Source organism: Pseudomonas sp. LBUM1657 (genome assembly GCF_059716075.1).
Genome location: NZ_CP166799.1, coordinates 6,411,714 through 6,469,384, shown reverse-complemented (window position 1 = coordinate 6,469,384; position 57,671 = coordinate 6,411,714). Strand labels below are relative to the sequence as shown.

The 57,671-nt window shown below is 59.4% G+C and carries 44 protein-coding genes (2 of these 44 cut by a window edge); 17 read left to right on the top strand and 27 right to left on the bottom strand.

Annotated features, from left to right (window positions below; genetic code table 11):
* Positions 1 to 1,359, bottom strand: the 5' portion of a protein-coding gene (gene lpdA, locus ACA055_RS29880) for a dihydrolipoyl dehydrogenase (protein WP_497681782.1). Its footprint begins 42 nt before the window's first position; the window shows 1,359 of its 1,401 coding nt (coding positions 1–1,359); it begins with the start codon at positions 1,357 to 1,359; the stop codon falls past the left edge of the window.
* A gap of 217 nt (positions 1,360 to 1,576) precedes the next feature.
* On the opposite strand from lpdA, the gene hflK (ACA055_RS29875) reads away from it, so the two are divergent.
* From hflK (ACA055_RS29875) to cfaB, 5 genes are all read left to right on the top strand, one after another.
* Positions 1,577 to 3,535 carry a protease modulator HflK gene (hflK, locus tag ACA055_RS29875; RefSeq protein ID WP_497684514.1) on the top strand — a complete coding sequence of 653 codons (1,959 nt, stop codon included), beginning with the start codon at positions 1,577 to 1,579 and terminating at the stop codon, positions 3,533 to 3,535.
* On the top strand, positions 3,532 to 4,572 hold the full coding sequence (gene hflC, locus ACA055_RS29870) for a protease modulator HflC (RefSeq protein WP_497681781.1): 1,041 nt from the start codon (positions 3,532 to 3,534) through the stop codon (positions 4,570 to 4,572). Before hflK (ACA055_RS29875) ends, hflC begins: the two co-directional genes overlap by 4 nt.
* Complete coding sequence (hflK, locus tag ACA055_RS29865) at positions 4,569 to 5,627, top strand: protease modulator HflK (RefSeq protein ID WP_497681780.1); 1,059 nt, start codon at positions 4,569 to 4,571, stop codon at positions 5,625 to 5,627. Before hflC ends, hflK (ACA055_RS29865) begins: the two co-directional genes overlap by 4 nt.
* Positions 5,624 to 7,534 (top strand): cation-translocating P-type ATPase, encoded by a 1,911-nt coding sequence (locus tag ACA055_RS29860; RefSeq protein ID WP_497681779.1) that lies wholly within the window; start codon positions 5,624 to 5,626, stop codon positions 7,532 to 7,534. Before hflK (ACA055_RS29865) ends, ACA055_RS29860 begins: the two co-directional genes overlap by 4 nt.
* Positions 7,535 to 7,763: 229 nt before the next feature.
* Entirely contained in the window at positions 7,764 to 8,948 is a 1,185-nt protein-coding gene (cfaB, locus tag ACA055_RS29855; RefSeq protein ID WP_497681778.1) for a C17 cyclopropane fatty acid synthase CfaB, read from the top strand.
* Here cfaB and cls read toward each other — a convergent pair.
* Positions 8,945 to 10,384: a cardiolipin synthase gene (cls, locus tag ACA055_RS29850; protein WP_497681777.1), complete on the bottom strand. Its 1,440-nt coding sequence runs from the start codon at positions 10,382 to 10,384 to the stop codon at positions 8,945 to 8,947. The two genes, cfaB and cls, sit on opposite strands and share 4 nt — an antisense overlap.
* Positions 10,385 to 10,516: 132 nt before the next feature.
* Here cls and ACA055_RS29845 point away from each other — a divergent pair, with 132 nt between their 5' ends.
* Positions 10,517 to 11,038, top strand: a complete 522-nt coding sequence (locus tag ACA055_RS29845) for a DUF3617 domain-containing protein (protein ID WP_497681776.1) — start codon at positions 10,517 to 10,519, stop codon at positions 11,036 to 11,038.
* Between the two features lie 102 nt (positions 11,039 to 11,140).
* On the opposite strand, the gene ACA055_RS29840 is transcribed toward ACA055_RS29845, so the two are convergent.
* Genes ACA055_RS29840 through folE2 form a run of 7 tightly spaced genes read right to left on the bottom strand, consistent with a single transcriptional unit; the run spans position 11,141 to position 17,288 of the window.
* Positions 11,141 to 12,046, bottom strand: a complete 906-nt coding sequence (locus ACA055_RS29840) for a His/Gly/Thr/Pro-type tRNA ligase C-terminal domain-containing protein (protein WP_497681775.1) — start codon at positions 12,044 to 12,046, stop codon at positions 11,141 to 11,143.
* 30 nt (positions 12,047 to 12,076) lie between these two features.
* Complete coding sequence (locus tag ACA055_RS29835) at positions 12,077 to 13,414, bottom strand: dihydroorotase (protein ID WP_497681774.1); 1,338 nt, start codon at positions 13,412 to 13,414, stop codon at positions 12,077 to 12,079.
* Between the two features lie 2 nt (positions 13,415 to 13,416).
* The gene (locus ACA055_RS29830) at positions 13,417 to 13,977 is read right to left on the bottom strand and encodes a gamma carbonic anhydrase family protein (protein WP_497681773.1); all 561 of its coding nucleotides are present in this window, start codon (positions 13,975 to 13,977) and stop codon (positions 13,417 to 13,419) included.
* Positions 13,974 to 14,849 carry a metal ABC transporter substrate-binding protein gene (locus tag ACA055_RS29825; RefSeq protein WP_497681772.1) on the bottom strand — a complete coding sequence of 292 codons (876 nt, stop codon included), beginning with the start codon at positions 14,847 to 14,849 and terminating at the stop codon, positions 13,974 to 13,976. The genes ACA055_RS29830 and ACA055_RS29825 overlap by 4 nt, the downstream gene beginning before the upstream one ends.
* A gap of 11 nt (positions 14,850 to 14,860) precedes the next feature.
* Positions 14,861 to 15,727 (bottom strand): metal ABC transporter permease, encoded by an 867-nt coding sequence (locus ACA055_RS29820; RefSeq protein WP_497681771.1) that lies wholly within the window; start codon positions 15,725 to 15,727, stop codon positions 14,861 to 14,863.
* Positions 15,727 to 16,395, bottom strand: coding sequence for a metal ABC transporter ATP-binding protein (locus tag ACA055_RS29815; RefSeq protein ID WP_497681770.1), 669 nt, complete (start codon positions 16,393 to 16,395; stop codon positions 15,727 to 15,729). The genes ACA055_RS29820 and ACA055_RS29815 overlap by 1 nt, the downstream gene beginning before the upstream one ends.
* Entirely contained in the window at positions 16,392 to 17,288 is an 897-nt protein-coding gene (gene folE2, locus ACA055_RS29810; protein WP_497681769.1) for a GTP cyclohydrolase FolE2, read from the bottom strand. Before folE2 ends, ACA055_RS29815 begins: the two co-directional genes overlap by 4 nt.
* A 118-nt stretch (positions 17,289 to 17,406) precedes the next feature.
* Between folE2 and zigA the strand changes: the two genes are divergently transcribed.
* On the top strand, positions 17,407 to 18,612 hold the full coding sequence (zigA, locus tag ACA055_RS29805; protein ID WP_497681768.1) for a zinc metallochaperone GTPase ZigA: 1,206 nt from the start codon (positions 17,407 to 17,409) through the stop codon (positions 18,610 to 18,612).
* Positions 18,612 to 19,286: a DUF1826 domain-containing protein gene (locus tag ACA055_RS29800; RefSeq protein WP_497684513.1), complete on the top strand. Its 675-nt coding sequence runs from the start codon at positions 18,612 to 18,614 to the stop codon at positions 19,284 to 19,286. Before zigA ends, ACA055_RS29800 begins: the two co-directional genes overlap by 1 nt.
* A gap of 4 nt (positions 19,287 to 19,290) precedes the next feature.
* Here ACA055_RS29800 and ACA055_RS29795 read toward each other — a convergent pair whose 3' ends face one another.
* Positions 19,291 to 19,647: an NADH:ubiquinone oxidoreductase gene (locus ACA055_RS29795; RefSeq protein WP_497681767.1), complete on the bottom strand. Its 357-nt coding sequence runs from the start codon at positions 19,645 to 19,647 to the stop codon at positions 19,291 to 19,293.
* 27 nt (positions 19,648 to 19,674) lie between these two features.
* Between ACA055_RS29795 and ACA055_RS29790 the strand changes: the two genes are divergently transcribed.
* Positions 19,675 to 20,646, top strand: coding sequence for a CobW family GTP-binding protein (locus ACA055_RS29790; RefSeq protein WP_497681766.1), 972 nt, complete (start codon positions 19,675 to 19,677; stop codon positions 20,644 to 20,646).
* Positions 20,647 to 20,761: 115 nt separating this feature from the next.
* On the opposite strand, the gene ACA055_RS29785 is transcribed toward ACA055_RS29790, so the two are convergent.
* A complete protein-coding gene (locus ACA055_RS29785; protein WP_497681765.1) occupies positions 20,762 to 21,178 on the bottom strand; it encodes a DUF3301 domain-containing protein in 417 nt (138 codons plus the stop codon).
* A gap of 119 nt (positions 21,179 to 21,297) precedes the next feature.
* On the opposite strand from ACA055_RS29785, the gene pdxY reads away from it, so the two are divergent.
* The gene (gene pdxY / locus ACA055_RS29780; protein WP_497681764.1) at positions 21,298 to 22,170 is read left to right on the top strand and encodes a pyridoxal kinase PdxY; all 873 of its coding nucleotides are present in this window, start codon (positions 21,298 to 21,300) and stop codon (positions 22,168 to 22,170) included.
* Positions 22,171 to 22,299: 129 nt separating this feature from the next.
* On the opposite strand, the gene ACA055_RS29775 is transcribed toward pdxY, so the two are convergent.
* A complete protein-coding gene (locus ACA055_RS29775; RefSeq protein ID WP_133835294.1) occupies positions 22,300 to 22,782 on the bottom strand; it encodes an acyl-CoA thioesterase in 483 nt (160 codons plus the stop codon).
* Between the two features lie 283 nt (positions 22,783 to 23,065).
* On the opposite strand from ACA055_RS29775, the gene ACA055_RS29770 reads away from it, so the two are divergent.
* Positions 23,066 to 24,829, top strand: coding sequence for a cation:proton antiporter (locus ACA055_RS29770; protein ID WP_497681763.1), 1,764 nt, complete (start codon positions 23,066 to 23,068; stop codon positions 24,827 to 24,829).
* Between the two features lie 21 nt (positions 24,830 to 24,850).
* On the opposite strand, the gene ACA055_RS29765 is transcribed toward ACA055_RS29770, so the two are convergent.
* The 3 genes from ACA055_RS29765 to uvrD all read right to left on the bottom strand — a co-directional run bounded on the left by ACA055_RS29765 (position 24,851) and on the right by uvrD (position 28,735).
* Positions 24,851 to 25,258 carry an SMI1/KNR4 family protein gene (locus ACA055_RS29765; protein ID WP_007943369.1) on the bottom strand — a complete coding sequence of 136 codons (408 nt, stop codon included), beginning with the start codon at positions 25,256 to 25,258 and terminating at the stop codon, positions 24,851 to 24,853.
* 136 nt (positions 25,259 to 25,394) lie between these two features.
* Positions 25,395 to 26,267 (bottom strand): Tim44 domain-containing protein, encoded by an 873-nt coding sequence (locus tag ACA055_RS29760; RefSeq protein ID WP_497681762.1) that lies wholly within the window; start codon positions 26,265 to 26,267, stop codon positions 25,395 to 25,397.
* A gap of 284 nt (positions 26,268 to 26,551) precedes the next feature.
* On the bottom strand, positions 26,552 to 28,735 hold the full coding sequence (gene uvrD / locus ACA055_RS29755) for a DNA helicase II (RefSeq protein WP_497681761.1): 2,184 nt from the start codon (positions 28,733 to 28,735) through the stop codon (positions 26,552 to 26,554).
* 257 nt (positions 28,736 to 28,992) lie between these two features.
* Between uvrD and ACA055_RS29750 the strand changes: the two genes are divergently transcribed.
* The gene (locus ACA055_RS29750) at positions 28,993 to 31,860 is read left to right on the top strand and encodes an EAL domain-containing protein (RefSeq protein WP_497681760.1); all 2,868 of its coding nucleotides are present in this window, start codon (positions 28,993 to 28,995) and stop codon (positions 31,858 to 31,860) included.
* 74 nt (positions 31,861 to 31,934) lie between these two features.
* On the opposite strand, the gene ACA055_RS29745 is transcribed toward ACA055_RS29750, so the two are convergent.
* Positions 31,935 to 32,249 carry a hypothetical protein gene (locus tag ACA055_RS29745; protein WP_497681759.1) on the bottom strand — a complete coding sequence of 105 codons (315 nt, stop codon included), beginning with the start codon at positions 32,247 to 32,249 and terminating at the stop codon, positions 31,935 to 31,937.
* Between the two features lie 361 nt (positions 32,250 to 32,610).
* On the opposite strand from ACA055_RS29745, the gene hexR reads away from it, so the two are divergent.
* Positions 32,611 to 33,477 (top strand): transcriptional regulator HexR, encoded by an 867-nt coding sequence (gene hexR / locus ACA055_RS29740; RefSeq protein WP_497681758.1) that lies wholly within the window; start codon positions 32,611 to 32,613, stop codon positions 33,475 to 33,477.
* 236 nt (positions 33,478 to 33,713) lie between these two features.
* Positions 33,714 to 33,926: a PA3496 family putative envelope integrity protein gene (locus tag ACA055_RS29735; protein ID WP_497681757.1), complete on the top strand. Its 213-nt coding sequence runs from the start codon at positions 33,714 to 33,716 to the stop codon at positions 33,924 to 33,926.
* Here ACA055_RS29735 and ACA055_RS29730 read toward each other — a convergent pair.
* Positions 33,868 to 34,830, bottom strand: coding sequence for a LysR family transcriptional regulator (locus tag ACA055_RS29730; protein ID WP_497681756.1), 963 nt, complete (start codon positions 34,828 to 34,830; stop codon positions 33,868 to 33,870). The genes ACA055_RS29735 and ACA055_RS29730 overlap by 59 nt on opposite strands.
* A gap of 190 nt (positions 34,831 to 35,020) precedes the next feature.
* On the opposite strand from ACA055_RS29730, the gene ACA055_RS29725 reads away from it, so the two are divergent.
* Complete coding sequence (locus ACA055_RS29725) at positions 35,021 to 36,436, top strand: acetyl-CoA carboxylase biotin carboxylase subunit (protein WP_497681755.1); 1,416 nt, start codon at positions 35,021 to 35,023, stop codon at positions 36,434 to 36,436.
* Positions 36,437 to 36,447: 11 nt separating this feature from the next.
* The gene (gene oadA / locus ACA055_RS29720; protein ID WP_497681754.1) at positions 36,448 to 38,256 is read left to right on the top strand and encodes a sodium-extruding oxaloacetate decarboxylase subunit alpha; all 1,809 of its coding nucleotides are present in this window, start codon (positions 36,448 to 36,450) and stop codon (positions 38,254 to 38,256) included.
* A 219-nt stretch (positions 38,257 to 38,475) separates the two neighbouring features.
* On the opposite strand, the gene ACA055_RS29715 is transcribed toward oadA, so the two are convergent.
* From ACA055_RS29715 to ACA055_RS29700, 4 genes are all read right to left on the bottom strand, one after another.
* A complete protein-coding gene (locus ACA055_RS29715) occupies positions 38,476 to 40,743 on the bottom strand; it encodes an autotransporter outer membrane beta-barrel domain-containing protein (RefSeq protein ID WP_497681753.1) in 2,268 nt (755 codons plus the stop codon).
* A gap of 224 nt (positions 40,744 to 40,967) precedes the next feature.
* Positions 40,968 to 41,639, bottom strand: coding sequence for a GNAT family N-acetyltransferase (locus ACA055_RS29710; protein ID WP_497681752.1), 672 nt, complete (start codon positions 41,637 to 41,639; stop codon positions 40,968 to 40,970).
* A 17-nt stretch (positions 41,640 to 41,656) separates the two neighbouring features.
* The gene (locus ACA055_RS29705; protein WP_497681751.1) at positions 41,657 to 42,103 is read right to left on the bottom strand and encodes a GNAT family N-acetyltransferase; all 447 of its coding nucleotides are present in this window, start codon (positions 42,101 to 42,103) and stop codon (positions 41,657 to 41,659) included.
* A 9-nt stretch (positions 42,104 to 42,112) separates the two neighbouring features.
* Entirely contained in the window at positions 42,113 to 42,736 is a 624-nt protein-coding gene (locus ACA055_RS29700) for an FMN-binding negative transcriptional regulator (protein ID WP_497681750.1), read from the bottom strand.
* Positions 42,737 to 42,826: 90 nt separating this feature from the next.
* Between ACA055_RS29700 and pdxR the strand changes: the two genes are divergently transcribed.
* Positions 42,827 to 44,374 carry a MocR-like pyridoxine biosynthesis transcription factor PdxR gene (gene pdxR / locus ACA055_RS29695; RefSeq protein ID WP_497681749.1) on the top strand — a complete coding sequence of 516 codons (1,548 nt, stop codon included), beginning with the start codon at positions 42,827 to 42,829 and terminating at the stop codon, positions 44,372 to 44,374.
* A 5-nt stretch (positions 44,375 to 44,379) separates the two neighbouring features.
* On the opposite strand, the gene ACA055_RS29690 is transcribed toward pdxR, so the two are convergent.
* From ACA055_RS29690 to ACA055_RS29665, 6 genes are all read right to left on the bottom strand, one after another.
* On the bottom strand, positions 44,380 to 48,831 hold the full coding sequence (locus ACA055_RS29690; RefSeq protein ID WP_497681748.1) for a dermonecrotic toxin domain-containing protein: 4,452 nt from the start codon (positions 48,829 to 48,831) through the stop codon (positions 44,380 to 44,382).
* Positions 48,832 to 49,113: 282 nt separating this feature from the next.
* Positions 49,114 to 53,679, bottom strand: coding sequence for a dermonecrotic toxin domain-containing protein (locus ACA055_RS29685; protein WP_497681747.1), 4,566 nt, complete (start codon positions 53,677 to 53,679; stop codon positions 49,114 to 49,116).
* Positions 53,680 to 53,831: 152 nt separating this feature from the next.
* Positions 53,832 to 54,932, bottom strand: coding sequence for a polyamine ABC transporter substrate-binding protein (locus tag ACA055_RS29680; RefSeq protein WP_497681746.1), 1,101 nt, complete (start codon positions 54,930 to 54,932; stop codon positions 53,832 to 53,834).
* A gap of 12 nt (positions 54,933 to 54,944) precedes the next feature.
* Positions 54,945 to 55,976, bottom strand: a complete 1,032-nt coding sequence (locus tag ACA055_RS29675) for a histone deacetylase family protein (protein ID WP_497681745.1) — start codon at positions 55,974 to 55,976, stop codon at positions 54,945 to 54,947.
* 334 nt (positions 55,977 to 56,310) lie between these two features.
* Positions 56,311 to 57,303, bottom strand: coding sequence for an AraC family transcriptional regulator (locus tag ACA055_RS29670; protein WP_497681744.1), 993 nt, complete (start codon positions 57,301 to 57,303; stop codon positions 56,311 to 56,313).
* Between the two features lie 163 nt (positions 57,304 to 57,466).
* On the bottom strand, positions 57,467 to 57,671 hold the 3' end of the coding sequence (locus ACA055_RS29665; protein WP_497681743.1) for an asparaginase. It continues 800 nt past the right edge of the window; the window shows 205 of its 1,005 coding nt (coding positions 801–1,005); its start codon lies beyond the right edge, outside the window; the stop codon is at positions 57,467 to 57,469.

The following is a 57,671-nucleotide window of genomic DNA, read 5'->3' as shown; positions in this document are numbered from 1 at the left end:
GCGCAAGGCCTCGGAGCGGGTCGGGTGTGGATGACAAGTCAGGGCAATGTCTTCGGCCGAGGCACTGAACTCCATGGCCACGCAATATTCACCAATCATTTCACTGACGCTCGGGCCCACCAGGTGCACGCCGAGAATTTCGTCGGTGCGCTCATCAGCCAGCACTTTGGCAAAGCCTTCGGTTTCGTGATTGATCTTCGCCCGGCTGTTGGCGGTGAAGGGAAACTTGCCGACCTTGTACGCGCGACCTTCGGCCTTGAGTTGCTCTTCGGTCTTGCCGACGCTGGCCAGCTCGGGTTTGGTGTAGATCACGTTAGGGATCAGGTCGTAATTGACTTCGCCAGCCTTGCCGACGATCTGCTCGACGCAGGCCATGGCTTCATCTTCGGCCTTGTGGGCGAGCATCGGCCCGGACGTGACGTCGCCGATTACCCAGACCCCGGTGGCTTCGGTGCGATGGCCCTTGTTGGCGAGCATGCCGCGTTTGTCCGTGGCCAGTCCGATGTTTTCCAGACCAAGGCCTTGGGTGTAAGGCCGGCGTCCGATAGCGACCAACACATAATCGGCTTCCAGTGTCTCGGCGGCCCCACCGGCGGCGGGCTCGACGCTGAGTTGAACGCCTGTCGCCGAGGTCGTGGCGCTGGTCACTTTCGAACTCAATTTGAAGCTGATGCCCTGTTTAACCAGCGAACGCTGAAGGGTTTTCCCTGCTTCGCCATCCACACCCGGGCAGATCCGGTCGAGAAACTCCACCACCGTCACCTGAGCCCCCAGTCGCCGCCACACCGAACCGAGTTCCAGGCCGATCACCCCCGCGCCGATTACTACCAGATGTTTAGGCACTTCAGTCAGTGACAGCGCGCCGGTGGAGTCGAGGATGCGTTTGTTATCGATGTCCACGCCGGGCAGGGGAGTGGGTTCGGAACCGGTGGCGATGATGATGTCTTTGGCGCGCAGCTCAGTCTTGCTGCCCTGGTCGTCAGTCACCGTGACGATGCCCGGCCCGTCGATGTGACCCCAGCCCTTGATCCAGTCGACTTTGTTTTTACGAAAGAGAAACTCGATGCCCTTGGTCAGCCCGGTAACGCTTTCATCCTTCTGCTTCATCATCTGAGCAAGGTTGAGGGAGGGTTTGACTTCGATGCCCAGGTTGGCAAATTCCGCGCCCATGGCCGCGTCGTAGAGTTCGGAGGCGTGCAGCAGCGCTTTCGACGGCATGCAGCCGACGTTCAGGCAGGTGCCACCGAGGGTGGCGCGTCCTTCGACGCACGCGGCTTTCAGGCCCAACTGGCCTGCGCGAATCGCTGCGTTATAACCGCCGGGGCCACCGCCCAGAATCACGACGTCATAGGTGCTCATGCTTGTACTCCTGGGATTGAACGGGATCGGATGGGTAAACGTAGTTCTTGAATTAAATTACGGACGTAATATGTGCGTTCCGGAGTATTTCGGTCAAGGCTTCAGCCAAGTGACAGGTTTAGCGTCATTAGATAGAGCGTTTTAAAAACGCAAATCTCATGGCTTTCGTTATATCGTAACGAATTGCGATATGAGCAACGATAAACTCTGGGGTGGTATGCAAGTCGATCTCGAAGTCGATAGGACGCAAGTAACCGGGCTGCCGCGTTTTCAGCAGGCAGTTTTTCAAGGGCGGCGATTGCGTCAGTTCGCAATCGGCCTGGGCGCTCTCGCAGCCACAGGCTTAGTGCTGGCGTTTTTTGTCGGGTTGTTTGCGCCGCAGTCTCTCTGGCCGGCGGTGCTGGTCAATCAGAGCGCTGGTTTGCTGGTGCTGGTTGCCGGTCTGCAATCGGCCGGATGGATTACCCGTTGGCGCGCGCAGGCGATGAACCCCGTGGTGCCAGTGATCGTGGCTGACGAAATGGTAGCCCCGGAAGGCTGGTACGAACGGCTGCTGGATCGGATCAATCGCCAAGGTCTGAAAATGCTCGGCCAGATCGGTGCGCCGACGTTGTGGCTGGGCGGTTGGTCGCTGTTGACGTTGTTCAGTATCGGACAGGTCTGGAACCTTGCTCTGCCGCCCACAGCGCTGGGCTTGTCGGCCAGTGTCGGCGCGGCGCTGTCGTTGTTGCTGGCCTTCGGTTTGTTGGTGCTGGAGCGGCAACTGGCGCAGGAAAACACCGCCCAATGGCCTGAAGCAGCGTCGCTGGCGCAGCTGATCCGGGTTGCAATCATTTGCCTGGTGCTCAGTGCGTTGTGCTTGTTGTTCGGCAGTGAAACGTCGGTCTGGCCGGCGCGTCTGGGGATGCTGATCGGCTTGTTGCCGGGGTTGGTCGCCGCCGAATTGCTGTTGCGCGCCGTGTTGTCGTTGTTCAGTCCGCAACGCGAACAACTTGAACCGACGCTACTGGCGCGAAGCTTCATCGCCGACATGCTGCGCTGGCCGCCGCAACCGTTGTTGGCGTTACAGCACGAACTGCACAACAGATTCGGCATCGACCTGCGGCAGATCTGGGCTTTCACGTACATGCGCCGGGCGTTTTTGCCGGTGTTGGCGGTGGTGTCTATCGTCGGCTGGTCGCTCACCGGCATTCACGAAATACCGTTGCAAGGGCGGGGCATCTACGAACGTTTCGGCAAACCGGTGGAGGTTTTCGGGCCCGGTTTGCACGCAGGTTTACCGTGGCCGTTGGGCCGCGTGCTGAGTGTTGAAAACGGTGTGGTTCATGAGTTGGCCACCAGTGTCGGTGAAACGTCTGCACCGATTGTGCCCGAACCTGCCGAAGGTCCAGCACCCGCGATAGCCAATCGTTTGTGGGACGCCAGCCATGTGAATGACAAATCCCAGGTCATCGCCAGCAGCCGTGCCGACAAACAGAGCTTCCAGATCGTCAACATGGACGTGCGTTTCATCTACCGCATCGGCCTGAGCGATCAAGCTGCGTTGGCCGCGACGTACAACAGCGCCGACGTGCCGACGCTGATTCGCAGCACCGCCAGCCGGATTCTGGTTCACGACTTCGCCTCGCGCACCCTCGACGGATTGCTCGGTGAGGACAGGGTAGGGCTAGCCGAAGAGATCGGCCGGGCCGTGCAGGCAGACTTGCAGACACTCGACAGCGGCGTGGAAATTCTTGCCACGGTGGTCGAGGCGATTCACCCTCCGGCCGGCGCAGCCAACGCTTATCACGGCGTACAGGCCGCGCAGATTGGTGCCCAGGCATTGATCTCCCGCGAGCGCGGTGCGGCGGCAGAGGCCACCCATCAGGCGCAATTGCAGGCCAGCATAGCTCGCGATCAAGCGACGGCCAGCGCTCGTGAAATCAACGCTGGCGCCCAAGCGGCAGACCTGAGATTCAGCGCCGAACAAAAGGCCTACGCCAGCGCCGGCCAGGCCTTCGTACTGGAGCAGTACCTCAGTCAACTTTCCCAGGGCCTGGCCAACGCCAGGTTGCTGGTACTCGATCATCGTCTGGGTGGCAGCAGCAACGCGCCGACCATCGACCTCCGTACGTTCACGCTGCCGGCTGATCCAGCGCCGTCGCGTAAACCCGCTCAGTCAGGAGCTGCCAATTGAGCCAGTCGCACACTCACAATCACGATGACCACTCTGGCCACGATCACGGTCATGGCGGGCATCACCATGGCCATCACCACCATCATCACGGTGATCCACAAGAAGCTGGCCCATTCCCGTGGCGACGCATGGGTTGGGCGGCGCTGCTGGTCGCGTTCGCCATCGCGGCAGCGAGCCTGGTTCAAGTGCGCTCGGGCGAGGCCACAGTGATTACTCGTTTCGGTAATCCGTCACGGGTGCTGCTGGAGCCGGGACTTGGCTGGCGCTGGCCGGCGCCGTTCGAGGCAGCGATTCCGGTGGATCTGCGGCTGCGCACGACGTCCAGCGGTTTGCAGGATGTGGGCACGCGAGACGGTTTGCGCATCATCGTTCAGGCTTATGTGGCGTGGCAGGTGCAGGGCAACCCGGAGAATGTGCAGCGCTTTATGCGCGCCGTGCAAAACCAGCCGGACGAAGCTGCACGGCAAATTCGCACCTTTGTTGGCTCGGCGCTGGAAACCACGGCCAGCAGTTTTGATCTGGCCAACCTCGTGAACACCGATGCCAATCAGGTGCATATCGCCGATTTCGAAGCGCAGCTGCGTCAGCAAATCGATCAGCAGTTGCTGACCACTTATGGTGTGCGAGTACTGCAAGTGGGCATCGAACGTCTGACCTTGCCGTCGGTAACGCTCACCGCGACGGTCGATCGAATGCGTGCCGAGCGTGAAACAATTGCCACCGAACGCACTGCCATCGGCAAGCGTGAAGCGGCGCAAATCCGTTCAGCTGCCGAGCGTGACGCGCGCATCGTACAAGCTGATGCAACGGTGAAAGCAGCGGATATCGAAGCACAATCACGCGTTGAAGCCGCGCAGATTTACGGCCGTGCTTACGCCAGTTCGCCGCAGCTGTACAACTTGCTGCGTTCCCTCGACACCTTGGGCACCATCGTCACGCCCGGCACCAAACTGATTTTGCGCACCGATGCTGCACCGTTCCGGGTGTTGGTCGACGGTCCGCCGACACTCGATAATAAGTCCGGGTCGCAGCCATGAATTTAGTTCCACGTGGAACAAATGAGTCGAGCAGCCCCTGGATTCAAGCCGGGCGATTGGCCTTTCTCGCGTTGTACGCGGTGACCCTGTTAGCCGCTTTGGCTTGGGCGTTCTCCAATTTCAGGCAGATTGATCCGCAAAATCGCGCTGTGGTTTTGCACTTTGGCGCGCTGGATCGCATCCAGAATGCCGGGTTGCTTTTAGCTTGGCCGCGCCCTTTTGAGCAGGTGGTTTTGTTGCCTGCGGCGGATCGGGTGATTGATCGTCGGGTGGAAAATCTGCTGCGCACGGATGCTGCGTTGCAGGCGGATCGAGTGGCAAGTTTCGCCACACCGATCAGCGATGCACTCGCGGGCTCCGGTTATCTGCTGACCGGTGATGCGGGTGTGGTGCAACTCGATGTGCGGGTGTTCTACAAGGTGATCGAACCGTATGCCTTCGTCCTTCAAGGTGAACATGTGCTGCCGGCGCTGGATCGATTGGTCACTCGCAGCGCCGTTGCACTCACTGCCGCGCGCGATCTGGACACCATTCTCGTCGCTCGACCGGAACTGATCGGCACCGATAACCGGGCGGCCGAAAGACGCGAACGTCTGCGTGGCGATCTGGTGCAAGGCATCAACCAGCGACTCGCAGAGCTGACCTCAACGGGGCAGGGACTTGGGATCGAAGTGGCGCGCGTCGACGTTCAATCGAGTTTGCCCGGCCCCGCGGTCAACGCCTTCAATGCAGTTCTGACGGCCAGTCAACAAGCCGACAAGGCCGTCGCCAACGCTCGCACTGAAGCCGAGAAGCTCACGCAGGCCGCCAACGAACAAGCCGACCGAGCCCTGCAAGTTGCTCACGCGCAAGCGAGTGAGCGATTGGCCAAAGCTTCGGCTGATACGGCCACGGTGTTGAGTCTGGCCAAGGCGCAACAACAGGGCACCGACCCGCAAATGCTGCTGCGCATCTACCGCGAGCGGATGCCGAAAATTCTCGGTCAGGCTGGCTCGGTCACTACGGTCAATCCAAAAGACGATTCCCGCCTGATCATTCAGGGAGCTGCACAATGACCGCCCAAACCGCCACCGCGCCGAGCATGTTGTCCTCGGCTGAACAACGCAGCGCCGCACGCCAATTGACCCTCGCCATGCTCGCACTGGGCTTGCTGGCGCTGGGCCTGATCTGGCGCTGGTTGGCGCCGGAGCAGGCCGGTGTCAGCCAGTTGCTACTCGGCTTCGCTTCTTTACTGGTGGCCGTGCCGGTGATGCGTTCTGCCTGGTACAGCCTGCGTTACCCGAGCCTGCACGGGATCACTGATCAGCTGATCGCTCTGGCCATGCTGGGTGCCTGGGCCACGGGTGATCTGCTGACCGCCGCGTTGCTGCCGATCATCATGATCTTCGGCCACGTGCTGGAAGAGCGCAGCGTGATCGGTTCCCAAGAGGCGATTCACGCGCTCGGCAAACTGACTCGCAGCCACGCACGCAAGGTTCAGGCGGACGGCTCGATTGTTGAAGTCGACAACGGCACGCTCAAGGCGGGCGATTTGGTCGAGGTGCGCGCGGGTGATCGGGTGCCGGCGGACGGTCGGGTATTGTCCGGTCAGGCGAGCCTGGACACCGCTTCGATAACCGGCGAATCCGTGCCGATGGAGGCGGGCGTTGGCATGCCAATATTTGGCGGCGCGATAAACCTCGATGGTCTGCTGCGCGTTGAAGTGACCCGCACCGGCCATGAATCGACACTCGGTAAAGTCATTGCGCTGATGCAAAGCGCCGAACGTTCCAAACCGCCGATCACGCGTTTGCTGGAACGCTACGCTGGCAGCTACATGGTCTTGGTGTTGCTGCTGGCGGCCGTGACCTGGTTCATCACCAACAATGCCCAGGCGATGCTCGCGGTATTGGTGGCTGCCTGCCCTTGTGCGTTGGTGTTGTCGGCGCCAGCCACAGCGATTGCCGGGGTGGCTGTCGCGGCCCGGCACGGGATTCTGATTCGCAGCTCGGCGTTTCTTGAAGAACTGGCGGACCTGACGTCCCTGGTGGTCGACAAGACTGGAACGCTCACCTTTGGCACCTTGCGTTTGCAATCCATCGACAGCCCGCTGGAGGATCGCAGCCATGTCTTGAAGCTCGCCGCCAGCCTCGGCTCCGCCAGCAGTCACCCGGTCAGTCGTGCGCTCGCCGGGTTGGTCACTCAAGAACATTTCCTGCTGCTTTCGGACATTCGCGAACGCCAGGGTTTGGGTGTGGTGGCGATGACGGAGCAGGGCGAGGCGGCACTCGGGCGACCGGAGTTGTTCGCGCAATTGGGGATCGCCACTTCAACCATCCCCGACCACGATGGGCCGATCGCCGGGCTCGCGCTCAACGGTGAATTCCTGGCGTGGCTGTTGCTGGCCGACAGCGTCAAACCCGAAGCGCGCTTTGCCTTGAGCGAGTTGCGTAATCTCGGTTTGGGACGTCAGTTGTTGCTCACGGGTGATCGGCATAGCGTCGCTCATACACTGGCTCGTGATGTCGGGATCAGTGATGTGGAAGCGCAAGCGTTGCCCGAGGACAAACTAAATCGTGTGTTGAAGGAAATCGGCAGCGGTTTTCGGCCGATGGTCGTTGGGGACGGAATCAACGATTCTCTGGCACTTAAAGCCGGTGTGGTTGGCGTGGCCATGGGGGCGGGCGGGGCAGACATCGCGCTGGCTTCGGCCGACATCGTGCTGATCGGCAGCGATCTGCGGCGGCTTGGTACGTGTGTGCGTTTGAGTCGCCAATGCCGGCAGACGTTGCAGGTCAATGTGATCATTGGCCTGGGCTGGACGCTGGCAATCGTCGCGTTCGCCGCATTCGGCTGGCTGGGCGCCGCGGGGGCGATGGTTGCTGCACTGTTGCATAACCTCAGCACGTTGCTGGTGTTGGGTAACGCGGGGCGTTTACTGCGGTTTCAGGAGCCCTTGCTCAAACTCAAGGATGAGAGCTGATCTTATTTCGGCCGAACGCTCTAAACCGCATGATCGCGGGCTATTCCAACTTTTCAGAACTGTGCGCCGGTTTTGTAGTCATCTAGTTTGAGGGACCTTGAATTTGTGACCTCACGGCGGTTTTTCGCAACGCTGCGAATCATAGAAAACGGCTATTAAATCGATAGCCAGCTATTTTTCCAGGATGGTCTAACCTCACATCAGACGTCTGAAACAAGGGGGACTATCCATGCTCGCGCAACTTCCGCCGGCCTTACAGAATCTGCAGTTACCGTTACGCCTGCGACTCTGGGACGGTCATGAATTCAATCTGGGGCCGACGCCCAGCGTCACTATTGTGGTCAAGGACCCACAAATGGTTTCCCAGTTCACCCACCCAAGCCTGGACGCGCTCGGAGCGGCGTTTGTCGAAGGTAAACTTGAGCTCGAAGGTTCCATCAGCGACGTGATCCGCGTCTGCGATGAATGGAGCCAGGCGTTGCTCGGTGACCAGGACAGTCAGCCTGTTCGCACTGCCCACGACAAGGAAACCGACGCCAAGGCGATTTCCTACCACTACGATCTTTCCAATGCTTTTTATCAGCTATGGCTCGACAGCGACATGGCGTATTCCTGCGCTTATTTCGAGACGGGCAGCGAAACCCTTGAACAAGCCCAGCAAGCCAAATTCCGTCACCTGTGCCGCAAACTTCGCCTGCAACCCGGCGAATACCTGCTGGACGTCGGTTGCGGTTGGGGTGGATTGGCGCGATATGCGGCCCGGGAATTCGGCGCGAAGGTGTTTGGGATCACGCTCAGCAAAGAACAATTGGCGCTGGCCCGTGAGCGGGTGACCGCCGAAGGCCTGGACGATTTGGTCGAACTGCAACTGCTGGACTACCGCGATCTGCCCCAGGACGGGCGTTTCGACAAGGTGGTCAGCGTCGGCATGTTCGAACATGTCGGCCACGCTAACCTGGCGCAGTACTGCAAAACCCTGTTCGGCGCGGTGAAAGAGGGCGGCCTGGTGATGAACCACGGGATCACCGCCAAGCACACCGATGGCCGTCCGGTGGGGCGCGGTGCCGGTGACTTCATTGAGAAGTACGTGTTCCCTAACGGCGAGCTGCCGCACTTGTCGATGATTTCTGCCGAGATCAGCGAAGCCGGGCTGGAAATTGTCGATGTCGAAAGTCTGCGCCTGCATTACGCGCGGACGCTCGACCATTGGAGCGAACGTCTCGAAGACAATCTGGAGGCTGCTGCCAAGCAAGTACCTGAGCAGGCGCTGAGAATCTGGCGGCTATACCTGGCCGGCTGCGCTTACGCGTTCGCCAGAGGCTGGATCAACCTGCACCAGATTCTCGCGGTGAAAGCCCATCCCGATGGCAGCCATGAACTGCCCTGGACCCGCGACGATATCTACAACCCTTAAAGTATCGGTGAAATAAGCCGGGCGATCCGCATGCCGACCTGTTGCAGGCGGTGGGTCTCCCGGCTTTCTTCTTTGGCGATTTCGTGGGCTTGGGCAAAGTCATCGTTGAGCATTTGTTCCACCTCGCCGGCAAACGCGCTGTCGACCGTCAGCAACATCACTTCGAAATTCAGCCGGAACGAACGGTTGTCCATATTGGCGCTGCCGATGGCGCTGATTTCGCTGTCGATCAATACCACTTTCTGATGCAGGAAACCGGGCTCGTAGCGGAACACTCGCACGCCAGCCCGCACGGCTTCGAAGGCGTAGAGGCTGGAAGCAGCGTAGACGATCCGGTGATCCGGTCGCGACGGCAGCAGAATTCGCACATCCACGCCACGCAGCACTGCCAAGCGTAGGGCGGCGAATACCGCTTCATCCGGGATGAAATAGGGGCTGGTGATCCAGACGCGTTCGCTTGCCGCGTGGATGGCTTCGACAAAGAATAGCGAACAGGTCTCGTAGGAATCCGCCGGCCCGCTGGCGAGCAATTGGCAGAGCACCCCATCGTCCGGGAATACATCCGGCAGGATCAGCGGCGGCAACGAGCGAGCAGCCCAGAACCAGTCTTCAGCGAAGGATTCCTGCATGCAGGCCACCACTGGCCCGCGTACTTGTACATGGGTATCGCGCCACGGCGCCAAGGGTGGTTTCTCGCCCATGTATTCGTCGCCGACGTTGTGTCCGCCAACGAAGCCAAGAACACCGTCCACCACCACAATCTTGCGGTGGTTGCGAAAGTTGACCTGGAAGCGATTGAGCCAGCCGCTGCGAGTGGCGAAGGCTTTGACCTCGGCGCCAGCATCGCGCAACGGCTGTACATAACTGTGGGGCAGGGAGTGGCTGCCGATGCGGTCGTACAGCAAGTAAACGGCGACACCTTCGGCGGCTTTCTTCAGCAGTAAGGTTTGCAAGCGCTGGCCGAGGCGGTCGTCGTGGATGATGAAGAACTGAATCAGCACCGCTTCCCTGGCTTTGCTTATGGCGTCGAAAATTGCCTCGAAGGTGGCCTGGCCGTTGATCAGCAAGCGCACTTCGTTGTTCGCCAGGCACGGCATGCGTCCCAGCTTCGGCATGGCTCTCAAGGACGCGTAAGCGCTGGAGGCGCGAGCCGTCAGTGCTTCTTCTACCCAGGGGCGCCAGTTCAGCTCGGAGATGGCCTTGCGCATTTCCTCGTTGGCCTGCCGCCGGGCCTTGATGTAGCCATCAAAGGTGCTGCGGCCGAAAACCAGGTACGGGATAAGCGTCAGGTAAGGAATGAACAGCAACGACAGGGCCCAGGCGATCGAGCCCTGGGCGGTCCGAACGGTCAACACGGCATGGATGGCGGCTATCAGGCCTAACGAGTGCAGCAGCGCGATCAGATAACCGAAAACATGCGGTCCAAAATAATCCATGGGGGCAGCCTTGCTCCTGAAGATTCAATGCTTAACAGACCATGTTCCGTGCAGAATGTCGCTATTTAATTGGCCCATGAACCGAAGCCCGTGGCTGACGTCTAACGGCCACTACTGATCAGGAGTTTCTCGATGAACGTTCGACTGCTGGGTTTGGCCATGGCATTTGGTTTAGCACTACCTGTGGCGGCTCAGGCGCAGATGCTTCAGCCAGGTTTGTGGGAATTGACCTCGAGCAACATGAAGGTCGACGACCAGAACCTGCCGGATCTGCAATTGATTCTCGGCCAGATACAGAGCCAGATCACCCCTGAACAGCGCGCGCAGCTGGAGAAGCAGGGCATCACCATGGGTGGTAAAGGGATCCGGGCGTGTCTGACGCCAGAGCAGGTCAAGACCGACAACATTCCGCTGACGGACCCGCAATCGGGCTGCAAGCAGCAAATCACCGAGCGCACCGGCAACCAGTGGAAATTCCGCTTCAGCTGTCCGAAAGCGCAAGGTGCGGGTGTCGCCACTTTCCTCAGTGATCGTGAGTTCACCACCAAGGTCAACGGCACCTTCAACGCGACCGGCATCCAGCAGAAGGGCAGCCTCGATACCCGCGCCGTGTGGTTGGGGCAGGATTGCGGAACCGTTAAGCCAAGAGCCTAAAAGCTTCGTCGGATCGCCGCCCAGAGCAAGCCCGCTCCCACACTGGATCTCCAGCGTTAACAGAACCAATGTGGGAGCCGGCTTGCTCGCGAAGGCGTCCGTTCATACACCCTCAATTCTCGCCTGACTCAACCACTCACACACCGCCTCAACCCCCATCCTTCCAAAGTCTTCCCCGCTGCGACTGCGCACACTCACAAACCCGCCTTCCTGTTCTTTCTCCCCGACGACAACAAGATACGGCACGTGCTGACTGTGTTCGCGAATCTTGTGGCGGACCTTTTCATTACGCAGATCCGCGCTGGCGCGCACGCCCCTTCGACGCAATCTTTCGGTCACCGATTGCGCATAACTCGCCTGACGTTCATCCATGCTCACGATGATCACGTGGGGCGGTACGCGCCAGTTTTCCAGTTCCTGCTGGCTCGACCAACACGTACCGTAGATCCGTTGTAGCGAAGTCCCGCTGATGTGATCCAGGACAAACGCTTGCAACACCCGAGTAGCGGGAACGTGCGGGCCTGCCGTCAGATAGTCGCAGTCGCCCAGACGGTAGAGCGACAGCTCTGCGAATGGCGACGATCGGGAAGACTGGGTTCGGCGACGGATCGAATGGTTGGTCGCCGCCAGCGCCTGCATCCGCGCTTCGATGAGGGGGAGGTCGGCAGTCGTGAGAGGCTTATTGATAATAAAGTCATAAAAGAAACCGTCACCCAATGCCGATCCCGCCTGCAATTGTGCATGGGGATGAAGCTGTCTGACGGCCATGGCCAGCATCAACGCGCAGGAGCGGCGAAGGATTTCCAGGCCATCAGGCTCCTGAGGCGTGACGATGCTGACCCGGGCATCGGCCTCAATCATGAACTCGCAGTCCACCAGCATGCCGTCCACCCGACCGGCGACTGCTGCTTTAGCCAGTCCGAAGCCGATACTCGCGGCGACTTCATATACGGACAACGGCTGGTCGTACTCACGCAATGAACCATCAGGCAGGGTGATGTGGATCATGGTCAGTGTTCTCGAGCGTTTCTCGGCGCGCTAGCGCATAAACCGTAGGGCTAAACCCTGGCAGCTGTCATTTAGACGTTGGTCGTGCCAGGCGATTTGCCCCGATACGATCGTGGTGCTGACGCTATGGCGAAAACGCTGCCGAGCGAAGGGTGTCCAGCCGCATTGCGACAAAATCGGCTGTTGGGAAACAGCAACGCCGTCAGGCTCGGGCTTGATCAGCACCACATCAGCCCAGTAGCCTTCGCGAAGATAACCGCGATCAGGGATGGCGAATAGATCGGCGACGCGGTGACTGGTTTTCTCCACCAGTGTGGTGATCGGCAGAACGTCATCCGCGACCAGCTCCAGCAGGGCGGGCAGGGCGTGTTGTACCAATGGCAACCCGGAGGACGCCTGGCTGTAGGGGCGCTGTTTTTCCGCCCAGGTGTGAGGTGCGTGGTCGCTGCCGATCACGTCGAGTCGGTTACTCAACAACGCATGGCGCAAGGCATCTCGGTCGGCTTGGGTCTTGATTGCCGGGTTGCACTTGATCAGGTTGCCGAGGCTCGGGTAGTCGCGATCATCGAACAATAAGTGATGCAGGCACACTTCGGCGGTGATGCGTTTGTGTGCCAGCGGTTTGTCTTCGAACAACGCCAATTCGCGGGCGGTGGTCAGGTGCAAAACATGCAGTCGGGTGCCGTGACGTTTGGCCAGGTCCACCGCCATCGAAGAAGAGCGAAAGCAGGCCTCGGCGTTGCGGATCAGTGGATGCGCTGCGGCAGGAATGCGCTCACCGAACAGGTCTCGAAGGTTGCTCGCGTTGGCCTCGATGCTGGGCGTGTGTTCGCAGTGGGCCAGCAGAATCGTCGGCACCTCGTCGAACAGCCTCTCCAGAATCCGTGGATCGTCCACCAGCATGTTGCCCGTGGAGGCACCCATGAAGACTTTGACGCCAGCCACTTCGCACGGATTGAGCGCGGCGACGGTGTCGAGATTGTCGTTGCTCACGCCGAAATGAAAACCGTAGTTAGCCACCGAATTGATCGCAGCGCGGCGCTTCTTGTCGGCCAGTGCGGCGAGGGTCAGGGTCGCCGGATGGGTGTTGGGCATGTCCATGAAACTGGTGATGCCACCGGCCACCGCCGCGCGGGATTCGGTGTAGAGGCTGCCCTTGTTCGGCGCACCGGGTTCGCGGAAATGCACTTGGTCATCGATCATTCCGGGCAGCAGCCATTGGCCGTCGGCATCGATTTCCACGTGGGCATTTTCACCGTGGATGCTGCTGGCGATTTTCACTATACGGCCATTGCTCATCAGCAGATCGCCGTTAAACTCACGACCTTCATTCACCAGCCGGGCATTGCGAATCAGCACGCTGCTCATGATCAAAACTCGTTCTGCAGGGCTTTGTAGCCACGCACAAGATCGACGTTGGTGCGTGCCACGTCCTCGGAAAATTCCGAGGCGCTGACGCTCACCGGTGGGAACTGCGAAAGGTCGGTGTTGGGGCCGATGCGGGTGGTGGAGGGCACGTAGAAGTTTTCGGGCAAGTCGCGGCCATCGACCACCGAGTTGTGCCGCACCACACAGCCGTCACCGACTGCGCAATTGAATAGCACGCTATTGAAGCCGATAAACACCCGATCGCCCACCGTGCACGGACCATGAACAATCGAGCGGTGGGCGATGGAGCTGAACTCGCCGATGGTCACCGCCGCGCCGGATTTGGAGTGGATCACCACGCCGTCCTGGATGTTTGAATTGGCGCCGATGGTGATCGGCTCCATCTCGCCCGAGTCATCGACTTCGTCAGCGCGAATCACCGCGTAGGGACCAACGAAGACATTCTCGCCAATCACCACCTTGCCGCAGATGATTGCCGTTTTATCCACATACGCTGACTCGGCAATCAATGGCAAATCACCTGTAGGATTCTTGCGGATCATGGCTTGCTCAACGCGTTGTACAAAGTGTTGAGGTTGTACTCGAACAACCCGGCGAAGGTGCTGGCCGGGCCGGATGCCGCAAGCGCATCGGAATACAACGTACCGCCGATCTGCGCGCCGCTTTCGTCAGCGATCTGCTTGAGCAGGCGGGCGTCCTTGATGTTTTCCATGAACACCGCTTTGACCTTGGCCTGACGAATCTGGCTGATCAACGCAGCGACTTCGGCGGCAGAGGGTTCGCGCTCGGTGGAAAGACCTTGAGGGGCCATGAAGTCGATGCCATAGGCCTGACCGAGATAACCGAAGGCGTCATGGGACGTCACGATCTTGCGGTTGCCCGGCGGCAACGACTCGAGCTTGGATTTGGCTTCGGCGAGCAGGGCGTAGATCTGTTTCAGGTAAGCCTGGCTGTTGCGTTCGTAGTCGGCTTTGTTTGCCGGGTCGACGGCGATCAGTGCCTTGGTGATGTTGCTGATATACAGCTCGGTGTTCGCCAGGTTGTGCCAGGCGTGCGGGTCGGGAACTGTCTCGCCGTCCTCATCCAGGGAGCGCGGAATGACACCTCGGCTAGCGCTGGTCACCGGCGCTTTGGTCTCGGTGCTGGTCACCAGACGATCCAGCCATGGCTCGAAACCCAAGCCATTTTTGATGATGAGCCTGGCCTTGAGCAACGCTTTGCCATCGTCCGGCGTCGGTTCGTAGGTGTGGGCATCGGCGTCTGGCCCGACCATGTTGGTGATCTGAATGTGATCGCCGCCGACCTGATGGGTCATGTCGGCGAGGATGCTGAAGCTGGTGACCACCTGGAGTTTTTCTGCGGCAGACAGTGGCATCGACAGCATCAAACTGAACAGCACGAGTAAAGCGCGCATCGGGTAACACCTCATTGGGATGTGAGCAAAGGCGGGCGGCGCAGCAAACCATGCACCGGTCCGAACACCACGGACAGCAAATACAAACCGCCGGCCACCAGCACGATCGCCGGGCCGCTGGGCAGCGAGTAGTAGAACGACAGCAGCAAACCGGACCACACCGAGAGGCAACCAAGCAGCGCAGCGATGGCCATCAACACCGGCAAGCGGCGACTCCAGAAACGCGAGGCGGCGGCCGGCAACATCATCAGACCAACCACCATCAACGCGCCGATGGCCTGAAAACCGATCACCAGATTCAGTACGACGAGGGTCAGGAATACGCCGTGGGCCACAGGGCCGAGACGGCTGACGGTCTGCAGGAAAAGTGGGTCGAGGGTGTCGAGCAGCAGCGGTTTGTAGATCAGGCTCATGGCGATCAGGCTGAAGCCCGAGACCCATAGCATGCCGGTCAAGGTTGGCCCATCGACCGCCAGCGCGGAGCCAAACAGCAGATGCAACAGATCCAGACGCTTACCGGCAATGCCAAGGATGAGCACACCGCTGGCCAGGGAAATCGGGTAGATCGCGGCGAGGCTGGCGTCTTCCCGCAGACCGGTGCGGCGGGTGATCCAGGCGGCGAGTCCGGCCATGCTGAGACCGGCACCGAGGCCGCCGATGGTCAGTGCGGGCAGACTTAAACCGGCAAACCAGAAACCCAACGCAGCGCCGGGCAGGATGCCGTGAGCCACGGCATCACCGATCAGGCTCATGCGCCTGAGGATCAAAAACACGCCCAGCGGCGCCGTACTGCATGCCAGCACCAATCCACCGACAAGAGCACGGCGCATGAACACGAACTCGTGGAACGGTTGCCAGAGATGAGCTAACGCACTCATCAGGCCACCTGTGTTTGTGGTTGTTGATGGATCAGATCAATGCTTGATCCGAGGATGCAGCCACTGCTTTTGATCAGCAGTGTTTGGGGTATGTGTTGGCGCACGGCGGCCAGGTCATGACACACAACAACCAGAGTTCGACCATCGGCGTGCCAGGCATGGATGTGTTTCCACAGCAGCGCTTGGCCGAGTTCGTCGAGGGCGGCGTGGGGTTCGTCGAGCAACAGCAAGGGGGCTTCGGCCAGACTCAAACGGGCGAGCAGGGCGCGTTGTAATTCGCCGCCGGAGAGCGCCATCAAGGAGCGCTGCTCGAGGCCAGCCAGGCACCAATCTTCCATTACGGCGCAGAGGCGTTGGTTGCGTATTGGTGGAGATTGGTTGCTGCCCCAGAAGCCGGCGGCGACCAATTCTTGCAGGTTGATGGGGAATTGGCGGTCCAGATGTTGTTGCTGAGGCAGGAACGAAAGTGAGCCCTTGCGTGGAACATTCAGCACGACTTTGCCCGCCAGCGGTTTTTGCAGGCCCGCGATGACTTTCAACAAACTGCTTTTACCCGAGCCGTTGGTACCGATGACGGCGGTCAGACTTCCTTTAGGCAATTCGAAATCAACCGCTGGCGTGAGCGGTTGCCCCGGCGCACCCCAACGCAATGCTTGGCAACGGATCATGCGGCCTCCCAGTTCCATCGACTTTCGGCGACGGCGTCGTGGGCGTGGAGGCTTTCGGCGTGGATGACTCGGATGTGAAAGCCGTTAATCCCGGGAGAACGTTTCAGGGCGGTGTTCAAGCGCCGGGCGGCGTCTTCGCAGAACATCAAGTTCTGACCATTGGCCAAAGCGAAGGCTTGTTCGTCGGCACGTTTCACAGCGGTTTGCACGGCGGTGCCGAGCGCCGCTTCGGCATCATTGATGATCGCGATCAGTGGCAGCGCATCCAGATAATCGTCAAGACGCAACTGCAATATTGCATTGCTGCGTTGGCTGTGGGGCGTTGCAACGATGCCTTTTGTGGACCCCAACCAGGCTAAAACATCGGCATGTTGCAATGAGCTGTTGGCAAAGTCATCGACGAATTGCTGCTGAATTAATTGTCGAGAAAGCGCCGCTGAACAGGGGCAAGTCGAGGAATAAGGAACGTCGATTTTTAGTTCCACGTGGAACATCGTGTTTTTCAAACGCGCTTCAATGCTGATTGGATAGGTTTTCCAGCCGGCCAATGGACTGATCAGCGCCGGCCGTTTGAGTAGCAAGTCGGCGTGTATTTTTAGGTAGGCGCTGTTGGACAGGCCTTCATGCGTATCAAGAAAACGCTGCAGGACTCGCCGCAACAAGGCTGGTGTCAGGTTGTCCTGCTCAAACATTTCCAAAGCCAGGTAAAGCCGCGACATATGGATGCCGCGCGCCTCTCCATTGTCGAGGCTCACGCCAGCATCGGCCTTGGCACTCAATTGCTGGCCATCGAATAAAATAGGAAGAGCAATGCCGCACATGCCCACCCACTCCAGTGGCAGGGCTTGGCGTGAGGCCTGCGCGGCGATATCCGGCAGAGTCAGCGCATTCATGAGCAGGTCCATCGTAGGAGTTGATTTGTCATGTTATAGTATAGCAATAAAGTCGACGATGCCTTTTTCGTGAGCAGACCTTCTCTCGTGGACCGGGCATCCCTGTGAGGAAAACCTGATGCCCAATCGTCTCCCCGTGACCGTCCTCTCGGGCTTTCTCGGCGCTGGAAAAAGCACGCTGCTCAACTACGTTCTGCGCAACCGCGACAACCTGCGGGTCGCCGTGATCGTCAATGATATGAGCGAGATCAACATCGATGGCGGTGAAGTCCAGCGCGACGTCAGCCTCAATCGTGCCGAAGAAAAACTCGTCGAAATGAGTAATGGCTGCATCTGCTGCACGTTGCGCGAAGACTTGCTCGAAGAAGTCAGCAAACTCGCAAAGGACGGTCGTTTCGATTACCTGCTGATCGAATCCACCGGCATTTCGGAACCGCTGCCGGTGGCGGAAACCTTCACTTTTCGCGACGAAGACGGACAAAGTCTCGCCGACATCGCTCGGCTCGATACCATGGTTACGGTGGTCGACGGCATGAATTTCCTGCTCGACTACCAAGCCGCTGAAAGCCTCGCCTCCCGTGGCGAAACGCTGGGCGAAGAGGACGAGCGCTCGATAACGGACCTGCTGATCGAGCAGATCGAATTCGCCGACGTGATTCTGATCAGCAAGATCGACTTGATCAGCAGCAGTGAGCGTCAGGAGCTGATCGCGATACTCGAACGGCTCAATTCCCAGGCTGAAATCATCCCGATGGTCATGGGAGAAATCCCGCTGAAGAAGATCCTCAATACCGGTCGCTTCGACTTCGAAAAAGCCGCTCAGGCGCCGGGCTGGTTGCAGGAACTGCGCGGCGAACACGTGCCCGAAACCGAAGCGTACGGCATCGCATCCACGGCCTATCGCGCGCGCCGACCGTTTCATCCACAGCGTTTTTTCAGTTTCATCGACCGCCCGTGGGTAAACGGCAAACTACTGCGCTCCAAAGGGTTTTTCTGGCTGGCCAGCAAGCACATGGATGCCGGTAGCTGGTCCCAGGCCGGCGGTTTGATGCGTCATGGTTTCGCCGGGCGTTGGTGGCGTTTCGTGCCGAAAGCACAGTGGCCACAGGACGATGAAAGCACGGCCGGCATCATGGAAAACTGGACGGCCACCACCGGTGATTGCCGTCAGGAACTAGTGTTCATTGGCCAGAACATCGACTTTGCGCAACTCACCGTCGAGCTCGACGATTGCCTGCTGACCGATGATGAAATGGCGTTGGGCAGTGAAGGTTGGCGATTGCTGCCAGATCCGTTCGGCCCCTGGCACGAAGAGGCCGCATGATGCTTACACGGAACCCTGTGGGAAAGAGCTTGCCCGCGAAGGCGTCCTCGCGACCAATACATCAGCACCATGGCGCAACCCCGGAGGCACTGACCAGAATCCTTGAAGACGACGTAAATCTAGCCGTATGGAATCGCCAACTCCCGGCCCACATCGCTGATTTCGGCTGTTTGCTGTTGTGCCTGGACGAACCATTGGCCGAGGCGCTGTCCCTGGACATGCGAAGTGACGAAGCCGAACCCAATCTCCAGGGGTTGGCCTCAGCGTTCAGCGATCTCCAAGGCTACGAAGGCTTTATCGCCGACGTTTCCTGGCTGGTCAGCGCATTCGCTTGCTTGCTCGGCGCCAAGCGTATTGGCCTGCGTTTGCGGGTGCTGGACAAAGCCATGTGCCCACGTTTCCACGTCGATCATGTACCGGTGCGATTGATCACCACTTACGCCGGGATCGGCAGCCAGTGGCTGAAGGAAGGGGCGATGGATCGCCGACACCTGGGTAAGCCTGATGCCGAACCGCAGGAAAACACGTTGATCGAGCAAATCGCCAGCGGCGACGTGGCGTTGCTCAAGGGCGAGAAATGGCATGGCAACGAAGGCTTTGGTTTGATCCATCGTTCGCCGCAGCCCGCGCCGGGCGAGCGCCGCTTGATCCTGACCCTCGACTGGCTGAGCTAGCGACTCAAGGCTTGAGCCAGGAACCCTGGCTCTGGGCTTCGCAGAACGGCTTCAAATACGCGGCATCCGTGGCCACGCCGTAATAGTGAATATCCTGTCGGTAAGGCATATTGGCGACTTGGGCGTTGCTGCACACGCCGAATGCGCCAGTGGGGCACTGGTCGATGTACTGCACCTCGACTTTCTGCCCGGGCAGGTTCGGCTGACAGAAGCCATCGGCGAACAGCTTTTCCGGGATGTTGCGGTTCTGCTGGCAGACTTTCACGTCGAGTCTCGCAGCCGTGCTATGTACCACACATGCCTGGGCCAGCGCCTCGCCTGAACTAAGCGCCAGGAGCAACGAAAATCCCATCAACCGCATCCTTTACCTCCTCAGAAAACTTCGACCATGTTGCAGAACATTCCCACTCACGTCATTGCCGGCCCGTTGGGCGCCGGCAAGACCAGCCTGATCAAGCACCTGCTGGCGCAGAGGCCGACGAATGAGCGCTGGGCGGTGCTGATCAACGAGTTCGGCCAGATCGGCCTCGACGCTGCGTTGCTGACCCAGGACGCCGATGGTATCGCACTGGGTGAAGTGGCCGGGGGCTGTTTGTGTTGCGTGAATGGTGCACCGTTCCAGATAGGACTCGGGCGGTTGCTGCGCAAGGCACGGCCGGATAGGTTGTTCATCGAGCCCTCAGGGCTGGGGCATCCGGCGCAGTTGCTCAAGCAGTTGAGCGAAGCGCCATGGCAAGGGGTGTTGGCGGTTCAGCCCTGCGTGCTGGTGTTGGATGCCCAAGGGCTCGCGGCTGGCAAACCGCTGCCTGTGGCGCAACAGGAGGCGCTCAACAGCGCGGGGCTGTTGCTGCTCAACAAGTCTGAACATCTCGATGAGAGTGATCGTCAGCGAATCGCAGTGCGGTTACAGGAGCGCCCGTTGTACTGGACGCAACACGCTGTTTTGCCGTTGGGCGAGTTACCGGGTTTTGCGGCTCAGGCCGTGGCGGGTGTGGATAACTTCAGCGTACCGAAAGGATTGGCGCAGATGCCGGCCATTTGGAGCAATCCTGCGACGCCGATTTGTTTGAGTCAGGAGCAGGAGGGCGGCTGGAGCGTGGGGTGGCGTTGGCATCCGAGTCAGACATTCGATGCGGCGCTCGTTGGTCGATGGCTTGAAAGCCTCGCCTGGCGGCGGGCGAAGCTGGTTATCCACAGCATCGACGGGTGGGTTTCGGCGAATGGGCTGGATAACTCGGTACTGGAGTGGCAGCCCAGCGAGTGGCGGCGGGATTCGCGGATTGAGTTGATTTTCAGTGAGCCGCGGGATGTTTCAGAACTGCAGGAAGGATTGGCGGGGTGCCTGGCTCAATCGAGTTAGCGGTTTTTTTGAGTTGCCTTTGAGGGCCTCTTCGCGGGCAAGCCCGCTCCCACGCCGCAGATCAAATGTGGGAGCGGGCTTGCTCGTGAATGGATTTAACGGATGACATCAGCCGTCAAGGACGCCACTTGGTGTGTTCCTGCCGCCACTGGTTCAGCTCGATCACTTCGGCGCGGGGCTGCTTGGCGACGTCGACGACCGGCGAGGTGTCGTCGAACGGCATCGGGTAGGGCGCCAGCTCGATCTGCGCGCTGTGGGCGCCGAACTGCGTGATAGTGCCGGTGTGGCGGGTTTCGCCGGTCACGGTGAATTCGAAGTTATACACACGGGCCAGGCGCCGGCGATCGTTGGCGTCTTTAATGAATGCAATTTTTTTCAACGCCACATTGCCATCCAGCAACTCGATCCCGAGTTTGCTGCAATGCTGCATGACCCGCTCCAGCGCGCGTTCGCGCAAGCCGTGGTTGTGCCACAGCCATGCGCCGCCGGTGGCGAGCAGCATCAGCACGAAGATATTTCCAAGGGTCAGCATCAGCGGGTGCTCCAACAAGATAGTGTCAGCTTAACTGTGTCGCCGGTCTGTCGTACAGGCTGCGTTTAGTCGCATACTGCGCGGCTTGAATTTCAATCGGTTTACGGAAAACTCACCGCATGAAACGTACGCCCCATCTGCTCGCCATTCAGTCCCACGTGGTGTTCGGCCACGCTGGCAACAGCGCCGCGGTCTTCCCGATGCAGCGGGTCGGGGTGAATGTCTGGCCGCTCAATACCGTGCAGTTCTCTAACCACACCCAATACGGCCAGTGGACCGGTGAGGTGCTGGCACCGCACCAGATTCCCGAGTTGGTCGAAGGCATCGCGGCGATTGGCGAGCTGGGCAACTGCGACGCGGTGTTGTCCGGCTACCTTGGCAGTGCGGCTCAGGGGCGGGCGATTCTGACGGGCGTGGCGCGGATCAAGTCGATGAATCCCAAGGCGCTGTATCTGTGCGACCCGGTGATGGGTCATCCGGAGAAAGGGTGCAGCGTACCCGCGGAAGTCAGCGATTTTCTGTTGCAGGAAGCGGCGGCCGTGGCGGATTTCATGTGCCCGAACCAGCTGGAGCTGGACAGCTTTTCCGGGCGCAAGCCGCAATCGTTGTTCGATTGCCTGGCCATGGCGCGAGCGCTGCTGGCGCGTGGCCCAAAGGCGGTGCTGGTCAAGCATCTGGACTATCCCGGTAAACCGGCGGATGTCTTCGAGATGCTGCTGGTGACGGCCGAAGGCAGCTGGCAGTTGCGTCGCCCGCTGTTGGCGTTTCCCCGTCAGCCCGTGGGTGTTGGCGACCTGACCTCCGGGTTGTTTCTCGCTCGGGTGCTGTTGGGCGACAGTCTGGTGGCGGCTTTCGAATTTGCCGCGTCGGCGGTGCATGAAGTGCTGCTGGAAACCCAGGCATGCTCCAGCTATGAGCTGGAACTGGTGCGGGCCCAGGACCGGATCGCCCATCCGCGGGTGCGGTTCGAAGCCACAGCGATCAGTCTCTGAACTCTGCGGCGAAGCCATTCGCGAGCAAGCCCGCTTCCACAGTTTATCTCCAGTGAACAGAGAACAACTGTGGGAGCGGGCATGCTTGCGAAGACTATCTAAAAAACACCATCAGTCTGCCTGACCCACTCAGACGTCGCCCTTGATTTCCTGATAACGCTTTTCCAGCTCCTGACGAATCTGCCGACGCTGCTGAGCCTGTATGAAACGGCGCTTGTCTTCGCTGTTCTGCGGTTGCAGCGGCGGAACGGCGGCCGGTTTGCGCTGGTCATCCACCGCGACCATGGTGAAGAAGCAACTGTTGGTGTGGCGCACCGAGCGCTCGCGGATGTTCTCGGTCACCACCTTGATACCCACTTCCATGGAGGTGTTGCCGGTGTAGTTGACCGAGGCCAGGAAGGTCACCAGTTCGCCGACGTGGATCGGCTCGCGAAAAATCACCTGATCCACCGACAGAGTTACCACGTAGCGGCCGGCATAACGGCTGGCGCAGGCGTAGGCCACTTCGTCGAGATACTTGAGCAAGGTACCGCCGTGGACATTGCCAGAGAAGTTGGCCATGTCGGGGGTCATCAATACCGTCATCGACAGCTGGGCGTTTCCGGGTTCCATAGCGTTCTCACGGTTCAAGGCAGGTTTCGGAGGAATGCACCTCTGCGGGTGCCTGGTCGGTTTTTTCAAACCTCAGTTATCGGGACGCCGGGCGGGTGGTCGCCGTCACTCCGGATCGATCTGTTTCCATATATTGCACCGCCTTTCTGCCGGAAGTCGCGGTGTTACCCTTCAAAAGCCCACCCCAAAGGCAATTCCTACGCGGAAAGCGGAATTTTACTCTGCTCGATCAGACTTTTCCCGCGTCTGGCGATTGAGCAATGCCACCCAAGGAGCCCACACCATGCATGCCATCAGTTTCATTCAGGATTTGGCAGTGATCATGCTGGTCGCGGGTGTGGTGACCGTGCTGTTTCATCGATTCAAACAGCCCGTGGTCCTCGGCTATATCGTCGCCGGCTTCATCATTGGCCCGCACACTCCGCCGTTCGGCCTGATCCACGATGAAGAAACCATCAAGACCCTGGCCGAGCTCGGGGTGATTTTCTTGATGTTCTGCCTGGGCCTGGAATTCAGCCTACGCAAGCTATTCAAGGTCGGCGCGACGGCGTTCATCGCGGCGTTTCTGGAAATCGTGCTGATGATCTGGATCGGCTACGAAATCGGCCGCTGGTTCGACTGGAACACCATGGATTCGTTGTTCCTCGGCGCGATCCTGGCGATTTCCTCGACCACCATCATCGTCAAGGCGCTCAACGACCTGAAGATGAAGAACGAGCGCTTTGCGCAGTTGATCTTCGGTGTGTTGATCGTCGAGGACATCCTCGGCATCGGCATCATTGCCTTGCTGTCGAGCATCGCGGTCAGCGGCACGGTCAGCTCCGGCGAAGTGTTTTCCACGGTCGGCAAGCTTTCGCTGTTCATGATCGTGGCGCTGGTCATTGGCATTCTGTTGGTGCCGCGGCTGTTGGCCTACGTGGCCAAGTTCGAAAGTAACGAGATGCTGCTGATCACCGTGCTCGGGCTGTGTTTCGGCTTCTGCCTGCTGGTGGTCAAACTCGAATACAGCATGGTGCTCGGCGCGTTCCTGATTGGCGCGATCATGGCCGAATCCCGGCAATTGCTGAAAATCGAGCGGTTGATCGAGCCCGTTCGTGACCTGTTCAGTGCAATCTTCTTCGTCGCCATTGGGCTGATGCTCGACCCGATGATCCTGCTGCAATACGCATGGCCGATCGCGGTGATCACCGTGGCCGTTGTGCTCGGCAAGATGCTGTCTTGCGGCCTCGGTGCCTTTATCGCCGGCAATGACGGACGAACCTCACTGCGGGTAGGGATGGGGCTTTCGCAGATTGGAGAATTCTCCTTCATCATCGCGTCCCTGGGCATGACCTTGCAGGTCACCAGCAACTTTCTCTATCCGGTGGCGGTGGCGGTGTCGGTCCTCACTACGCTGATGACGCCGTATCTGATCCGTGCGGCCGATCCGTTGTCGATCAAGCTGGCGGCAGTCATGCCACAGCGTCTGAGCCGGGTACTGGGGATGTACGGTGAATGGTTGCGCAGCATTCAGCCTCAAGGCGAGGGTGCGCTACTGGCGTCGATGATTCGGCGGATTCTGTTGCAGGTGGGTGTCAATCTGGCGCTGGTGATTGCGATCTTCTTCTCGGGTGCGTACTTCGCCGAGCGCATATCGGCTTACCTGCAAGACTGGATCAGCGACCCGAGCTGGCAGAAAGCGTTGATCTGGGGTGGGGCGTTGCTGCTGTCGCTGCCGTTCCTGATCGCCGCCTATCGCAAGCTCAAGGCGCTGTCGATGCTGTTGGCGGAGATGGGGGTCAAGCCGGAGATGGCCGGCCGCCACACGCAGCGAGTGCGCCGGGTGATCGCCGAAGTGATCCCGATCCTTTCGTTGCTGGTGATTTTCCTGCTGTTGGCAGCCTTGTCGGCCAGTATTCTGCCGACCAACAAGTTGCTGGTGCTGATCGTCGTGGTCGCGGCCGCCGTGGCGGCGCTGCTCTGGCGCTGGTTCATCCGCGTGCATACGCGGATGCAGGTGGCCTTGCTGGAAACCCTGGATAACCACAAGGATTCGTCCGGGCATTGACCACGCGGGGCGTCGGGGGGATCAGCTTTCCAGCCAGACGTCCCGCGCCCAGTGCCAAACCGATTCCCAGGTTTCTTCGGCGATCAGCTCTTCTTCGGCCTGCCACAGCACCACGGTGCCGTCTTCTTCGACCAGGTAGTAGTCGTCGCCATCCTGGCAGATCGGAATCATGCTGCGATCAACGCCTGCATCCCAAGCGTTGGCGGCAACGTCTGGCAAGTAGGTGTGGGATTGCGGGTCGGTGACGGTCACCGGCTCCAGGCTGCCGTAGACCACGTCGCTGACGGTCAGCAGAAACTCTCTGAAGACAAACGGAATGTCGATGAACAATTGTTCTTCGATTTCAACGATCTGATCTTCGTCGGGCAACTCCAAGGGGACCGGTACTGGTTCGTTGGCTTCACGCAGTTGTTCGATGATTTCTTCCACGTCCGGGATCCTCTTGCTTGATGGCGCGGTTTATATGGGGCGGTTTATACAGTAGCTCGCTATAGATGCAACCGCGAAATAGAAAACCCCGGCCGAGGCCGGGGTTTTCATTACAGCATGCTTAACGCGGGAGGGATCAGCCGTTCTGGCGAATACCTGCCACCAGCCAAGGCTGGTTTTCGCCTTGTGGACGTTCCATGTTCCAGCTTTCGCTGAACACTTCGCCCTGGTCGAAACGCGAGGTTTTCGACACACCGCTGAAAGTCAGGGTGGCGATAGTCTTGTCGGCACGATCATCCACGCCGTCCAGTTGTACATTGAGGTTATCAATGTAGGTGGACTGGAAGGCTTCGCCCAGGTCGGCACGTTCGCGCTTGAGGAACTCCAGCAGCTGTGGGGTCACGAACTCGGAGATCTTGTCCATTTCATTAGCGTCCCAATGCTGTTGCAGGGACTGGAAGTGGTTGCAAGCCGCTTCAATGAAGTTCTTTTCATTGAACCAGGCCGGAGCATTGATCACCGGACGAGCGGCAACAGGTGCTGCCGAGCCGCCGAAGATCGAACCCATGGCTGTTGGCTTCTGCTCGAACACTTCACGCTGCATCGGTGCGCCGGCTGGAGCCAGGTGCTCCTGCTGCTTGCGACGACGAGCGGCAATGAAGCGGAAGACCAGGAAGGCGATGACCGCCATGATCAGGATGTCGAAAATCTGCATGCCCTCGAAGCCGCCGCCCATGAACATGGACGCCAGCAGGCCACCGGCAGCGATACCGGCCAGAGGGCCGAGCCAGCGCGAAGCACCGCCGGCCTTGGCGGCGGCGCCAGCGGCACCGGCCGCGCCCGCAGTGGCAGCAGCGCCACCTGCGGCAGAAGAAGGAGCCATTTGGCTGGTCTGGTGAGTCGGCGCAGCGCCGGAGCTCTTGCCGCCACCAAAGCGCTTGGCGTTGGCGTCGAGGCTCATCGTCAGGCCGATGCACAACGCCATGGCGATGCTAAGAAAACGTTTCATAAAGGGAATTCCCATTTGTGGAAGGCACGCGCGCCATGTTGCACAGCTGAAGTGATACTGGCTAGCGGCAGAGTGTTTCGGGCTTTTGCCTGACAGGTTTCGTTCAGCTTCAGTCAGCGCAATAAGGCTTGTTAACTTTGGTCTGTAGGATGAGTAGGTAAGTTCTGTAGGAAATCCCTGTGGGAGCGGGCTTGCTCGCGAAGGCCGCACCGCGGTTTATCAGAAACACCGCGTTATCGTTCTTCGCGAGCAAGCCCGCTCCCACATTGGTCCTCTGGCGGGCTTCAGATCGCTTCCAGCTTCGCGTAACCGAGCATCAGCCACTTGCTGCCTTCGCTGAAGTTCACCTGGACCCGGGCCTGAGCGCCGGCGCCTTCGAAGTTCAGGATCACGCCGTCACCGAACACCGAATGTCGCACGGCCTGACCGAGACTGAAGCCGGTGTCCGGGATCTCGCTGCCACCGAACAGGCTGCTGGAGCTCTGCTGCTGGCCACCACCGAACGGGCGGCTGACGCTGTTGGACAGCCGCACTTCCTGGATCAGACCTTTCGGCACTTCGCGTACGAAACGGGACACCTTGTTGTAGGTCTCGCTACCGTACAGGCGTCGGGTTTCGGCATAGGTCATCACCAGGTTCTGCATGGCCCGGGTAATGCCGACGTAGGCAAGGCGACGCTCTTCCTCGAGGCGGCCGGGTTCTTCCAGGCTCATTTTGTGCGGGAACAGGCCTTCTTCCATACCCACCAGGAACACGTAAGGGAATTCCAGGCCCTTGGCACTGTGCAGGGTCATCAACTGAATGCTGTCTTCGTGCTCGTCGGCCTGGGTATCCCCGGCCTCCAAGGACGCATGGCCGAGGAATGCCGACAATGGCGACAGGTCTTCGTCTTCTTCCGCGTTTTCGAAGTTTCGTGCGGCGCTGACCAGTTCCTCAAGGTTTTCTACCCGGGCCTGGCCTTTCTCGCCTTTTTCCGCTTCGTGGTAGGCGATCAGTCCCGACTGCTCGATGACGGTCTGGGTCATCAGGTGCAGCGGCATCTCCATGCACTTGGCGGCCAGATTTTCGATCAACTCGATGAACGCGCCAAGGGCACCGGCAGCACGACCGGTGAGCCCCTTGTTGGCGACCAGCAGACGCATGGCTTCCCACATCGACACATCGCTGTGACGTGCGTGGTCGCGGATCGCTTCGACAGTTTTCTCGCCGATGCCACGGGCAGGTACGTTAATCACCCGCTCCAGCGCCGCATCGTTGCCACGACCTTCCAGCAAGCGCAGGTAGGCCATGGCGTTCTTGATTTCAGCCCGTTCGAAGAAGCGCTGGCCGCCGTAGATGCGATATGGAATGCGCTCGCGCAGTAAAGCTTCTTCCAAAACGCGTGATTGGGCGTTGGAGCGGTACAGAATCGCGATATCGCTGCGAGCCAGGCCGGTTTTCAGCGCGCTTTCGATGGTTTCCACAACGTAGCGTGCTTCGTCGTGTTCGTTGAACGCGGCGTACAGATTGATCGCTTCGCCTTCGCCGCCATCGGTCCACAACTCTTTGCCCATGCGCCCGGTATTGTTGGCGATCAGGGCGTTAGCAGCCTTGAGGATCCCGGCGGTGGAGCGGTAGTTCTGCTCCAGGCGAATGATCTCGGCATCCGGGAAGTCGTCGGAATACTGATAGATGTTCTCGATTTTCGCGCCGCGCCAGCCGTAGATCGACTGATCGTCGTCGCCCACCACCATCAGGCTGTCGCCGCCCTTGGCCAGCAGACGCAACCAGGCGTACTGCACGGCGTTGGTGTCCTGGAACTCGTCCACCAGAATGTGCCGGAAGCGCTTTTGATAATGCGCCAGCAGGCCCGGGTGATCGCGCCACAGGTCGAGGGCGCGCAGCAGCAGTTCGGAGAAGTCGATGACGCCAGCGCGCAGGCACGCGGCCTCGTAGGCCTCATAAATGCTGCGCATGGTCGCCAGGAACAGGTCGCCGCTGGCTTGAATGTGTTTTGGACGCAGACCTTCGTCTTTCTGCCCGTTGATGAACCATTGGGCCTGACGGGCCGGCCAGCGTTGCTCGTCCAGACCCAGCTCGCGGATCACCCGCTTGACCAGCCGCTGCTGGTCGTCGCTATCGAGAATCTGGAAGGTCTGGCTCAGGCCGGCTTCCTGCCAGTGCGCCCGCAGCAAGCGATGCGCCAGGCCATGGAAGGTGCCGACCCACATGCCGGCCGGGTTGATACCCATCAACTGCTCGATGCGATGACGCATCTCGGCAGCGGCCTTGTTGGTGAAGGTCACCGACAGGATCGAGTGGGGCGAGGCGTTTTCAACCTGGATCAACCAGGCGATACGGTGCACCAGCACTCGGGTTTTACCGGAACCAGCACCGGCCAGGACCAACTGACGACCCACGGAGGCAGCTACGGCCTGGCGTTGGGCATCGTTGAGAGAGTTCAGCAGAAGGGAGAGATCATCGCGCATCAGGGCATTCTAGGGGGCGGCGTCACACCGGGCAAACCCCGCTTTGCTTTTGCCGATGAAAGATAGGCGCGGGACGACCGGTCGGTCACTGGCTGCAAGCGTTGGCGGGGCTCGCTTGGCTGCTTTTATACCGAGCCGGGCAGGGAAGACTTTCGTCTATTTTATGACCCTGGGCAGTTTGGTACGGGCATTTGCTTGTGTATGCTCCTTCGAGTTTCGGGCTCATGCTCATCATTATAAGAACAAGAACATTGTCTATGACCCTCAGCTCCGACCTGTCGGGCCCCACCGTGGAGCCCCGGGTTATCCGTAAACAGTACGCCATGGAAATGGCGGTCGAACGCACGCGTCTGCTTTACCAGGGCTCCCTGCTGCCCACGTTGTTCATGCTGATCAATGGTCTGGTCTGCGCCGGGTTGCTCTGGAGCCCGCAGCGCTACTTCCTGGTCAGCGTCTGGCTGGTGTGGTTGTTGTCGCTGGTGGCGTTGCGAGTGATTCAGGTCGCGGCCTTCGATTCGGCGATTCCCAATCGCCAGGCCCATCCGATCTGGCGCCGCATGTTTTTGCTGGGCTCGGCCCTCACCGGCCTGACGCTCGCCGGCGCCGGTATAGCGCTGGTCCCTGCGGACAATTTCATCCAGCAAGCCTGGGTGTTTGGGCTGATCGGCGCTGCGGCCCTCTCGGCCAGCGTCGCCTATGCGGTCAGCCTGCCAGCCTTCCTGTCCTTTACCTTGCCCTGTCTGTTGCCCGCCATCGGCTACCTGTTCTGGGGCGGCGATGAGCAGGGGCAGGGGTGGGGCTGGTTCGGGTTGATTTTGCTGGGTGCGCTGAGCGTGGTCGCCTGGCAGGTCAATCGGCTGATTGATCGCGGGTTGTTGCGGCGCTTCCAGAATCAGGCACTGATCGAGCATTTGCAGCAGGCTCAAAGTTGCAGTGACCAGCTCAATCAAAAGCTGGCCCAGGAAATCGACCAGCGCCGTCGCGCCGAAGACGAACTGCGCGAAATTCAGACCGGGCTGGAAAGTCGCGTCGCCCAGCGCAGTCTGGAGCTGGACGCCGCCAACCAGGCCCTGAGCAAGAGTGAAGCGCGTCTGGCGCTGGCGTTGAAGGCCAGTGAGCTGGGGCTGTGGGACTGGAACCTGCAAACCGACGAAGTCCATCACACCCAGCTTCAGGAATTGTTCGGCCTAGAGCCGGAATTCGTGACGGCGATGCTGCGGCACCTCAAACCGCGCCTGCACCCTGAGGACTTACCGTCGCTGCGGCGCGCGCTGGTCGAACATTTGAAGGGCCGTACCGAGGATTACCAGATCGAATACCGCGTGCGTCATGGCGACGGTCATTGGGTCTGGATCGAGGACCGGGGGCGGGCCGTTGAGCGCGGCGAAAACGGTCGGGTGATCCGCATGGTCGGCACCCGTCGCGACATCAGTGTCAGCAAAGGTCTGGAAGCACAACGACAACTGGCGGCGACGGTGTTTGAGGCGGCCAGCGAAGGCATCGTGATTTTCGATCCGAACTACGCACTGATCGCCGTCAATCAAGCCTTTAGCCGTGTCACCGGTTATGAGATCGAGGACATGCTCGGGCGCAACGTGGTCGAGTTGCCGTGCAGTCGCGATGCCCGCCGGCACTACGGGGCCATTCATCAGGCGCTGGAACAGCACGGCAGTTGGCAGGGCGAGCTGGTCGAAACACGTAAAAACGGTGAGTTGTATCCGCAATGGCTGCAACTGAACGCGGTGCGCGATGCTCGGGGAAATGTGAGCCATATCGTGGGTTTCTTCGCCGATCTATCGGCTCGGCGCGAATCCGAAGAGCGCATGCGCTACCTGACCCACTACGACGAGCTGACGGGCCTGGCCAACCGCTCGCTGTTCCGCGAACGCCTGGGCGAGGCCCATCAGCGAGTGCGCCAGGGCGGACGCAGCCTGGCGCTGCTGCACATCAATCTGGATCGCTTCAAGTTGCTGAACGACAGCCTGGGTCATGAAATCGCCGATCAGCTGTTGCAGAAAATGGCTCGGCGGCTGATCAATGCATTGCCGGAGGCGGACACCATTGCGCGGCTGTCCGGCGACGAGTTCGCGGTGTTGTTCGACGCTTATGGCAACCTTTCCAGCCTGGCGCGAGTGGCGACTCGATTGTCGACCAAACTGCGTTTGCCGGTGACGGTCGAGGGCCATGAGCTGGTCGTCAGCGCGTCCATGGGCATCAGCATGTTGCCGGACAACGCCCGAGAAATCTCTGCGTTGGTCAGCCAGTCGAACATGGCCATGCAGCATGCCAAACACTTGGGCGGCAACAATTTCCAGTTCTACACCGACAGCCTGCAAGCCAGCACCCTTGAGCGTTTGCAGCTGGAAAATCAGCTGCGTAAAGCCATCGAAGAGAAACAGCTGAAAGTGTATTACCAACCCAAACTGTGCCTCGCCACAGGCCGGTTGAATGCCGCCGAGGCGCTGGTGCGCTGGGATCACCCGACCATGGGCCGCGTGCCACCATCGGAATTCATAGGCTTGGCCGAGGAAACCGGGTTGATCGGCGCGATCGGTGAGTTCGTGTTGCGTCAGGCCTGCTGGCAGGCTTGTGAGTGGCAGCGTCAGGGGCTTGAGCCTATTCGGGTGTCGGTCAATCTGTCGGTGCATCAACTGCGTCAGGGCAAGCTGGTCAGCCTGGTGCGTCAGGTTCTGGAGGAAACCGGCCTGGCGCCGCACTACCTGGAGCTGGAGCTTACGGAAAGCCAGTTGCTGGACAGCGTTGAGCACATCATCGCGACCTTCCAGCAGTTGCGGGATTTGGGGGTAAAACTGGCCATCGATGATTTTGGCACCGGCTATTCGTCTCTGAGTTACCTCAAGCGTATTCCGGTGGATTACGTGAAGATCGATCAGGCATTCATTCGAGGACTGGGAGAGGGGAGCGTGGATGCCTCGATCACCCGGGCGATTATTGCGATGGCGCACGGCTTGTCGTTGAAAGTGGTGGCTGAAGGGGTTGAACGCCCGGAGCAACTTGAGTTTCTCAGGGATGAGCGTTGCGATGAGGTGCAAGGTTATTTGATCAGCCGGCCGGTGGAGGCGGATGGGCTGGCGGGGCTGCTACGAGCGCAACGCGTAGATTGAATCAGGCCGCAATCCTGCACAAAACTCCCCGTCAGGCACTGGGGTGACATGACGGGAAGTCCTGAAGTGTGTTCTTAGTGGGTAATCAGAACTTTATCAATGTGGTGCAGCAAATTCCCTTCGAAGAAAATGCTTACGCCGGTGATACTGGAGTCACCCAATGCTTTGTATTCGACGAACTTGTCTGTCAGAACCGGCAGAGAAACTCCATTGGACTTTTCAAGTTTCAATTCCAGCCGTAGATCAAAGGACTTGTCCTGAATGACGCTTCGTATCAAGGTTGGAGTAACGCCGGTGTGTGCAACGGTTACGGTGCCAAAAGCACGGAAAGACGGGGCGCCTGGCATACGATCAATTTGTGCGATCCAGTCTTTGGTTGTGATGCTCATAATATATAACTCCATTAGTTAAGTGTTATTGCTTCCTGCTCGATAAATGTATCTAACTAATCTGGATTGTGGGAGGGAGATTACGCTTGTCTTTGTAAGTTAATATATTTGCAAGTTGGTTGCTTGTTTGTTGTAAAACTAATGGGTGAACTTTTCAGCGGGGTCTACTAATTGCCTCATTGATCCTTGAAGCGTGCATGAGCTTACCGTTTACGCGCCGGAGAGGACTGCTACATGACGCGTGCGCACCTGAAATCGAGGGATCTGGTTACTCATTGAGCAGGCAAAAAGCCGATTCATGTAGTATAACTACAAGCTTGCTACATCCCCGGCACCTGCCAATAACAAAGAGTCCAGCCCCTTGAATCTGCTGCAACACATCGCTCAGTCACGTCACCTGCTACGCAAGTCGGAGCTCAAGGTCGCCGACCACGTGCTGCTTGACCCTGCGGCTGTGATGCACAGTTCCATGGCCGACCTGGCCCACAACGTGGGTATCAGCGAGCCAACCATTGTTCGCTTCTGCCGTGCCATCGGTTGCTCAGGGTTTCAGGATCTGAAATTGAAGCTGGCGCAAAGTCTTGCCGCGGGTGCCAGTTTCGGGCAGTTCGCGATCCATGAAGACGATTCGGTGGCTGACTACAGCCTGAAAATCTTCGATACCACCCTGCACACCTTGATGGAGGTTCGCGAGAAACTCGATCCGGTGGAGTTGCAGCGGGCTGTGTCGCTCATGTCCAAGGCGCAGCGTGTCGAGTTTTATGGCTTTGGTGCTTCGGGCGCGGTAGCGGCGGATGCCCAGCACAAGTTTTTCCGTTTGCTGCTGACCGCAGCGGCGTATTCCGACCCGCACATGCAGGCGATGTCCGCGGTGACGCTGAAGCCGACTGATGTGGCGATTTGCATTTCCCAGTCCGGACGTTCCAAGGATTTGTTGATCACCGCTAATCTGGTGCGCGAAAGCGGCGCCTCGCTGATTACTTTGTGCCCGAGTCAGACGCCGCTGGCGGAACTATCGACCGTCAACCTGGCGATCGATGTGCACGAAGACACCGAAATCTACACGCCGTTGACCTCGCGTATTGCCCACCTGGTGGTGATCGACGTGTTGGCGATGGGCGTGGCCATGGCCCGAGGGCCGAGCCTGGTCAACCACCTCAAGAGCGTGAAACGCAGTCTTCGCAGCTTGCGGTTGTCGCCCAAGTCGGTGAAAGCGTTGGACGATTGATTCTCATCTGACATCGCCGGAAGGTCGTTCCGACCTTATTCGCGAGCAAGCCCGCTCCCACATTGACCGAGTTATTCAGGCGTACGCGATCAAATGTGGGGGCAGGCTTGCTCGCGAAAGCGTCCTCAAAATCATCACGTTCCCGCAAGTTTCACATCTCTGTAACGTTCGAGCCGCCAAACCGTCATCCCTCGCGCCTATCGTGAAACTCCCGTACTCGCCTTGGGAGACTCGAAATGGCCCAGCCCTACGAAGAACGCAACAGCGCCGTCAAAACCCGTCGTCAGCAAGAAGACCAGCGCCGCATGGAATTTCGCCGCGCTATCGAAGATCGCTGCGAACGCCGTCAGCTTCTGGCAGAGATTGGCGATTTTCCTGACGAGCTGGAACTCAATTACTGGCAGGCAGCTCCCGTAATTTCCCGTCGAAACGCTCAACCAGGGCGCTGATCTGTATCCGTTCGCTGCGGATAAACGCAAGGAACGCATGCGCCACCGGTGACAGCCGTTTGGCTTTGGCCTGCACCAGGCACCAGCTGCGGAACAGAGGCAGCTCTTCGACCGGTAACTCGATCAGTCCGCCGGTCGCCAACTCAAGGTTCAGGGCGTGGCGCGTCAACAGCGCCACGCCCAGACCCGCCAACACACATTCGCGTTGCGCTTCGGCTGACGAGACCTCCTGGGTCTGGTTGAAGTGCACACGTTTTTCTTTGAAATACTCTTCGCATGCCATTCGCGTCCCGGAGCCGGATTCGCGCAGCAGCAGGGTGTAGGGCTCGAGATCCTGCAAGCGCAGGGGGCCCATATGACACAAAGGATGATCCGGCGGTGCCACGGCGACGATCGGATTGTTAAGGAACGGCAAGAACTCCAGCCCCATGTCCTGCGGCACCATGGACATGATCACCAGGTCATCGCGGTTATCGGAGAGGCGGCGGATCACCTGTCCGCGGTTGACCACCGTCAACTGCAGGTTCACCTCCGGGTGCTGGCGTTTGAACGCGGCGAACAGGTGCGGCACGAAGTATTTGGCGCTGGATTCCACTGCCAGTTTCAGCTGACCCTGTAGCGATCCCTGCATGTCCGAGAGCTGCATGTCGAGGTTTTCCAGGCGCCCGAAAATGTCCCGACTGGCGCGTTGAAGGGCTTCGGCCGCTTCCGTCATGTAGAGTTTTTTGCCGACGTAATCGAACAAAGGTTGACCAATCAGCTCCTCGAGTTGACGAATCTGTAGGCTCACGGCAGGTTGTGTGAGAGACATTTCGTCGGCTGCGCGGCTGTAGGACCTCAAATCACAGACCTCGTTGAAGATCTGCAACTGACGTAATGTCATACGCATCAAAGACTTACGCATAATATAAGAGCTCTGGTCCGTGGCTGATGCGTCAACTATAAGTCTTTACTTATGCCTGACCCAATAATTAATCATTTTTGTTAATCCCTTGTGAGGGCTAGTGTGGGGCTGCGACTAAATCGAAACATTTGGTCACGCGTCGACCTGGTCTAGCAGGTCGTGGGTACCACCGGCTCAAGGGAACCTCCAAGTGATAAAAAAGATCCTGATCGCCAACCGTGGTGAGATTGCCGTACGAATCGTGCGTGCCTGCGCCGAGATGGGCATTCGCTCGGTCGCGATCTATTCCGACGCCGACCGCCATGCCTTGCATGTGAAGCGCGCGGATGAGGCCCATAGCATCGGTGCCGAGCCATTGGCCGGTTACCTGAACGCGCGCAAACTGGTGAATCTGGCGGTGGAAACCGGTTGTGATGCATTGCATCCCGGCTACGGTTTCCTCTCGGAAAACGCTGAACTGGCGGACATCTGCGCGGAACGCGGCATCAAGTTCATCGGTCCATCGGCTGAAGTGATTCGCCGCATGGGCGACAAGACCGAAGCCCGCCGCAGCATGATCAAGGCGGGCGTGCCGGTTACTCCAGGCACTGAAGGCAATGTCGCGGACATCGCCGAAGCGCTCACCGAAGGCGACCGCATCGGTTATCCGGTCATGCTCAAGGCCACTTCCGGTGGTGGCGGCCGGGGTATCCGTCGCTGCGACAGCCGCGAAGATCTCGAACAGGCTTTCCCGCGAGTCATTTCCGAAGCCACCAAGGCATTCGGTTCCGCGGAAGTGTTCCTGGAAAAGTGCATCGTCAACCCGAAACACATCGAAGCGCAGATCCTCGGCGACAGCTTCGGCAACGTGGTGCATCTGTTCGAGCGTGATTGCTCGATCCAGCGGCGCAACCAGAAGCTCATCGAAATCGCCCCGAGTCCGCAACTGACCCCGGAACAGCGCGCGTACATCGGCGACCTGTCGGTGCGTGCAGCCAAGGCCGTGGGATACGAGAATGCCGGCACCGTGGAGTTTCTGCTCGCCGAGGGCGAGGTGTACTTCATGGAGATGAACACCCGGGTGCAGGTGGAACACACCATCACCGAAGAAATCACCGGTATCGACATCGTTCGCGAGCAGATTCGCATCGCGTCCGGCCTGCCGCTTTCGGTCAAACAGGAAGACATCCAGCACCGCGGTTTCGCGCTGCAATTCCGGATCAACGCCGAAGACCCGAAAAACAACTTCCTGCCGAGCTTCGGCAAGATCACCCGTTACTACGCGCCCGGCGGCCCCGGCGTGCGCACCGACACGGCGATCTACACCGGCTACACCATTCCGCCGTTCTACGATTCCATGTGCCTGAAACTGGTGGTGTGGGCGCTGACCTGGGAAGAAGCGATGGACCGTGGCTTGCGCGCCCTCGACGACATGCGTCTGCAAGGGGTCAAGACCACCGCCGCGTACTACCAGGAAATCCTGCGTAACCCGGAATTCCGTAGCGGCCAGTTCAACACCAGCTTCGTTGAAAGCCACCCTGAACTGACCAACTACTCGATCAAGCGCAAACCCGAAGAGCTGGCCCTGGCCATCGCCGCCGCCATCGCCGCCCACGCAGGCCTGTGAGGAATAGAACAATGAGCAAGAAAATCCACGTAACAGACACAATCCTGCGCGACGCCCACCAATCGCTGCTCGCCACCCGCATGCGCACCGAAGACATGCTGCCGATCTGCGACAAGCTCGACAAAGTCGGCTACTGGTCGCTGGAATGCTGGGGCGGCGCGACGTTCGACGCCTGCGTACGTTTTCTGAAAGAAGACCCGTGGGAGCGTCTGCGCCAACTGCGCGCCGCGTTGCCTAACACTCGCCTGCAAATGCTCTTGCGTGGCCAGAACCTGCTGGGCTACCGCCACTACAGCGACGACGTCGTCAGAGCCTTCGTCGCCAAGGCAGCGGTCAACGGCATCGACGTGTTCCGCATCTTCGACGCCATGAACGACGTGCGTAACTTGCGCGTAGCCATCGAAGCGGTGAAAGCCGCCGGCAAACACGCCCAGGGCACTATCGCGTACACCACCAGCCCGGTGCACACCATCGACGCGTTCGTGGCCCAGGCCAAGCAAATGGAAGCCATGGGTTGCGACTCGGTGGCAATCAAGGACATGGCCGGTCTGCTGACTCCGTACGCCACTGGCGAGCTGGTCAAGGCATTGAAATCCGAGCAGTCGCTGCCAGTGTTCATTCACTCGCACGACACCGCTGGCCTGGCCACCATGTGCCAACTCAAGGCTATCGAAAACGGTGCCGATCACATCGACACTGCGATATCCAGCTTCGCCTCGGGCACCAGCCACCCAGGCACCGAGTCGATGGTCGCCGCCCTTAAAGGCAGCGAATTCGACACCGGCCTGAACCTGGAACTGCTGCAAGAGATCGGTCTGTACTTCTACGCCGTGCGCAAGAAATACCACCAGTTCGAAAGTGAGTTCACTGCCGTCGACACCCGCGTGCAAGTCAACCAGGTACCGGGCGGGATGATTTCCAACCTGGCCAACCAGTTGAAAGAGCAGGGCGCTCTTAATCGCATGAGCGAAGTGCTGGCAGAGATCCCGCGCGTTCGTGAAGACCTCGGCTTCCCGCCGCTGGTGACCCCGACTTCGCAGATTGTCGGCACCCAGGCGTTTTTCAACGTGCTGGCCGGCGAGCGCTACAAAACCATCACCAACGAAGTGAAGCTCTACTTGCAAGGCGGCTACGGCAAGGCGCCGGGCACCGTTAACGAGAAACTGCGTCGCCAGGCCATCGGTAGCGAAGAGGTGATTGACGTTCGTCCGGCTGATCTGCTCAAGCCGGAAATGACCAAGTTGCGTGCCGAAATCGGCTCCGTAGCGAAGTCTGAAGAAGACGTGCTGACCTACGCCATGTTCCCGGACATCGGTCGCAAGTTCCTCGAAGAACGCGCTGCCGGCATCCTGACACCTGAGGTGCTGCTGCCGATTCCTGAAGCGGGCGGCGTGGCCTCGGCTGGTGGTGAAGGCGTGCCGACCGAGTTCGTCATCGACGTCCACGGCGAAACCTATCGCGTCGACATCACCGGTGTCGGCGTCAAGGCCGAAGGCAAGCGTCACTTCTACCTGTCCATCGATGGCATGCCGGAAGAGGTGGTGTTCGAACCGCTCAACGAATTCGTCAGCGGCGGCAGCAGCAAGCGCAAGCAAGCCACTGCACCGGGCCACGTCAGCACCACCATGCCGGGCAACATCGTCGATGTGCTGGTCAAGGAAGGCGATACCGTCAAGGCTGGCCAGGCGGTGCTGATTACCGAAGCGATGAAGATGGAAACCGAAGTCCAGGCGGCCATCGCCGGCAAAGTTACCGCCATTCACGTGGCCAAGGGCGATCGGGTGAACCCGGGCGAAATCCTGATTGAGATCGAAGGCTGAGTTAACAGCCGAGATACAACGCTTTAAACCTCGGGGGGGCATGTGCTCCCCTTTTTTTTTCGTCCCGTGTTTGGGTAAATCGTTTTCCCGACGTCACCTCGAATCAAATGTGGGAGCGGGCTTGCTCGCGAAGAGGGAGTGTCAGTCGATTCAAATTTTGACTGACACACCGCTTTCGCGAGCAAGCCCGCTCCCACAGGTATCGCATGTTCGGTCAGGTCAGAACGCCATTCGCCACTGGCCCATGACGCCGTGGCTGCGGCTATCGCTGCCAACCTCGCCGTTGTAGCCGATTCCTAGCGTATGTCGCGCCGAAAGGGCCAGGTCCAGCCCGGCGTCGAGCATCAGGCTGTCCCGGTCCAGTGTCGCGCCTTCCACAGTGAAAATCTTGCCGCCGGTGGCCAGTCGTTGTTGAGTCTTGCTGTCGACATCACCGTAGACGTGCTTCCAGCCAGCGCTGAATCGCGGTGTCAGTTGCATGCCGTTATCCAGCGTATTGAGTTGCGCCAGTCGCAGGCCAAAGGTGCTGCTGAAGTTGTCCCGGGTTTGCCCGCGGACCTGCAGAGCGGCGGCACCACCTTTTTCTGTGTAGCTATCGCGCTGATAGCGCTGGTAGCCGAGGGCGGCAAAGGGTTCGGCGCTGACGTTGCCGCTGCCGAAATCGTACCCAGCCTCTGCAAAGGCTTGCTGGGTGCCGGCGTCATAGCTGCCTTTGAGCCGGTCATTGAACCCATTGAACGCCACCCGCCGTTTGCTGCTGCCGTTGTGGTTGCTGTAAGTCGCCCCCAGGCGCAATGCCAGAGGGCCGCTTTGGCGCAGGGCGTAGGTGCCCAGGTGCCAGCTGTCGAGGTCGCCATCCAATTGACTGCCGTCCAGCCGAGTCTGTGACTTGCTGCCGATCACGCCCAGTCGCCATTGCTCATCGATCGCCCAATCAGCGCCGAGTACCAGGCCTTGGGTGGAATGTTGCAGGGCGCTACTGCCATGGCTGCGATCCAGTGTGCCGCCGTTGCCCAAGGCTTGGACCCAGACCCTGCCGCTGGTTTCGCTACCCGCCGCAAGACGGGGTGCTTTGTTCTGCCTGTTCAGAGCGCTCAGACCGTCCTTGCTATCCAGCCGGCGCATGGCTGACAGCATGCTGGTGCTGACCGGATTGACGCTGCTCAACGTGGCATTGGCCAGATTGGCGTTGCTGCCTGCGGCGAGTTGTTCGATGGCCTGGGCGGCAGTGGCTTTGCTGGAGCCGAGCAGTGCGGTGATAGCGGCATTTGTTGGGCGGATGGGCGCTGGTGGCGTGACAGGAGTGCGGGGGACCGGAGCTGAAGTCGGGGAAACGTTGGCCGTGGAGCCCATGGGAGATGGCGTCAGCTCAGAGGGAGAGTCCTCGGTAGCGGTGGACGGAATTTGTGCAGTTATGTCCGAGTCATCCGAGCGGGATGTTGCCTGTCCCTCGGGGACGACTTCGGGCTCTTCAACGCTGGCGCCGAACACTTTACCGTTCTCGCTGATTGCGGCTTGATCGATTGTCACGCCGTTGCGGTCGTAGGTCAGTTCGACGGTCTGCTCTGTAGGGCGCAAGGTTGGCGTCATGAACATCAAGTTGCTGGATACAGCGCCGAATTCGCCTTCAATCTTGTTGGCTTCAATGATGGTGTACTGGCTAGTTTGCGGAAATTCGCCCTCTGCCGCGACTACGTTCAGGGTTGCACCGCCAAGGCTGGCGGTGCCAGTGACCTTGATGGTTTCGCTGGAACCATCGGGGCTGACTTCGTAGAACACTACCGCCGTTTTGGAGAGGCTCATGTTGCCTTTTACCGTAGGGGCACCTTGTAATCGGTTTACATGAAGCTGGCCATGCACCTCGAGAGCGCCGACGCTGCCTTTGCCACTGAAGGCCCCCTGTTCACGGATCTTGATCCGGCCTTCGACATTGCCCATGTTGCTCAGGTTGCCACCTTTCAGGACGGCAATATCGCCACCGATCAAGCCGTTGTTGAACAGAGTGCCCTGGACCACTGCACCACCTGCGATGTGTCCTTCATTGGTGAGCGTTGCTTTCGGGCGGACCAAGGCGCCGATGCTGAAATCACCGGAACCTGTCTGAGTCCAGGATCCATTCTTTACCTCGAGTCGCTGGAATTGGCGACTTTCGCCTATCTTTCCACCTTTAGCGGAATCGAGTTGCATGACGTTGTTGCCACTACCCCCTTCCACGATTCCATCAAAACTTTCTTGAGCAAGGACTCTGACCAAGTCATCACTCTCGCCGAGTTGAAGCTTGTTCCAGTCATCTGCGTTTTTGATGACGTCGGCGGTGGTGGCTTTGAGGAAGGCGTTGAGATCTTTAATCAGCTCCTCCGGCGTTTTTACCGAAGGAGGAGATAACTCGCCAGTGGTTTGCTGAGCAATCGCGAATTCAGCGCAACCCAAGGCAAGTGCAATCGCCAAGGCGAGGTGTTGTGGTCGGTATTTGTGTTGAGCGGGCATCGATTTTGGCCTCTGTTGACAGGAGGCCAAACTCTAAAAGTCGATGAAAATTGCGGATGCCGGGCATTTCCGGGTGTTTCGCAAGGCGCAGAGACTTCGCTTGTAGCCGAATCAGCGGCGGGCTTCGACTCCCTCCGGATTCACCCGAGCATCAGACGTCTTTCCCTACAGCATTCCCGGAAATCAGCGTTGGCGAAATAGCAGAAACTTATCTACTGCTGCCCTTAACCCCGACACTCCACCAACGTCTTCACCTGCCCAGACTCCGTCTGGTTCTCATCGCTCAACCATTTCTCAAATCCCGCCCCAATTGCTGGCCATTCCGAGTCCAGAATCGAGTACCAGGCTGTATCCCGGTTCTGCCCCTTGACCACCATGTGCTGGCGAAACACGCCCTCAAAACTGAAGCCCAAACGCTCCGCCGCGTACTTGGAGCGGGCATTGCCGTTGTTGCACTTCCATTCCAGACGCCGGTATCCCAAGGCAAATGACTCTTTGGCGAGCAGGTAAACCGCCTCGGTGCTTTTCGGTGAACGCTGCATGGGCGCCCCGAAAGTGACGTGGCCGATTTCGATGCGACCTTGAGAGGGAACGATCGACATCAGGCTGAGAATGCCTTGCACATCACCGCTGGCACGGTCGATCACGGTGAAGAAATACGGGTCGCTGTTGGCCGCGTGATTGTTCAGCCAATCGTTGAACACGCTGCGTTCCGGGAATGGACCGTAAGGCAAATAATCCCAAAGCTTTGGATCGGAGCCCGGGCCTTCCAAGGCTTTCCACAAGCCGTCGGCATGGCGGGTCGGGTCGAGTTTTTCCAGGCGAATGAAACGCCCTTCGATCAGTTGGACCGAGGGGGCGGGTACGCCTTTCCAGTCCGCGAGTGAAGTCGACATGCTGCTCTCCTTGAACCTTAAATGGCTTTGCGAAACTGGATGAAACCGGGGCGTTCGGCGATGCGCTCGTAGAGCTGGATCGCGGTGGCGTTGGTTTCGTGGGTCAACCAATGGACCTTGCAGCAACCATCGGCCTCGGCCGTGGTATAGACGAATTCGATCAGCTTGCGACCAATGCCGGTGCCGCGGGTTTGCGGGGTCACCAGCAAGTCTTGCAGGTAGCAGGAGTTTTCGATGCTCCAGTTGGAACGATGGTAGATGAAATGCACCATGCCCACCGCGTTGCCATCAGCCCAGGCAAGAGCTGCGTGGGTCGTTTCGCTCGGGTCGAGCATGCGCTGCCAGGTGCTTTGGGTGACCGCTTCAGGCAGCTCGGTGTTGTAGAAGCGCAGGTAGGCTTGCCACAACGGCAGCCACGCGGCGTGGTCGTCAGCGGTGACCTGGCGAATCTCGATCTGACTCATGTTCATTCCTTAACGCATCAAGTGGGCGAGGGCCTGGTCGTGCACATCGGGGCTGGTGGCCAACCCTTCACGCACACCGGCGATGTCTGCTGAACTGCGGTTCTGGCTGAGCTTGCGCTTGCCTTCCAGGCGCTGGATCGGCAGGGCAAAACCGACGATGGCCTTGAGCATGCCGTCGATATAATCGGCGGGGGCATCGGCGACTTTCCACGGATTGGCGCGACCTGACTCGTGACGATCAGTCAGAGCGCTGACCAAGTTGCGCAGGCGATCAGCATCAGTAAAAACTTGTGCCGTGCCATACGCGTGCACGGCCACGTAGTTCCAAGTCGGCACCGCTTTTCCGTGCTCGGCTTTGCTCGGATAAAACCCCGGGCTGACATAAGCGTCGGCACCGGCAAAGATCACCAGCGCCTCGGCGCCGTTCTGCAGTTCTTTCCATTGCGGATTGGCCTTGGCGAAGTGTCCGTAAAGGGTGCCATTCGGGCCTTCGTCGAGGTTCAACAGCAGCGGCAAATGACTGGCTTGCAGGCCTTGCTCTCCTTGGGTGACGAGCACGGCGAGGCGGGTGCCGAGTATCTGTTGCTGCAGGTCCGGCAAATCGTCGATGGCAAAGCTGCGTGGCGTGTACATGGAAATATTCCTTGGCGAATGTCTGCATCCTAGGCAGGCTATTGGTCTGTTGTAAGAGCCATTAACGACCAATTTCATAGGTCCATTGTGATGACTAGCGAGCCGCTGTCCTTGTCGTTCAACCCCGCGGGAATCGAACTGGATCGCCGCCAGGGTCTGAGTCGCCAGCTCTATCAGGCATTGCGCGTGCGAGTGCTGGACGGACGACTGGCCAGCGGTACGCGTTTGCCGGCAAGTCGGGATCTTGCAGCGGCTTTGGCGATTTCCCGCAACAGCGTGGTGCGCGCCTACGACCAGCTCTACGCCGAAGGCTTCATCGAGGGGCGGGTCGGTGACGGCACATATGTTGCGCAATTGCCGCAAACCGCGCTGCCAGTGAAAAAACTATCCACAAAAGTATCCACAGGGTTGTCAACAGGCTTACCCACAGCCTTATCCACAATTTCATCCGATTTACCTGTGATTTCATCCAGCAAAGTTATCCACAGCGGCGCGTTGGGGCGCGTGGAAAAGAACCATTTGCCAACACCTCCGAGTGGCCCGCCTCGGGCTTTTCGGGTCGGTGTGCCGGCGTTCGATCTGTTTCCCTTCGAGGTGTGGGCCAAGCTGAATGCGGCTTTCTGGCGCAAACCTGACTTGCAGCAGCTGTGTTACGGCGACCCGGCGGGCGATCCCCGGTTGCGCGGACTGATTGCCGCCTACCTGCGCAGTTCGCGGGGTATGCAGTGCACGGCTGAGCAAATTGTGATCACCAGCGGCGCGCAGCAGGGGATTAGCCTTTGTGCACAGTTGCTGGTGGAGCCGGGCGACGGGGTGGCGATTGAAAATCCGGGTTATCGCGCGGCGGGTCATGCGTTCGCCGTGGCCGGTGCGCGATTGCACGGGGTGGCGGTGGACAGCGAGGGCATCGACTGCGCCGAACTGGCGGGGCTCGCTGATTGCCGGCTGACCTATGTCACGCCGTCCCACCAATACCCGACCGGGGTGGTCATGAGCCTGGCTCGACGACTGGAGTTGCTGGCCTGGGCCGAACGCACCCAAGGCTGGATCGTCGAGGACGATTACGATGGCGAGTACCGTTACAGCGGCGCGCCACTGGCGCCGTTGGCGGCACTCGATCGTCACGGGCGGGTGCTGTATGTGGGGACGTTCGGCAAGGTCGCGTTTCCGGCGTTGCGCCTGGGTTATCTGGTGTTGCCATCGGGGCTGGTGGAGGCGTTTGCGCAACGGCGCGCGGTGGACGTGCGACATTCCGAGGTGAGCACCCAGGCCGTCATGGCCGAGTTCATGGCCGCCGGGCATTTCCAGCGCCATATTCGCCGCATGCGTCGCGCGGCACTCAGTCGGCGCAATTGTCTATTGGCTCATTGGCCGACCAACATCGAGGGGGTTGGCAGCGTGCCCAGTGTGGCGGCGGGGTTGCACTTGACGGTCTCGGTGAACAGCGTGGCCCGTGAGCGGGAGTTGATTACACAAGCCGCAAGCGTGGACGTCGAGGTCAATGGGTTGAGCAGCTATTGGCTACCGGACTCTCTCATTCCGCCAGATCAGCGGGCCGGGCTGGTATTGGGTTTCGCGGCCGTGCCAGAGCCGGCGATCGAGGCGGCTCTGGCACGTTTGCGCAAGGTCTGGAGCTGATCGTTTCAGATTTGGGGCGTCGTCCGGGTCTCGGGTTTCAGGAACAGATCCCGCACCACCGGATCGATGATCCGGCGCAGCGCGTTGTCGACGGCGTCAAAAGTGTCCAGTTGCTGACGTGTCTTGGTATCCAGCGATTGAAGATACGCATCAGAGAACTTCAGGTGGGCCGCCGTGAACTGATCGGCGGGATCCGTCAGGTTGTCGTAATGAAAGTGCGCCACCCATAGCGCCTGGTTCTCGCGGGTCTTATCGAGAATTTTGTATTCCTTGAAGTAGTCTTTGCGTTGTTTGGTTTTGATCCGGCCTTGCCCGTCGTCAACGATCTCGACCTGTTGATTGTTCTCCAGCCATTTGAGGTACGCCTCTCGAGGTTTGCGGGCCTTGATCATGGCGGAATACACCTTAATGCCTTCCTTTCGGATTTTGACGGCGTCCCAGCGAAGCTCCCCAGGCAGGGTCGCTACCGGGAAAGGATCTTCTGCGGCGGCGTTTCTTCTGGCGTTGGTCGCTTCAACATCACTGGCTGCTTGCTCCAGTCTGGTTGCATGTTGATCGAGCAGGTCTTTCATGTCCGCCGGAATTCGCCCGGGCCGCTGAGCGTCGGCGCGAGTACGTCTGATGAAGTCGTCGACTTCTGCATTCAACGAAAGCGCACTCGCCACAATGCACTCGTCATCTAATGTCGCGCTGGGCTTTGGACGGGTGGACGATATTTTGATCAGCGGGATCTTTTCGCCCTGTTCTGTTTTTTCGCTGGTCGGGATATCGCCGTCCGACCCACTGCGTGCTCGGCTTTTGGTGACTTTAACCACGGGCCGAGAGGTGGAAGGGCCAGGCTCAGGCTTGGTGATTGGGGTCGTTTCTTCTGGCTCAGGTAGCCGTTTGAGCAGCCGACTTCGTGCGAGTTCGTGAAAGTTCTTGATCAACCTCTTGATGCGGTCGAGTCGGGCGGTATCCAGGTGATCGGGCCACGCGGTAGAAAGCTCCTGAAGGCGTTGCTCGGTACCAGCCAGCTGATCGACCAGTGTGGCGAGCAGATCAATGCGTTGCTCTTGGGTTTCGGGAGGCTGCACCGCGTCTTCGAGTTCGATCAGTTGGTGAACGCTATTGGCAGCTTTCTCGAAGATTTTGACGACAAGCTGCCTGACCTCTTGCAGGTTCTTGCCGGGGCGTTCACGAACGCACAGTTCGTTGGACATGCCGATTTCGTTGGCTTCGAGATCGAGCTGGGTAAATGTAGGCAGCAATTTTGTCAGGGCCGCGCCGACCTTTTGAGCCGGGCGTGTCGTTGCCGTGAGCTTGTCCAGCGACAGATGGAGACGCTGCAGCCGTTCAATCATTTCGTCGCTCAGCTGAATGGCCGTACCGGCTATTTCGATCTGCTTGTCTCGAGGCATCGGTGTGCCGCTTTCCAGATGCTCGACCAACGGCTTGGTGGTGATGGCGTACTTCCTCATCTTCACCCTCAGCCAGGCGCCGGTGTAGCGATGCTGTTCGATGGTCAGGCGCATTAGTTGGGCTTGATAAAAAACCCCCGCGCCACCGGTTTCGCGCCATTGCTCAAGATCGTCGAGTGCCTGGCTGTAGCCCTTGGCGAGCTCATCGGCCTGGGCGAGGTAACCGGTTGCCGTTTCATCGAAGGTTGTTGCCGGCGTCTCTTCAACGGAAAGTGCTTCCATGGCCGTGGTGACGGCGTTTTTTTTTGCCTCTTCCTGCACCAGAAAACGATGCAGGGCCACCCACGCGTCTTGGTTTCGCCTGGTTTTGGCTTGCCGCATCGCTTCGATCCTGCCGGGCGGCGCTCCGCCACGCAGGCGAAGTTTCAGGTCCCAGTACCACTGTCCCTGATGGGGATCGTATCGAACTTCGAAACCGACTCGCGAAGGGTCATCGGGATCGACGATGGTCACGATGTCATCTTCGACACGGACCTGAAACCAACGCTCACCCACCTGGGCGTACAGCTTCGCGTTGAACTCATGCAGATGGTTGGCCGAGGGTTGCGGCGGATGGGGCAGATTCGGTGCCGTCACCTTGAAGCTGTCGATCTGCCGCACAAACCGTGCTTCTGTGGTGGAGCGGGGCAACGCGTTGGGTGCCAGGGCGGTCAGGTGCGATGGAGGCAATGGCCCGGTGGGCGCGTCAGGCGCTTGAAATTCCGTCGGCTTGAGCGCCGGCAGCGTAAGCGAGGTTTCAGTCGGAAGAACCGACCGGTTTTTTTTACGGCCAGGCTGTAGGGCGTGGATGCGTCGCGATGCCCACCGTTGCGTGAGGATAATACCCAAGGCCAGCAGCACGTCACCGATCGAAGTCCACTCCACGAGGGTGTCGCCGCGCTCGTGGGCATCGAGTGCCTGTTGGATCTGGTTGATGCTTTGCCAGACCCATACAGCGGTGCCCGCAGCGCCGGTCAGGAAGTTGGCCGCAATACTGAAAATCGCCCAACCGCTGTCCGCCAGTATTGACCAGCGCCGCTCCGCGTTGGACGTGGACTGGCGGTCTGCCAGTTCGACCATGGCCTGGCTGTGCGCGGTGAACAGGCTTGCAAGGACATCGCCCGTCAGGGGCGTATCGGCGAGCTTGACGGTGCCGGTCAGGTCCAGATGGATAAACGGCTCGAAGGCGAGTTGAGTAACGGTCCAGGGCGAGGGGAGCCCCGACGAAAACACGTACTGGGCATATTCGAAACTCAACGCCTGGGTTGGCAGCCACGCCAGTACCGAATCCCTGAGCTCTCCGGGTTGGTAAAGCGCGTACACCAGGTTTTGCAGCGAGGGAAACTGCCTGAGCGGCTGGTCCAGCAGTGGCGCGTAAAGCAGGCAAGGACCGGCGCTCCGATCACGTGGGCCGATGATGTACACGTTGACCACGGTATCCGGCGTATGGCCGAGTCGATGTCTGGGCATGAACGCCAGCGGGCGAATGTTGACGGGGTGATCGGACGTTGATTGCCCGCTTTTGATGGCGTCCATCAGTTGGCAGACGTAGCGGTAACCTCGCTCATCGACCCCGCCTTCTTGTTTGAGCTTGCACTCCAGGGCCAGTAACGGCAGCAGCAAAGGGAGCTCACGATGGAAGCGCTGCTTTTCGCGCAAGGCTTGCACCGGGTCATCAATCAAATGGCGCTTGAGCAGCTTCGGGTAGGTCGTGCCGATGTCCACTTGAGAGGAAATACGCGACAGGTAATCAACCGTCATCCAGGACGGTGCCGGCTTGCCATCTGCGTAAGCCACCGTGGCCAGGTAAGGCGGTGTGTTCTGCAGGGCGAATTCACCCAGGGTTTCGTAACGCTCATGCATGGGGTCAGGCAAGGTGAAACCACCGACCTCGAAGCTTTGCGTGACAGTGATCCGAATCTCATTCAATGCCTGATGCGCAGCCTCTTCCTTGTCGGCAACGATGGCATCGCACATCTGTTTTTGCGCGAAGGCCTGGATGACGGGGATCTCTTCAGTACTGTCGTTGGCTGCCTGGGCTCTCAATGCTCCCAGGTCGGTGATATAGCGGCTGTAAGCCTGAAGTTCGTCAATCGAACCGGCTAGCAGCCAGTCAGGTACGGCCTTGTTTAACAGCTTGAATCGAGCATTGTCCCGCGCACTGACAGGGCTGCCGTGTTCGGTGGCGTCGGCGGTTTTTCTCGGCAGGGGGGCGGGGCTGGAAGGGGCGAGCGCATCAATGGCATCAAGCTGCTCACCGATCAGGGCCCATACGGCAGCGTCGAAGTAATTGCCCTCAGGTTCATAAAGCCGCCACTGGAGACGGCGGCCGGTCAGGTCCAGATCATTGATGCGCGCCGGTAGCGAGGCGCCCAGTTCTGCCAGGGAGCTGAATGACTCGTAGCCGTTTTCGATCGTGTACATCACGATCAACTCCCGGTTCTGAAGGGTCGCGGTCAACACCAGTGCAGCCGCGAGCAGCAGGTGAGTCGTGGTCTGGCCGTCCACCAGATCGATATCGAGCAGGCAGGCACGTATATCCGACAAGGCTGTGCCAGTGGTGGTGCGCAAGGCTTTGTCGGGTTGTTGCGTAATGAGGCGGGCCAGGGCGCATTGATCAGCGTTCCAGCCATCGGCGGACTGAACATCGAGTGCCGCCTTCAACGTGTCCGATAGTTCTTGCCAGCGCGGCAGCTGTTCACCGGTGGCATTCCAGAAGTCCAATTGACGCTGTTCGAGGATCACGAACAGAAAGGGTGCGTTGTCGTTCAGCAGTTGCGTGATTGCGTCCATGCTGATCGCCAGGTGAACCGGATCGCTGGCATGGGGGGCGAGCGTGAGGAAGTGTTCGCCCTCAATGTAATTGGCCGTGGTTTTACTGTAAGCCAAGCGGATCAGCGCATGGGTCAACGATTCGAAGTGAAAGGCAAGTGTCGTTTCGTGGTCCTGATCTTCCGTCGGCGAAGCGATCATGGTTTTGTCGGGATTGATTTCTTGATCGGGGCCAAGCGCTTTCATAGCCGTTTGCAGGAGCTGCGCAGCGGCATCACGTAAAGAGGGGCCGGCGCTCGCTTGATCGACCAGTCGGCTTTTTTGCAACAACAGTGACGCTGAGCGATTGTTTGTGGGGGCTGTGACAGTTTCGGTCATGAGTCTGGTCCGGTCGGATAAGGGCGGATCGGCGAGTACTGCCGTCCGGGGGCGAATCGACAGTAGCCAGGTGTGGACCGGGGAGTGCGGTACATAAATATCGTTAGGAAAAAGGTCCCGCGCACAGCGGGACCCTGTCGCCCATGAGTCTTAAGTGAAAAACAATGCGGTGGCCAACGTGCGATTGATTTCGCTGCGGTAAATGGCGATGAGCTCCTGATTACTGTGGGGATCGCGCCAATCGTAGGCACCCCCCAGTCGCCGCTGGTCGATGGTTTTGAGATGGCCGGCGGTGAACGATTCCAGCGGATCGGTCGGGTTGGCGTAGTGGAAGTGCGCGTACCACAACACGGTGTTGGTTTTTTTGTCGAGAATTTCGTATTCCAGCAAATAGTCCTTCCTCGGCCCTTTTAGCCTGCGTCGCTCGGTGGCTTTCGGGATCGTCACTTCATCTTTGCTCTTCAACCATTCAACCCGTGCGGCGGTCGGTGGCTGCTGCTTGGTCAGTTCGATTCGCGTGCTGCGACCTTTTGCATACAGGTCCGTTGCAGCGCTCTCAAGCTGGTTGCGCAAGGTGGTGGCGGATGCCGGACCTTCGGTGACATTGCTGGCGCTCAGGGCCTTATCAATCTTTTCCATGGCATCACGCAGGCGTGATGCGTGCTGGCGGTAAATCTCTTCGATTTCCTTGGGAATGCGTGGGGCACGACGGGTATGGGATTCAGTACGCTGGATGAAGGCCGGCAGCTCATCGAGTAGTGTTTGTGCGCCCTGAAGACTGCTTGACAGATTGGGGCTTGTCCTGACCGGCGTAGGTGCGTTGGTGGTCACTCGCTCGACCCACACGCCTGGCGTTTTTTCGTGGAAGGTGGCGATTACCTTGCCCGTCAGTGGCGCAATCACATCGACCAGATCACTCTCTTGGCCACTGGCATTTTTACGCGGCAGGCCAACGAGCGTGCCTTTGAAACGAGTCTTGATGATTTTTCGGGTCGGTGTCGCAGACGGCCTGGATGGCCCTGGCACGGGTTCTACAAGGCGCTGGTCGCGCAACAGGTTCGACAGCTGTTGAACGGTGTCCGTATGGAATTGCGCGACACGTTTTCGTGTCTGCTCCAGTCGCTCGGTGTCGAGGTGCTCCGGGAACTCGGTGGAGAAGTCGAGAAAGCGCTGGTCGATGATCGAAAACTGCTCGACGAGGTTGTTCGTCGCCTCGATCCGTTCACCGAGGTTGTGCAAGCTTTCATCCGCGGCCAGGTCATGGGCGCTCTGGATGTTGAGCGCGGCGTCTTCGAGCAGCTTGTCGAGACTCAGCCTCATGTCCTCCAGGGCCTCTTGCGGTCCGGTCTTGAGGCATAGCTCTTGGCCAAGGATGATTTGCAGCAGCTTCAGATCCTGCAGCTCGAAAGGCGGAAGCTTGGCCTTGTATTGACGGCTGACTTCGACGGCCTCCTTGCCCAGCAGGCTGAGTTCTTTGAAGCGTGATTGCGCGAATTCGATTTTGTCGATGATGCCCTCAGTCAGGTCGCTCATTTCCTTAAAGACGACGGAACGGTTTTCCCTGGGGACAGGGTCTTTTTTATCGAGAAGGTCCAGCGTGGTGACCAGACGGGTTCGGAACACTGGATAGCGCTCATCAAGCCAGGATTGCATCAGGAACAGTTGCAGGGACAGCCGATCAAGCATCGCTGTGCGGTAGTTGGGGACGGATTCGAGAATATTCAGTGCCTTCAGGTTTTCGATGTGGACGCAGTATTCCTTCGCCTGCGAATCAAGGGTGTCGAGGAACTGCTTGCGCGCACTGTCGGCGGTTTCCGGAGAGGCATCCAGCATGGCTCGCCGAGCGTTGAAGAGTTGCATCCGCTTGCCCCCCAACCCGGCATCAAACGCGGCGATTTCTTCTTTCTGCTTGCGCAGCTGTTCCTGATTCTGACGCTGCAGTTGCTTGCGGCGGTTTCTCAGGCCGCCACCGCGCAGGCGCAGTCGAAGATCGACGAACCACTCGCCTGAGCTATTGCTACGCAGCAGGGGACCGGCACGGGGCGAGGACTGGCGGTTATCGACAATCTGCACGTCCTCGTTGTCGTTGAGCATGACTTCGAACCAGCGATCGCCGACCCGTGCATACCATTTTTCTCCCAGTGCACGCAGATGCTGGTGAGGCCCGGTGGTCAACGGTTCTGTCAGCCCGTCGGGCTCATTGATCTTCAGGCTGTCCAGCAGTTTGCCCAGCTCCGGACGGGAACGGTTCAGTGCGCCGATGGCGTAAAGCGACGTTTCGTGGGGTTCGGGCAGTTCCGCGGAGGCAATGTCCGGTAGCCGGATCATCGCGATTGGGGTTGACGGCTTTTCTTCCGGGGATGAGCGAGCGGTTTCAGTCTGTTCGATAGGGGGCGTTACAGGTTTTTCGCGAGTCGCTGCCCGATGAGCAAGCACCATGCCCAGGGTCAGGAAAATATCGGCCACTGCCGACCAGTCGAGGTCTTGCGCCTGCTCCTGGCTGTCAGCCACAGCTTGCAGGTCATCCATGATTTGCCAGATCCAGGCGGCGGTACCCGCGCCACGCCCCAGAAACGGCAGCGCTGCGTTGAACAGCATCCAGCCGCCGCGCTTGAGGGTGGCCCAGCGTGCCTCGGCATTGGACACTGACTGCCGGTCTGCCTGGGTAATTAATGCTCGCGTGTTGGTCTGGAACAGAGTTACCAGCCGGTCGGCTTCGATGACGCGCTCACCGAACACAACGGGTTTTGTCATATTGATGGCAATCGAAGGGTCGACCAACAGCTGTGGCACCGTCCAGACCGAGGGCAGCGATCCGGGGAACACGTACTGGGAGTAATTGAAACGAACATCGTCCGGCAGCCAGGCCAATACCGACTGCCGGAGCGCCCTCGAATGCTTGATCGCATAGAGCAAATTGGTCCGGGACGGATACTGGAGCAATGGCGGTTCGAGCAATGGCCGGTAGAGCAGACAAGGGCCCTTTTCCGGGTCCCGGGGGCCGATCACGAACATGTTGCCCGCTTCGTCGGGAGCATCATTTGCGTGATTGCCAGTGATGAATGCCAAGGGACGAATCACGATCTCTTGCCCGTCCACCCGTCGCTTTCCCGGCTCGGTCGCCAGCGCGGCGACGACGTAGCGATAACCTTGCTGATCCATGCCTGCCTTGCCGCGGATCTTGTACTGCAACGCCATCAACGGCAGTTCGATGGCGAGCTGCCGACTGTACAGCGCTTGCAGATGCGCGGCTTGCACGGTGTCGTCGATCAGCTTTCGCTGGAGCATGGCGGGGTAGATCGCGCCGATATTGACCGTGGTGACCAGCGTTTTCAGATAGTCAGGCGTCATCCACGCCGGCACGTCAGTGCCATCCTTGTAACGGACGGTGCAATTACCCAGCGGCAGTCCGGCGAGGTTCTGCAGGGCCAGCTCGCTGAGGGTCAGGGTCAGGGTTTCGGTGTTGCCGGGCAAGATAAAGGTGCCCCAGGCCACCACACTGGTGATGCTGATCTCGACGTCATCAAGCTTCAGCTCGGAAGCCTCGGGATGGTCCTTGCGCAATTGTGCGCCCAGCGCATCCAGGGCGAATGCTTTGATACTCGGAATCTCGCCTTGAAATGTCTTGCCCTTACTCCGCCGCTGTACCTGGGCCAGATCCAGCAGATGCCGGCTGTAACAGCTCTGATCCGCCGGTAACGCGGTATCCAGCCATTCTGGTAGCTGATGTTCCATGCGGGTGAATTGAGAGGTGCGCTCAGTCGACGTCTGTTCGTTGGCGCCGACAGCGTCGTGGGCTCGAAATGCTGTCAGAGACGGTCGCTGAAAGAAGTTGATGGCGCCGATGGCGTCGGCCTCCAGCGCAATGAGGGTGCAGGCCTGATGGTCGAAGAAGTTGCCTTCGGGCTCGAACAGCCGCCAGTGCGAAGCCGCTCCGGGATCGGGCGTGTCCGGTGGCGACAAGAGCGCCGCAGCCAAGTCGTCCAGGGAATCAAAGCTTTTGTATCCCTCGATGAGGGAGTAGGTCAGGATCAACGTGCGATTACCGAGGGTGCCGATCAGCACGGCGGTGTCGAGGATATTGAGATGGTGGCCCTTGTTGCCCCGATCAAGATCGATCAGACAGGCTCGGGTCTGGTAGGGATCGGCGGGTAGGCGTTGCACCTTGTCGGGTGTGTTGAATACAACTTGAGCCATTGCTCGCTGGTCTTTATCCCAGCCTTGGGGCAAGCCGGTGTTCCACAGATTGCGCAGGGTGTCGGATAGTTGATGCCAACGCGGTTGTGAAGAATCGGTGGTTTCGTTCCAGTAGTCGACCTGTTGTTCCTGGTAGGCCGTGAACAGCAACGGTGCGAGTTCGTTGAGCAGGGCGCCGATCGCATCGATTTTCACCGGCAGCTGGAGCGCCGATTCGACGCTCGGCTGCAGGGTCAGGAAGTGTTCGCCGTCGATGTAGGTCTCCGTGGTTCCAGACAGCGCGAGCCGCACCAGTACGTCGGTGAGGGGTTCGAACCATCTGCTGTCGGGCGTGACTTTTTCGCCGCTGATGCGCCAGGTCGGCGTCACGACCATGGTCACTGCCGGGTCGATATCCAGCTCCGGGTACAACGCCTTGAGGGCGGGACGCAGGGCGGTCGAGGCGACTTCGGTGATCGAAGGGCCGGTCACCAGTTGGGTGAGCAAATCATCTGTGCTGGGCGCAGCAGTCTCGGGCATGACCATTTCCTTGTCTGGTGGTTGAGGTCGCTGTCGATGAACAGCGCCGGATCAGAGCAAGGTAGGGAGAGGCCGAGTGCATCAGGTGGTAGATAAATATCGCAGGAAAAAAAAGACCCGCGCATGCGGGTCTTCGCTTTTCAGCGGTTGTGTCAGGTGCCGGACTTGATCTTGGTCCAGGCCCGGGTTCGCGCACGTTCGGCATCGCGCGGCAGCGGTTGCAGGGTGTAGAGCGTGCTCATCGCCGCTTCGGTCGGGTAAAGGTTCGGGTTGTTACGGATCGCCGGATCGACCATTTCCGTGGCGTCTTTGTTCGGGTTCGGGTAACCAACGAAGTCACTGACCGGTGCGATCACCTGGGGTTGCAGCAAGTAGTTGATGAAGGTGTAGGCGTCTTCCGGGTTTTTCGCGCCTTTGGGGATCGAGAGCATGTCGAACCAGATCGGTGCGCCTTCTTTGGGCAGGCGCATGTCGACGATCACACCGTTCTTGGCTTCCTTGGCGCGGTTGGCTGCCTGGGAGAAGCTGCCGGAATAACCGACCGCGACGCAGATGTCACCGTTGGCGATGTCGGCCATGTACTTGGACGAATGGAAGTAGGTGACGTATGGACGGATCTTCATCAGCAGCGCTTCAGCCTTTTCGTAATCCGCCGGCTTCTTGCTGTTGGGATCGAGGCCGAGGTGTTGCAGGGCCAGTGGCAGGATCTCCGATGGCGAGTCGAGCAGGGCAACGCCACACTGCTTGAGCTTGCTGATGTTTTCTTCCTTGAAGATCAGGTCCCAGCTGTCCACTGGTGCGTTATCACCTAATGCAGCCTTGATCTTGTCCGGGTTGAAACCGATCAGGATGGTCCCGTACATGTACGGCACGGCGAATTTGTTGCCCGGGTCGTTGGCTTCGATCAGCTTCATCAGCTTGGGATCGAGGTGGTTCCAGTTCGGCAGTTTGCTGCGATCCAGCGGCTGGAACACACCAGCCTCGATTTGCTTGGCGAGGAACACGTTGGACGGCACCACCACGTCGTAACCGGAGTTACCGGTCAGCAGTTTCGCCTCCAGCGCTTCGTTGGTGTCGAAGATGTCGTAGACGAGTTTGGTCTGGGTGTTCTGCGCCTTGAAATCTTCCAGCGCTTTCGGGGTGATGTAGTCGAACCAGTTGTAGACGCGCAACGTTCGTTCTTCGGCGTGAACGGCGCCACTGAGCACCGTGGCGCACAGAGCGGGAGCGATAAAACGCTTGAGTCTGTTCATTCTTCTAATTCCTCATTGGGCGCTTTCAAAACCTTCGAGAACGTTCACGGCATTGATGCCGATTTCTTCCACCGCGTAACCGCCTTCCATCACGAACAGCGTCGGCTTGCCGAGGCCCGCGATGCGCTCGCCCATCGCCAGGTAGTCCGGGCTGTCGAGCTTGAACTGGGAGATCGGATCGTCCTTGAACGTATCGACGCCCAGGGAGACGACGACGATATCGGCGCCGTACTTCTCAATCTCTTTGCAGGCTTGTTCCAGAGCTGCGCTCCAAGTGTCCCAACCGCTGCCAGCCGGCAAAGGGTAGTTGAAGTTGAAACCTTCGCCCGCGCCTTCGCCGAGCTCATCCTCGTAGCCGAGGAAGAACGGGAACTCGGCTTCCGGATGTCCGTGGATCGAGGTGAACAGCACGTCGCTGCGCTCGTAGAAAATCGATTGGGTGCCGTTGCCGTGGTGGTAATCGACATCGAGGATCGCGACTTTTTTGTGGCCCTGATCGAGAAACGCCTGAGCAGCGATGGCGGCGTTGTTGAGGTAGCAATAACCGCCCATTAAATCGCTGGCGGCGTGGTGTCCCGGTGGACGGCAAAGGGCGAAGGCACTGCGCGCACCGCGCTGAATCACCGCTTGAGCAGTCAGGGCGACTTGCGCCGCGCTGTACGCCGCTTGCCAGGTGCCGGCGGTGATCGGGGCGCCGCCGTCGAAGCTGTAATAGCCGAGCTGGCCGTGCAGGCTGGTGGGCATGATTCGGCGCAGGGTGCGGGCTGGCCAGGTGTAGGGCAGCAAGTCGCCGTCAGTACCGAATTCGGTCCAGCGTGCCCAGGCGCCTTTAAAGAAGTCGAGGTAGTCGCGGTCGTGAACGCGCGCGATCGGCCCGAGGCCAAAATCCTGTGGCGCTTCAACCGGGCCGAGATCACGGTACTGCACGCGTTGTAGAACGTGATCGGCTCGCGAGGGCATTTCAAAGCAGGGCATCAATTGCCCGTCCATCAATTCACAACGGCCATGATGCAGGTGGTGATCGTCCGAGTAGATCGTCAGCATTTTCTTGTTCTCCGCAGGCTGATTCGGTTGAACACAGTCTTGCGGCGGGCGACGTTTCGGAGAACGGCAGGAAAGGCCAAAAGGGGATCGATATGGCCAAAAGATTTGACCGAAATTCGCCCCTTATTGGCGCGACGGTGCCCCGGTTGAGAGCATGGAATGCTGACCTGTGGGAGCGGGCTTGCCTGCAAAGCTTTTGGCGTTCTTGTGGGCGCCTTCGCGAGCAAGCCCGCTCCCACAATTGATCTTCAATGAACGCAACACTTGTGTACGACGCAAATCCCCTGTGGGAGCGTTCTTGCTCGCGAAGACGGCATCCCGAACAACGCAGCCCTCAAGGCCGAAACTGGCTGGGCGCCACACCACTCCAGCGCACAAACGCATGCCGGAAACTCGCGGTCTCGCTGAATCCCAACGCCTCGGCAATCCGATAGATCGGCAGACGATCCTCGCAGAGCATTTGTTTGGCCTGCTCGAAGCGCAACTCGTCGAGCAATTCCTGATAGCTGCACCCAAGATCCTTGAGGTGCCGGCGCAACGTCCGCGCCGAACAATTCATCTGCTGCGCCAAGCCTTCAAGCCCCGGTGCCGCATTCAATTGCGCGCGCAGCAGTTGCCGAATCCGCCCCAGCCAGGCCTGGCGCCCGGTGAACTCGGTGTTTTGCTTGCGGCAACGCTCGGCCATGGCCTGATGGGTGATGACATCGGCCAGCGGCAGGGGCTGGTTGAGCCAGCGCCGGTCGAAGGCGAACGCGTTGTCCCGCGCCTCGAAGTTCAGCGGGCAATTGAAGTGCCCGGCGTAGGTCGCCTCATAGTCGGGAGCGGCATGTTCGAAGCGCGCCGCCAACAACGGCAACGGATGGCCGAGCATGTCGTCGCAGATGACTTTCAACGACACCAGGCAGAACTCGGCGTTGAACACTGCCAGTGCTGGGTTCTCCCGGTAATCGGCGGCGACGAACCAGATGCGCTCGCCGTCATCTTCCAGACTCAGCTCGTAAAGTGTTCCCAACAGCGCCGGATAACGCATCGCCAGGCGTAAAGCGTCACCGAAGGTGGCACTGGTGAGCAGCGCATAACCCAGCATGCCGTAGGACGAAACGTGCATGCGCCGGCCCAGTTCCAGGCCGATATCACGCTTGAGCGCGACGGCGTTGGCGCAGACCTGCATCTCCTGGTTGGTGGTGATGCGCGTGTCGGCCCGGCTCAGATCCGCCGCGCTGATGCCACTTCCCGCGAGCAGTGCTTCGCTGGACAGGCCTTCGGCCTTGAAGGTGTCGAGCACAAGGGAGACGGCGTTGAGAGTGGTGAGGTGGGAGTGGAGCATAAGGGCTTCCAGCCTTGGGCTTACTGGAAGTGGAGCAAGTTATGTGCCCAAGGACAACCCTGTGGGAATGGACTTGCTCGCGAAATCGGTGTGTCAGCCAATATAAATTTGACTGACGCACCGCATTCGCGAGTAAGCCCGCTCCCACAGGATTTAGGTAGTGTCAGCTCAGTTCGCCGCAGAGGTCGAGTTCGACCAGTCGCCGAACCTCAGCGGTTTCGAGCCCTGCGCCCAACAGCGCATGCAATTTGCCGAACGCGGCCTCGCGGGTCATGCCACCACCGGATAACACGCCAACGCCACGCAAGCGACTGCCCGCTTCGTAGACATCCAGCTCAACGCCCCCTTCATGACATTGCGTAACCGCC

Bases quoted from the DNA above. Each gene is read 5' to 3' on its own strand.
- hflK (WP_497681780.1), top strand. From the start codon at position 4,569: ATGAATTTAGTTCCACGTGGAACAAATGAGTCGAGCAGCCCCTGGATT.
- ACA055_RS29675 (WP_497681745.1), bottom strand. From the start codon at position 55,976: ATGCTGACGATCTACTCGGACGATCACCACCTGCATCATGGCCGTTGT.
- ACA055_RS29715 (WP_497681753.1), bottom strand. From the start codon at position 40,743: ATGCCCGCTCAACACAAATACCGACCACAACACCTCGCCTTGGCGATT.
- ACA055_RS29690 (WP_497681748.1), bottom strand. From the start codon at position 48,831: ATGAAAGCGCTTGGCCCCGATCAAGAAATCAATCCCGACAAAACCATG.
- ACA055_RS29770 (WP_497681763.1), top strand. From the start codon at position 23,066: ATGCATGCCATCAGTTTCATTCAGGATTTGGCAGTGATCATGCTGGTC.
- ACA055_RS29815 (WP_497681770.1), bottom strand. From the start codon at position 16,395: ATGATCCGTTGCCAAGCATTGCGTTGGGGTGCGCCGGGGCAACCGCTC.
- ACA055_RS29685 (WP_497681747.1), bottom strand. From the start codon at position 53,679: ATGCCCGAGACTGCTGCGCCCAGCACAGATGATTTGCTCACCCAACTG.
- ACA055_RS29820 (WP_497681771.1), bottom strand. From the start codon at position 15,727: ATGAGTGCGTTAGCTCATCTCTGGCAACCGTTCCACGAGTTCGTGTTC.
- ACA055_RS29700 (WP_497681750.1), bottom strand. From the start codon at position 42,736: ATGTACACGCCACGCAGCTTTGCCATCGACGATTTGCCGGACCTGCAG.
- pdxR (WP_497681749.1), top strand. From the start codon at position 42,827: ATGACTAGCGAGCCGCTGTCCTTGTCGTTCAACCCCGCGGGAATCGAA.
- hflK (WP_497684514.1), top strand. From the start codon at position 1,577: ATGCAAGTCGATCTCGAAGTCGATAGGACGCAAGTAACCGGGCTGCCG.
- ACA055_RS29835 (WP_497681774.1), bottom strand. From the start codon at position 13,414: ATGAGCAGCGTGCTGATTCGCAATGCCCGGCTGGTGAATGAAGGTCGT.
- ACA055_RS29735 (WP_497681757.1), top strand. From the start codon at position 33,714: ATGGCCCAGCCCTACGAAGAACGCAACAGCGCCGTCAAAACCCGTCGT.
- ACA055_RS29670 (WP_497681744.1), bottom strand. From the start codon at position 57,303: ATGCTCCACTCCCACCTCACCACTCTCAACGCCGTCTCCCTTGTGCTC.
- cfaB (WP_497681778.1), top strand. From the start codon at position 7,764: ATGCTCGCGCAACTTCCGCCGGCCTTACAGAATCTGCAGTTACCGTTA.
- oadA (WP_497681754.1), top strand. From the start codon at position 36,448: ATGAGCAAGAAAATCCACGTAACAGACACAATCCTGCGCGACGCCCAC.
- ACA055_RS29830 (WP_497681773.1), bottom strand. From the start codon at position 13,977: ATGATCCGCAAGAATCCTACAGGTGATTTGCCATTGATTGCCGAGTCA.
- ACA055_RS29790 (WP_497681766.1), top strand. From the start codon at position 19,675: ATGTTGCAGAACATTCCCACTCACGTCATTGCCGGCCCGTTGGGCGCC.
- uvrD (WP_497681761.1), bottom strand. From the start codon at position 28,735: ATGCGCGATGATCTCTCCCTTCTGCTGAACTCTCTCAACGATGCCCAA.
- ACA055_RS29785 (WP_497681765.1), bottom strand. From the start codon at position 21,178: ATGCTGACCCTTGGAAATATCTTCGTGCTGATGCTGCTCGCCACCGGC.
- ACA055_RS29840 (WP_497681775.1), bottom strand. From the start codon at position 12,046: ATGATCCACATCACCCTGCCTGATGGTTCATTGCGTGAGTACGACCAG.
- ACA055_RS29680 (WP_497681746.1), bottom strand. From the start codon at position 54,932: ATGAACAGACTCAAGCGTTTTATCGCTCCCGCTCTGTGCGCCACGGTG.
- ACA055_RS29775 (WP_133835294.1), bottom strand. From the start codon at position 22,782: ATGGAACCCGGAAACGCCCAGCTGTCGATGACGGTATTGATGACCCCC.
- ACA055_RS29745 (WP_497681759.1), bottom strand. From the start codon at position 32,249: ATGAGCATCACAACCAAAGACTGGATCGCACAAATTGATCGTATGCCA.
- ACA055_RS29795 (WP_497681767.1), bottom strand. From the start codon at position 19,647: ATGCGGTTGATGGGATTTTCGTTGCTCCTGGCGCTTAGTTCAGGCGAG.
- pdxY (WP_497681764.1), top strand. From the start codon at position 21,298: ATGAAACGTACGCCCCATCTGCTCGCCATTCAGTCCCACGTGGTGTTC.
- ACA055_RS29825 (WP_497681772.1), bottom strand. From the start codon at position 14,849: ATGCGCGCTTTACTCGTGCTGTTCAGTTTGATGCTGTCGATGCCACTG.
- ACA055_RS29760 (WP_497681762.1), bottom strand. From the start codon at position 26,267: ATGAAACGTTTTCTTAGCATCGCCATGGCGTTGTGCATCGGCCTGACG.
- ACA055_RS29705 (WP_497681751.1), bottom strand. From the start codon at position 42,103: ATGAGTCAGATCGAGATTCGCCAGGTCACCGCTGACGACCACGCCGCG.
- ACA055_RS29710 (WP_497681752.1), bottom strand. From the start codon at position 41,639: ATGTCGACTTCACTCGCGGACTGGAAAGGCGTACCCGCCCCCTCGGTC.
- cls (WP_497681777.1), bottom strand. From the start codon at position 10,384: ATGGATTATTTTGGACCGCATGTTTTCGGTTATCTGATCGCGCTGCTG.
- ACA055_RS29845 (WP_497681776.1), top strand. From the start codon at position 10,517: ATGAACGTTCGACTGCTGGGTTTGGCCATGGCATTTGGTTTAGCACTA.
- ACA055_RS29860 (WP_497681779.1), top strand. From the start codon at position 5,624: ATGACCGCCCAAACCGCCACCGCGCCGAGCATGTTGTCCTCGGCTGAA.
- ACA055_RS29800 (WP_497684513.1), top strand. From the start codon at position 18,612: ATGCTTACACGGAACCCTGTGGGAAAGAGCTTGCCCGCGAAGGCGTCC.
- zigA (WP_497681768.1), top strand. From the start codon at position 17,407: ATGCCCAATCGTCTCCCCGTGACCGTCCTCTCGGGCTTTCTCGGCGCT.
- ACA055_RS29730 (WP_497681756.1), bottom strand. From the start codon at position 34,830: ATGCGTAAGTCTTTGATGCGTATGACATTACGTCAGTTGCAGATCTTC.
- ACA055_RS29750 (WP_497681760.1), top strand. From the start codon at position 28,993: ATGACCCTCAGCTCCGACCTGTCGGGCCCCACCGTGGAGCCCCGGGTT.
- folE2 (WP_497681769.1), bottom strand. From the start codon at position 17,288: ATGAATGCGCTGACTCTGCCGGATATCGCCGCGCAGGCCTCACGCCAA.